Raw genomic sequence first — 57671 nt, 5'->3', positions numbered from 1 at the left:
CTGAAAGAAGATACATTAATCTTTTTCCAACTTCTATAATATCGGGTATTCTTTTTTCTGTATTTCCGTTGTCTAATGTTTTTATAAACTCAACTTGTTTTTTTGTTGCCCTTGCTATGGCGGATACTGCTGAATATTCATACTCTATAAATTCATAGGCCCATTCTTCTAATATTTTATTATTTAATATATATTTTTGTACAATAAGATATTTTGCTTCATCTGAACGACCATTTGAGTTTAAGAAATTAATTTTTTTATCTAGTTTTTTATCTAACTCATCTATGGCGGCTTTTAGCTTTTCTTCTTCTTCTACCTTTTCATCAAATGTTATCATAAGATTTTCGGAAAATTCTTCTACAATGTCTATTTTCATAGCAGATGCAAGTGCACAACCTGCTGATGCTGATGTTCCCCTTAATGAAATCATTGTTTATACCTCCGCAAAAAATTATAAATTTGTTTTGATTATACCATAGTGAGTATTTTTTAAAAGTATTAAATAATAAATTTTACATGAATTACTTTGCCTATTATTTTTATAGTATTATTGTCTTTTTTTGTAAATATTGAAGGCATATAGTCTGGATTTTCAGACTGTAAAACTATTATATCATCTTTTTTTATAACCCTTTTTATTGATATTTTATCATCAGTCATTACAACTGCTATATCTCCATTATCTACATCATATTGTTTTCTGACAAATACTAAGTCTCCTTCATGTATTCTTGCATTTATCATATTGTTTTCTTTTACTTTTAAATAAAAATATTCATAGTCTGGATTTATTTCAGCTTTACTTATATATTCATATTTTTCTATGTTTTCAGCTGAATTTATTCTAAATACTTCTTTAATATCGTTTATTACAGGAATTTTTATTATATCTTCTGTTAGTATGTTTATTTTATCTATATATCCGCATGAAATCATAAGTTCCATGTATGATATTTTTTCTCCTGATATTGATTTTAATAATTCTGGTGATGGGGGACGGTCTAGTTTTAAATTTATATATTTTGATAAATATGTTCGGTTAAATCCTGTTTTTTCTGAAAATTCAACAGTGTTCATTCCTTCCATAAGTGTTTCAAGTTGCTTTTTGAAAAGATATTTATCAAACATTTATTTCACCTCATTAATATTTTAATTTTGTAAGTTAAAAAAATCAACAAACTGTTTTTTGAAATGAAAATAATTGACACTTTTATTTTATGGGTGTATTATAAAATACGAACAAATGTTTGTATATTTTTAGGGGGGATTTTGTGGAAAAGAACTATAAATATTATATTGAAAATTCTTTGAAAAGTGAAAAAGGTATTGTTAAAAAGAGACTTTTGAAATGGGGTGGTGCTTTGAATATGTGTGATATGAGACAGGAAGAAATTAATAGGATTAAACGGACTTGTGAGAACACAGTGAAAATATATTCGCAAAATTTTATGGATATAGAACATACTACTGTTCGGAATTTTGAAAAAATTAAAAATGAGTTTGAAAAGGAAATTGAAAGACTTTATTTGGATATTGAAAATATTATAAAAGAAAAAAGAATTATGGACGAGTACATAAAAGAACTTATTCCTATTGAACAGGAATTTTTATATTTGAAATATCGTAAAGGATATGATTTTAATTTTGTTGCTATGAAAATGAATGTTAGTCGTTCTCAAGTTTTTAGGATAAAAGATGCGGCTATTGATAACCTTATTGAGATAATAAAAAATCATGAAAATGAAATTTTTTGAAAGTTGGGACTTTTTTGGACTTTTTATTATTTATTATAAGATACAGAAAGGGGGGAATTATTTTGAGGAGAGATTTTTCTGAGAAAAAACGTGTTTTCAGCAAGGTTTATACAGAGACTGGAGGAGACTTGAAAAAAGCTTCACAGGCTGTTGGATATAAAGAAAGTTATGGAAAAAGACTTTTGAAAGATGAAGATGTAAAAATGTTTATTGAAAAATTTAAAACTGAGGAAAAATCCTCTGAAAAGTCTGAGGTCGGGAGAGATGTAGCTGAAAGTGATGAGATACTCAAATTTCTTACAGGTGTTATGAGAGGAAGTAATGAAAATATTGAAGGCTCTATACGTGAGAGAATGAGAGCGGCTGAACTTTTGAGCAAACGGAAACAGCTCTTTGAGGATAATTCCGATGAGGGCGTTAATGTGGTTATTATTGATGACATAAAGTGAGGTGGTTTTGTTTGGAGTTAGAGAAACCAGACTTTCTGATGTTATAGGCAAAGGTTTTTATGATGTTCATAGAGATATTATGAATTTTAAACATACTCACTATTGGCTTAAAGGTGGTAGAGGTAGTACTAAATCTTCTTTTATATCTGTTGAGATAATTCTTGGTATGATGACCGATAAAAATGCAAATGCTGTTGCCCTTAGAAAAATTGGTGTCAATATTCGTGATAGCGTGTTTGAGCAACTTAGATGGGCTATTGATATTTTGGGAGTATCTGAAAAATGGGAGGTTAAAGTTTCTGTCCCTGAACTTATTATCAAAAATACAGGTCAAAAAATTATATTTAGAGGTGGGGATAATCCTAAGAAAATAAAATCTACTAAGTTTTTAAAGGGATATCCTAGATTTATATGGTATGAGGAAGTTGATGAATTTACTGGTATTGATGAAATTAGAAGTATAAATCAATCTCTTATGCGTGGTGGTGAAAAGTTTGTTGTTTTTTATTCCTATAATCCGCCTAAAAGTCAAAGATGTTGGGTTAATAGTGAGGTTTTAGATGTGAGAGATGATAAACTGGTTCATCACAGTACATATTTGGATGTGCCTAAAGAATGGCTTGGTAAACAGTTTTTTGCTGAGGCTGAACACGTTAAAAGAACTAGACCTGATATTTATGAGCACGAATACTTGGGTGAGGTTACTGGAACTGGGGGAGAAATTTTTAATAATGTCACATTGAGAGAGATTACTGACAATGAACTTAATTTGTTTGACAGAATTCATAGAGGTCTTGACTGGGGTTATGCTTGTGACCCTTTACATTATACTGTAAATCATTATGACAGAATGAGAAAAAGATTATATATTTTTTTTGAAATTCATAAAAGTGGTTTGACTAATATACAAGCAGCTTCTTTGATAAATGATGAAAATATATATAAGGGTGTTGTTGTCTGTGATAGTGCTGAACCAAAATCTATTGATGAAATACGTCAGTTTGGTGTTAGGGCGGAGCCTGCTAAAAAAGGTCATGACTCTGTTGAATTTGGTATTAAATGGCTTCAATCCCTTGAGGAAATTATTATTGACCCTGTAAGATGTCCTTTTACTTCAAAGGAGTTTATGAGGTATGAGTTTGAAAACGACGGCTTTGGTGGTTTTAAAGCTAAATATCCCGACCGTGATAACCACTCAATAGATGCTGTTAGGTATTCTCTTGAGGGTGAAATGAGAAAAGTTACTGTTAGATGATTTTAGTAGCTAATATTTTTTAAGGAGTGTGAGTTTTTTGTTTGTTTCTGATATGGACCTTATAAAGGCTAAACTTTTTGCTGAGGGAAGGCTTAATGACGGGGAAATATTGAGAGAGATTATAAATGATGATGAGAACAGTGTTTATAAACATAAAATGTATGAGGGTGAAAAATATTATAGATGTGAACAGGATATTTTAAATCATAATTTTAATGAGCACCCTTTTTCTGAAACTCGTATTAATGATGAAGGCTTTGAAAATGAGGGTATTGTTAATTTTAAAAATCCTAATAGAAGTAATAACAAATGTGTAAATCCTTTTCATAGAATACTTGTTGACCAAAAAGCTTCTTATATTGCCGGTCGTGAACCTACTATTACTGTTAGGGAAGGTCTTAAAAGTGCTGAGTTTGAAAAAAAACTTTCTATGTTTACTGATGATTACTTTAATCAAACGGTTTATGACCTTGTTGTTGGTGCTTCTAATAAAGGTTTGGAATATATACATATTTATTATGATAGTGAAGGTGAGCTTAAATACTGTATTGTTCCTGCAGAGGAGATTATAGCTGTTTTTGATAATGATAATGAGAATGATATAAAAGAGGTCATAAGATATTATTATATTCGTGTCTTTGATAAAGGCTATGAGAGACTTGTGAGAAAAGCTGAATGGTGGACCGGTGAAAATGTTTCTTATTATATTGAAGACAATAGTGGTGTTTTTATACCTGAGCAAGGTGAAAGTCTTAATGTTCCCCATTGGTATAGATTTGAAAATAATAAGAAATATGGTGAAAGTTGGGGGAGAGTGCCTTTTGTTGTTATGAGAAATAATAGCAGAAGTACTACTGACTTGGAACTTATAAAAAGTTTGTCTGATGCTTATGATTTGGTTTTAAGTGAAGGAACTAATAATCTTATTGACCTTGTTGAACTTTATTGGGTTATTGAAGGTTATGAAGGTGAAACTGCTTCTGCTATCGCTAAAAAGTTACAGATTAATAAAGCTGTTCATATTAGTGATAGTAGCGGCAAAGTTGAGGCTAAACAGGTTGATATTCCCGTTCAGGGTAGAATTGATTGGCTTAAACTTATTAAAAGAGATATTTTTCAGTTTGGTATGGGTGTTGATACTGATACTGAAAAACTTGGAAGTGCTCCTAGTGGTGTTTCTTTAAAATTTCAATATTCTATGTTTAATCTTAAGGTTAATGGTGTTATACCACGACTTAAAAAGGCTTTGAAAGATTTCCTTTGGTTTGTGGCTAATGATTATTTTGACGGTGAGTTTTTTGATATGAATATTGTGGATATAAATATAAATCTTAATTCTATAACTGATGACAAAGAAACTATGGAAATACTTGCTATGTCAAAGGGTATTGTCAGTGAAAAGACACTTTTGGGAAAACACCCTTTTGTTGATGATGTTAATAGTGAGATTTTTAATATTGATGAGGAAAGGAGAAATGGTTTTGGATATGACAGAGGAACGAATGACAAAAATAATTGATGGTATTACTGAAATCGGTATTGATGAGGATAAGGCTGTTGAGATACTTGGTGTGTTTATTGAGGAGCTTGAAAAAGGTGGATTTGATACTGATTATGAAAATATAAAAAATGAAAAAGAACAGATAAAATTGGAAAATGAAAAACTTGTTGAAAAAATTAAAAAAATTGCTGTTGAAGGCGTTATGAGAAGTAAAAATTGTCGTAATGTTAAGGCTTTATCTGCTCTTGTTGATATGGATAATGTTCATGTTGATGATGAGGGTAATGTTAGCGGAATTGATATTGAAAAACTTATGGAGGAGTATCCTTATCTTTTTGAAAAAGAAAAAAGTAAGAGATATGGTAATGGTTTTAAGAAAAGTGGTAAAAGTGAAAGCAGTGTTGAGAAAAATTTTAAAAAGGGACTTTTTAGAGTGTAAGGAGGTAGTTTTTTATGGCGATTAATACTATTGAATATGCAAAGATTTTTACTGATGCTCTTGATGCACAGCTTGTTGAGGGCTCTACAACTGGTTGGATGGAGGCTAATGCTGGACAAGTTAAGTATCAGGGGGGTGATGAGGTTAAAATACCTAAAATTGTTTTAAGTGGTATGGGAGATTATGACAGAGATACAGGTTTTGCTCAGGGTTCTGTTACTTTATCCTATGAAACTAGAAAACTTTCTCAGGATAGAGGAAGAACTTTTCAGATTGATGCTGCTGATGTTGATGAAACTAATTTTGCTCTTGTTGCCGGAAATATTATGGGCGAGTTTCAGAGAACTAAGGTTATTCCTGAGATAGATGCTTATAGATATAGCAGACTTTTTGCTATTGCTACTGAAAAAAGCCGTGTAGGTACATATACACCGGCTAAAGATACTATTTTTGAAAAACTTCTTAGTGATATTACTGCTATAAGAGACGTTGTTGGAGATGGCAGAGAAATTATTGTAACTATGTCTGCTTTTACTGCTAATATGCTTGATATGGCTAAGGGTGGAAGCAATATTATTGAAAGTGGTGAGTTCAAACAGGGTAATGCTGTTATTAAAGTTAGAAGTATTGACGGTTGTCCTATTATACGTGTTCCTTCTTTAAGATTTAAAACTGAATATGAATTCCTTGACGGTGTTTCTGGTGGCAAGGAGAATGGCGGATTTAATGCTACTGAAGGGGCTAAGGATATTAACTGGATTATTGCTGTGAAAGATGTTCCTGTGGCTGTTTCAAAAACTGATGTTACAAGAATTTTTGACCCTATGACTAATCAGAAAGCTAATGCTTGGAAAATTGATTATAGAAAATATCATGATATATGGGTTATGGATAACGCTACTGAGGGCTTATGGGTTTCTACAAAAGAATAATAGTTTAAATAGGTGGTTTTATGGCTGAAAGTTTTGATGAGAGATTTTTGGATTTTTTGAAAATTTTAAATATTGGTGATGATGAGTATAAAAATAATATTGCTGATTTTGCCTTTAGAAGAAGTGAGGAGTATATAAAATCATTCTGTAATATTGAAACTCTTGACGAGAAACTTTTTGGAGTTCATAAAAATATTGCTTTTGATTTTTTTAAAAGTATTTTATGTTCTGTCACTGAAAAAGGTGACATTAAAAGTATTAAGGAAGGTCTTGTAAGTTTGGAGTTTTTTGAAAAGGGTTTTGGTAAAGATGAACTTTTAAACTCTGTTGAAAAATATATTTGTGAGCTTTCCCCCTTTAGAAAGTTGAGGTGGTAGTGTGGCTTTTTCTCAAGTTTTCGGTGAATATGCCAAAATGCTACTTAATAATACTTGCAATATATATAAACTTGAAAAAAATGTTAATGACTATGGTGAAAGTGTTTTTTCTAAAATAAAAATTGCTTCTGATGTTAATTGTCGTGTTAATTATGAGGGTGAAAGTCTATCTAACAATAATAATGTTTATAAAAAAGAGTATGAAGTTTCAATTGTTTTTCCTGTTGATTTTGATGTTTATAAAGGCTGTTATATTGAAGTTTTAAATTTTGAAAATAGTAAAAATATTATGTTTTATGCTTGTGGTGATTGTGTTTCGTATATAACTCATAAAGAGATTAAGGCTTTAAGAAGGGAGGTGGTTCTCTGATTGAAAATGTAAGACGTGGTGTTATATCAAGACTTAAAGAACTTTTTGATTTTGATGTTTATAGTAATGAAGTTGTCATTGATGATGATATTCCTTTTTTTATGGTTAAAGTTTTAAGCTCTGAAAAAATTCCTATGCTTGGAAATCGCTTTAGGCTTTCTGTTAATGTTGAAATTTTGTTTTTTAATGATAGAGAAAAAAGTGATTTGTTTGAGTTTGATAGTATTGTTGGTTCGGGAATAAGTGAGATTTCTGTTTTAGATAGAAAGGTTTTGGCTGATAAAATTGCTATGGATATTCTGGACAATAAAAGAAGGTATACTGTATCCTATACTCTATGTTGTCAGGAGACAGAGGACTTTCCTCTTATGGAGACTGTTTCATCTAAGGAGGTTATAAAAATTGAATTGTGATTGTAAATTCAGTAAAGATGAATTTTTGAAAAGTAAAAGTTTTAATTTTTCAAAAGATGTTATTTCTGCCTGTCTTTTGGATAATAAACTTTATACAAAAAAAGAGGCGGAATGTATTATAAATGATTATCTTAAAAATAAAGTTTGAAGGAGGTTGTTTTTATGGCGTTGGGTGGAGGTGCTTTTGTTGCCCAAAATAAAATTTTGCCCGGAGCTTATATAAATTTTGTTTCTAAGCCTAGAGCTATGGGCGGAATTGGTGAAAGAGGTGTTGTTGCTGTTCCTTTGAGTCTTGATTGGGGTAGCGATGATGTTTTTACTGTTGAGTCCGGTGACTTTATGACTAAGGCTGAAAAAATATTCGGTTATAGTTATACTCATGAAAAACTTGCACCTATAAGAGAACTTTTTTGTGGAGCTAAAACTCTTGTTCTTTATAAAATTAATGGAAAAGGTGAAAAAGCTACTGCTACTGCTGGAGGACTTACTGTTACCGCTAAATATAGTGGTGTTAGAGGTAATGATATAAGTATTATTGTCAGAAAAAATATTGATGATGATAGTTTTTATGATGTTGTCACTGTTATTGATGGAAGTTATAAAGATATTCAGACTGTTTCTGATATTTCTGAGCTTGTTTCAAATGATTTTGTAGATTTTTCGGGAAGTGGAGTTTTTGAAGTTACAGCTGGTATTAATCTTGAAGGTGGAACTAATACAGAGGTTAATGGAGAAAGTTATTCTGAATTTTTAGGTCTTATTGAGTGTTATGATTTTAATACTCTTGTATATGATGGTGATGATGAAACTACTAAAAAACTTTTTGTATCCTTTACAAAAAGAATGAGAGACGATGAGGGCGTAAAGTTTGTCACTGTTTTACATGATTATTCTGCTGCTGACTGTGAGGGTGTTATTTCTGTTAAAAATGAAACATCAGAACAGAAAACAGGTCTTGTTTATTGGGTTTCTGGAAAAGAGGCTGGGGCTGAAGTTAATGAAAGTCTTACTAATGCTATTTATGACGGTGAACTTTCTGTTGTTGCTAGATATTCAAAAAGTGATTATGAAAAGGCTATTGAGGAAGGTCAACTTGTTTTTTATAATGACGGTGAAAATGTTAGAGTTTTAAGAGATATAAATACATTTACAAGTTTTTCGTCAGATAAAAACAGTGATTTTTCATCAAATAGAATTATGAGAGTTCTTGATTCTATTGGAAATGATGTGGCTAGAATATTTAGCGAATACTATTTAGGTAAACAGAGTAATAACAAACAGGGAAGAAATCTTTTTAAATCTGAACTTATAAGTTACCATGAACAGCTTATGACTTTAGGTGCTATTGAGGACTTTACTTCTGATGATATTACTGTTAGTCAGGGAAGTGAAAAAACTGATGTTGATGTTTATTTATCTGTTATGCCTGTTGATGCTATGGAAAAACTTTATATGAAAGTTGAAATAGTATAATTGGGGGGTGATTTATTTATGGCTATACTTAGGGCAAAAGATACTATAAACGGAACTCAAGGTACTTGCTTTGCTGTTATAGATAATAAGAGAACTGAACTTATGCAGGTTAAAAATATTACTGCTACTGTTGAAAAGAAAAAAACAGAAATTCCTATACTTGGTGTTACAGGTAAACAGCATAAAGCGGGAGGATGGAAGGGTACCGGAAAAATGACTGTTTATTATGTAAGCAGTATTTTTAGAAGTATGATGCTTGATTATATTAAAAAGGGTATTGATACATATTTTGAAATTATGGTGACTAATGAAGACCCTACTAGCAGTACCGGCTCACAGACTGTTCTCCTTAAAGGTGTAAACCTTGACAGTATCATTTTTACAAAACTTGATGTTGAGAAAGAGGCTCTTGAAGAAGATATGGAGTTTACTTTTAATGATGTTGACCTTCTTGATAAATTTGATGAGCTTTAAATTTTTGTGAACTTTAATTGAAAGGTGGGGCTTATGTATAGATTTTATTTTAAATGTGGAAATGATAGTTTTATGCTTCCTGCAAGCCCTTCATACTTTAAAATAAAAATTGGAAGCAGAAACGAAAAGGCGGAAGTCATTAAACTTGGAGAGGTGGGTGTTATAAAAACCGCCTCTCTTAGGGAGATGGATTTTGAATTTATACTTTCGAGAAATGGTTTTTGGCAAGGTGGATATGGAACTTATGAGCCTTTACATTATCTTAATAAATTGAGAAGTTTTAAAAATAGTGGACAGCCTATTACTTTTATTGTTATAAGACTTCTTCCTGACGGTAAAAGAAGCTTTGATACTAATATTTTGGCTACTATTGAGGATTATACTGTCTTGGAAAATGCCGGTGATGAGGGAGATTTTAAAGTTACTATGACTTTGAGAGAGTTTGTTCCTTGTAAATCTGTTAAACTTAAAATTGATGATAGTGGTAATGTGTCTAAAAATACTGTTGAGAGGGAAAGCAAAAATATTTCTGATACTTATGTTGTGAAAGAGGGAGACAGTCTTTGGAAAATTGCGAAAACACAGCTTAATGACGGTAGTAAATTTTTTGAAATTGCTAATATTAATGGTATTTCAAATCCTGATAAAATTTATCCTGGTCAAGTTTTAAAACTTGGGAGGTGATTTATATTATTAGGGTTATTATTGATAATAATGGTACTGTTTTTGATGTTACTGATATTTTATATAAAGATGTCACTTTGACGGAATATATAAAAGGGACTGCAGGTATACTTGTCTTTAGTGTTATTCGTGACGGTATTGTTAATTTTATTGAGGGGAATAAAGTTATATTGTATGTTGATGATGTTATGCGATTTTGTGGTTTTATTGCTAATAAGAAAAGAGATAAAAATCAAATTATAAATGTTACTGCATATAATCAGATTTTTTATCTGTCTAAAAATAAAGATACTTATATATATTCGGGAAAAACTGCTACACAAGTTATAAATACTGTTTGTGGTGACTATGGTCTTGAGATTGGTAGTTTGTGTGATACAGGTGTTGTTATTGAGCCTCGCGTTGAGGAAGGTAAAACACTTATTGATATTATTCAAAATGCTCTTGATAGAACAAGACGGATTAATGGTGTTGAGTATTGTTTTTATGATGATTGCGGAAAACTTTTCCTTAAACCTTTAAGTGATATGATTTGTAATACGGTTTTTTCTGATGAAATTAATATAATTAATTTTTCTTATGAGACGGATATTTCAAAGGATACATATAATACTGTTAGACTCTTTAAAAAAGAAAGATTGGAAAATGCTCATCTCTCTTATATGGCTGAAAATATTGAAAATATTAAAAAATGGGGCAGACTTCAATATTATGAAAAAGTTGATAAAGATATGAATACTGCTCAGATGAAAGCTTTATGTGATGGTGTCTTTAATATAAATGGTGATGTTAAAAAGAAACTTTTTGTTGAGGCTTTTACAGACGATTTTACTGTAAGAGCAGGAAATTCTGTTTTTGTTGATATGAAAGATTTTTCTGAGATAGGTATAAGTGATTTTAAGATTGTTGAAAAATCTGTTCATGTTTTTAGTAATGGTAAACATATTATAAAACTTGATATAAGAGTTTGATTTTTTAGAGGTGATTTTTTGGGAGATTTAAAATATTTTTTGATGGATAATGCTTTAAAAAATAAAGGTGAATATGTTTTTGTCAGTGATAGATTTAAAGATGAAAAGGGTAATGTTCAAAAATGGTATATAGCACCTGTTACTGAAAGAGAAAATGAGGATATAAAACGCTCTGTGGGATTTTTTGACGGTGTTGTCAAAGATAATGTTGAAAAATATATATGTAAGTTGTGTGTAAGATGTGTTAAAAATCCTGACCTTAATAGTGTTCAGTTGCAGGAAAGTTATGGAGTTTTTGGTGGTGAGGCTCTTTTAAAAACAATGCTTTATGCGGGGGAATACTCAAATCTTGTTAAGGCTGTTAGAGAGATTAACGGTTTTGATAAAAAATTTGAAGATATTAAAGAAGAAGCAAAAAACTGATTATGGAGGGTGGGGAAAGTGCTTATGCTTTCCTTGCTCTCCGAGATTTTGGAATAACTCCTAAAAATCTTTTTGATATGGGAAGAAATGAGAGGGCTTTTATATTTGCTTCCTGTGACGTTTTGAGAGAGATTGAAGGGGAAAGGTGATATTTTTGGATTATATTGAATACTTTTTTGATATATTTGAAAAATTTTATAATTGGTTTGACTTTGATTATGATATAGAATTGTTTTCTTTATATTCTGATGATATTAAAAAAAATAGTCAAATTTATAAAAAATTTGATGAAAATAATAATGGTTATGTTTATCAAAATACAGAAAGTTTTTTAAATAATTTTTTTAATGTTTCAGAGTTTAATAAAAATATATATGAAAATATTTATTTTAAAGATAATAAATATTTTGATGATTTTTATAATATTGTTAAAAATTATTCTGAAAATTTTTATTATGAGTATTTGAAATCAAAAAATGATTTTGTTTTTAATGATTTTTATTATATGGAGCATTTTGATAGTTTTTTTAATAGCTATATATATAATGATGATTTAAAAATATTTGATTTTAAGAATATTTATAAAAGATATAACCGTGTTTATGATAATAATATTTATGAACAGTATAAAAATGAAAATACATATAACAATTATGAAAATGTTGAAAATATATATGAAAATAAAAATGTATGTGAAAATATAGACTGTGATTATATTTTTGATGCTTTGGAGGAAAGACTTTTGAGGGAATATAATTGTTCTGGAAAAGGTTTTTGATTTTTGGAGGTGACTATGGCTGTCATTGATGTTATAAAAAATATTGCTTATGATACTGCAAAAAATATAGTTCCTGATACTGTTGTTTTTGGTGATGTTATATCTGTTTCACCTATTATTATTGGAATTGATAATGGTTTGAAACTTACTGAAGAATTTATTTATAAAACTAATAATATTGTAAATCAAAATGTTAAAGTTAATGTTGAAACTCATGGAGAATGTGTTGGTAATACTGATAATGAAATTAAAATAGGTGATTCTGTCATACTTTTAAAATGTTTTGGTGGACAGAAGTTTGTTATTTTGGGACGCTGTGTTTAGGAGGTGTTTTTTTGTTGCCTGAAAACAGTAATATTATTTTTAATAATAATTATTCTGAAAGTGAAATGTCTTCTAAAACCTATTCTGTTGATTTTTTGAAAAATAGAATTGTTGGAGAGAAAGATGGTATTGAAGCTTTGAAAGATACTATTTTTAAAATCATTAATACTGAAAGATATAAATATGATATTTATGATTGGAATTATGGTGTTGAGTTTTCTGATATTATAGGCATGGATAGAAAATTGGCTGTTACAGAGATAGAGAACCGCATAAAAGATGCTTTATCTATTGATGAGAGAATAAAAAATATTTCTGATTTTCAGTTTGTGGAAAATAAAAATAGTATAGAGGTTTCTTTTACTGTTGAGAGTATATTTGGAAATATTCGTGAGAGTAAAGAGGTGAGTATTTGATGTATGAAACTTATGAAGAACTTATGGAAAAAAAACTTAATATGATTGAAAGAAATATTGATAAAAGACAGGGAAGTATTATTTTTGATGCTTTAGCCCCTAACTCTGCTGAAACTGCAAAAATGTATGCTGATATTTTAATGCTTCAAGACAGAAGTTATGGAGATACTGCTACTGGTGAGGATTTGACAAGGAGAGTTGCTGAAAGAGGTGTTATAAGAAAACCTGCCGTTAAAGCTGTTCTTGTAGGTGAATTTTTTGACAGTGACAATAATTATTTTGATGTGTCTAAGGGTGATAGATTTTCTTATAATGATATTTATTATACTGTAATTTCAAGAGTTTCACAGGGTGTTTTTTTGTTGGAGTGTGAAAAAAGCGGTAATATTGGTAATTTTTATTCTGGTGAGATTATTCCTGTTGGTTTTATAGAAGGACTTGCTAAAGCTCAAATAAAAGAAATATATTCTGACGGTGAAGACGAGGAGGACGATAATTCCCTTAGAAAAAGATATATGGAGAGTTTTAATAGTGAGTCTTTTGGAGGAAATATATCAGATTATAAAAATAAAGTAAAGTCTATTGGTGTTGTTGGTGGAGTTAAGGTTTATCCTGTATATTATGGTGGTGGAACTGTGAGAATTGTTTTTACTGATAGAGAACACAGTGTTCCTAAACCTGCTGAGGTTGAAACTGTTCAAAATGAACTTGACCCTGAACAGAATGGTATGGGAAATGGAATTGCTCCTATTGGTCATAGGGTTACTGTTGAAGGTGCTGTTGCAGAAAATATTAATATATCTATGAAAATTATATATAAAGATGATTTTTCATTTCAGGACATTGAGGAAGAAGCCCTGTTGTCTCTTGAAGAATATTTTTTAAGTTTGAGAAGTACTTGGGAGGAAAATGAGGAGCTTGTTGTAAGAATAAGTTATATTGAGGCTAGAATTCTTCAGATTGCCAGTGTTGTTGATGTTTCTGATACTGCTTTAAATGGAAATAAACAAAATATTATTGTTTCTGATAATAAAGTTCCTGTTCTTGGTACTTTTGAGGAGGCGGTTTAATATGCTTATTGAACATCTTCCCTCTTTTATGGCTGATATAGATGAATTTAAAAAACTTTTTAATGTAGAAGAAAAAATTTTTGGAGAGCTTTATAATGCCTTTAAAAAATATGAGAATAATCTTTGGATTGAAACTGCTGATGATGAAGGTATAAAAAGACGTGAGAAATTTCTTGGTATAGATAAGCCTTATGGTACCCTTGAAGATAGAAGAAAAGTTGTACTTTCTGAATGGTCTGGTGTTCTTCCTTTTAATTATTATACTCTTGATAAGTGGCTTTCGAGTTATTTGGAAAAGTATAATTATACTATTGAAATTAGCTTTGATGAATATAAATTGTATGTTCTTTTAAGTTTGTCTGTTAAAGAACATGAGACTTATATAAAAAATGCTCTTAGAAAAAAGATACCTGCTAATATGATTATTGAGATAGGTATTGATTATAATAGATATAGAGATTTTAAAAAATTTACATATGGTCAAATTAAAGATAGCGGAATTACTTTAGGAGAAATGAGAGAAAGTGTTATATCATTATAAATAAAAAAAGAGGTGTTAACCTCTTTTTTTTACATTTCTTCAAGATATTTTTCAAAACCTACATTTTCAAGTTTTTCAGCTTTTTTCTCAACCATTTCTTCAAGGTCTTTTTTATATTTTGCAACATTTTCGTGAATAGTTTCATCAAAAGAGCCTATCATCTGAGCTGCAAGTATTCCTGCATTCTGTGCTCCATTTATTGCCACTGTTGCAACTGGTATTCCCGGTGGCATCTGAACTATTGAATAGAGTGAGTCCACACCACTTAAAGCTTTTGTTTTTACAGGTACACCTATAACAGGTACTGTTGTCAAAGCTGCTGTCATTCCTGGAAGATGAGCTGCTCCCCCTGCTCCTGCAATTATTACTTTTATTCCTCTTTCATGGGCTTTTTTTGCGTATTCATACATTCTGTCTGGTGTTCTGTGAGCTGATATTACAGTTAATTCATATGAAACACCAAGTTTGTCTAAAATTTTTCCGGCTTCACTCATAACAGGAAGGTCTGAATCACTGCCCATTATTATTCCTACTTGTGGAGACATTTTATCACCTCTTAAAAATATTTTGAAAAGTATTGATTTTTTTATAAATTGTATCATATATATTCTGTATTTTAAAGTTCTTATTGATAAAATAACGGTTTTATGGTAAAGTAATTACATTGGATTTTAATGCTTATAAGCATTTTAAATATTTTCGGGGAGGTGCAAATATGAGTACAATAGGTATTGTTTTATCTGTTATATTAGGTATATTAAGTGTTATTTTAACATCAATAATACTTTTACAGTCTGACCGTTCTGCTGGTCTTGGTGCTGTGGGCAATTCTGCTAACAGTGGTTCATACTGGAGTAAAAATAAAGCAAGCTCTATGGAAGGAGCTCTTGAGAGATATACAAAAATCGGTGGAGCTTTATTCTTAATAATATGTTTGCTTATTAATTTTTTTGCTTAAATTTTATGCCTCAACTTTTAAAGTTGGGGCTTTTTTATTATATTTAAGTAAACTTTTAATTTATGGTTATTAAATTGTTTTTGTTGTATAATAATATTATGATATTTTGACAGTTGATTTTAGCGAAAGAGGTGAAATAATTATGGAAGAAAATTTTGATTTATTTGAAGAAAGAAAAGAGAAAATTGCAAATTATATTGCCAGTGAAAATTATATACCTATGAAACCAACTGAGATTGCTATAATGCTCAGTGTGCCTTCCAATGAAATGGAATTATTTTTGAATATATTAAAAGAGCTTATAAATGAGGGAAGGGCTGTTGAAACTAAAAAAGGTAAAATAATGAGCCCTAAATCATTAAATTACTATACAGGTACATTTACAAGTCATGCTAGAGGTTTTGGATTTGTCACTGTTGAGGGAGAGCCTAACGACATATTTATACCTGCTGACAGTGTTAATGGTGCTATGCACAAAGATAAAGTTATGTGCCGTATTACAAAGCGTGCAGACCATGGAAAACGTGCTGAGGGTGAAGTTTTAAGAGTTATTGAACGTGGCATGACACAGATTGTAGGAACTTTTGAGAGAGGAAAAGGCTTTGGCTTTGTTGTTCCTGATGACAAAAAATTTGCCAATGATATTTTTGTATCAAAAGATAATACAAAGGGTGCTGTTACAGGCCATAAAGTAGTTGTTGAGATTATAAAATTCCCAGAAGGCAGAAGAAATCCTGAGGGTAAAATTGTAGAAATACTTGGACATATAAATGATCCAGGTGTTGATATACTTTCTATAATAAGACAGTTTGATTTACCTACTGATTTTCCTAAGGAAGTTTATGATTATATAGAAAATATAGAGAGTGAAATCTCATCAGATGAAATTTGTGGCAGAGAAGATTTAAGAAATATAAAAACTGTCACAATAGACGGTGAGGACGCCAAAGACCTTGATGATGCTGTTTCAATAGAAGTTCTTGAAAATGGTAATTATAAACTTGGCGTTCATATTGCTGATGTCTCTCATTATGTAAAAGAAAACAGTCCACTTGATAAAGAAGCTTATAAGAGAGGTACAAGTGTATATTTAGTTGACAGAGTTATACCTATGATACCTCATAAACTTTCAAATGGAATATGTTCTTTAAATCCTGATGAGGACAGACTTACATTAAGTTGTATTATGGAGATTGACAGAAAAGGTAATGTTGTTGACCATAGAATAGTTGAGTCTGTTATACATTCAGACAGAAGAATGACATACACTGCTGTTAATAAGATTATAGAGGAAAAAGATGAGGCTACAAGACAGGAGTATTCAGATTTTGTTGAGTTTTTTGATGATATGGAAAACTTGAGAAAAATACTGTCTGCAAAACGTAAAAAGAGAGGTTCTGTAAACTTTGATTTTCCAGAGGCTAAAATAATACTTGATGATGAGGGGACTCCTATTGATATTAAGCCTTATGAGAGAAACAGTGCTACAAATCTTATAGAAGAATTTATGCTTGTTTGTAATGAGACTGTTGCAGAATATTTCTTCTGGCAGCAAGTACCTTTTATATTCAGAAACCATGAAACTCCTGATGATGAAAAGATACAGAAACTTGAGGAGTTTTTAAGAAATTTTGGTTATAGACTTAAAGGAACTGGAAAAGATGAGCTTCACCCTAAATCAATTCAGCAGATTATATCTGATGTTGAGGGAAAACCTGAGGAGCATATTATAAGTAGAGTTGTACTTCGTAGTATGAAACAAGCTAGATATATGGCTGAAAATATGGGACATTTTGGTTTGGCAGCAAAATATTATTGTCACTTTACGTCACCTATAAGACGTTATCCAGACCTTGAAATACACAGAATAATAAAAGAGTGTATAAGAAATAATGGACTTTCTTCTAAACGTGAAAAGAGCCTTAATAAGAAAATGCCTGAAATAGCAAAACAGTGTTCTGTTAGAGAGCGTGTTGCTGAAGAAGCTGAAAGAGAAACAGACAAACTTAAAATGGTTCAGTTTATGGAGGATAAAATCGGTCAAATCTATGAGGGAGTTATATCTGGTGTTACAAGCTGGGGAATATATGTTGAACTTCCTAATACTGTTGAAGGTATGGTTTCTGTAAACTATATTGATGATGATTTTTATATTTTTGATGATAGAAATATGAGACTTGTGGGAGAGAGAACTCAAAAAACATACTCTCTCGGACAGAAAGTTTTTGTTCAGGTTTTCAAAGTTGACAGAGAACTTAGAAATATTGACTTTATTTTTGTTGACGAGCCTGAAGTTATTGACATAATGTAATTAATCGGGAGGTATATTGTTATGAGTTTAGAAAAAATTGGTATAATGGGCATGGGTGCCATAGGTGGTGTCTATGCTAAAGAGCTTTTAAGAACTTTTGGTGATAACTTTTATGCTGTTGCTGAAGGTGCAAGAGGAGAAAGATTTAAAAATAATGGTATAAAAGTAAATGGTGATGTTATTTTTCCAAAAGTCCTTTCTACAAAAAATCCAGAAACAAGACTTGATTTTCTTATTGTTGCTCTTAAAAATTATCAACTTGAAGATAGCTTTGACGAGATAAGAAATATTATAGATGATAATACTGTTATACTTACACTTTTAAACGGTGTAACAGCAGGGGATAGACTTAAAAAGGCTTTTCCTGAAAATGATGTTCTTCTTGGGCTTGTATATATTACAGCGGAGAGAACAGAAGATGGAGTTTATAGCAGTGATAAAGGTATTATAAAATTTGGAAATCCTAAAAATAGTAACCCTTCAAAAAGTGTTTTAGCTGTTAAAGAGGTTTTTGATAAAGCTGATATACCTAATGAAATACCTGTTGACATGATAAGTGCTCAGTGGAGAAAATGGATTATAAATATAGGTTCAAATCAGGTTTCAGCTATTGTTGGAAATGGATATGGAAAATTCCTTGAAATAGAGGAACTTCATGATGTGCTTTTTAAAGCTATGATGGAAGTTGTTGAAGTTGCAAAGGCTTTAGGTATTTATCTTCCTGTTGAAGATGTATATGATTATGATAGAAGGCTTAAATCTCTTGAGCCTGAACTTAAAACATCAACATTACAGGATGTTGAAAATAAGAGAAAGACAGAGATTGAATATTTTGCAGGAGACCTTATAAAAATTGCTAAAAAAGCAGGAGTTAGTGTACCTGTAAATGAAACTTTATATTGTCTTATAAAATCTATTGAAAAAATGTATCTTTAAAATTTGTTTCGGGCGATTTTATCGCCCGAAATATGTAATTATATTGTAATAATAAGTATATTGATTTTTTTTAGGATTATGCTATAATAAAAAACACTGAGTGAATTTAAGGAGGTGGTATGCATGGCTAAAGAAAAAGGAAGCAGACTTATTGCCCAAAATAAAAAAGCTTATCATGATTATTTTATAGAAGATACTTATCAAGCAGGAATTTCACTTGCTGGTACAGAGGTTAAATCTTTGAGAATGGGAAAATGTAGTCTCAAAGAAAGTTTTATTAAAATTGAAAATAGAGAGGCTTTTATTTATAATATGCATATCAGCCCTTATGAGCAGGGAAACATATTTAATAAAGACCCTCTGCGTACAAGAAAACTTTTACTTCATAAAAGTGAGATAAATAAAATACTTGGTAAGATAACTATTGCAGGATATACTGTTGTTCCTTTAAAAGTATACTTTGATAGAAGTCTTGTAAAGGTTGATATTGGTATTGCAAAAGGTAAGAAACTTTATGACAAACGTCAGACCATAGCTAAAAACGACCAGCGTCGTGAAGCTGAAAAAGAATTTAAAATTCGTAATCTCACAGTATAATGATTTTATATATAAAAAGAATTATACTGCATTTTGGGGATGCAATGGTTTCGACGGGGGTTTTGTAAACGAGAATAGCCATCCGCACTTGGTAACTGCGTCAAAATGCCTAAAATTTTTAAAAAGAAACGACAAAGATTATTCTTTAATGGCAGCCTAAGCTGCTGCCCGTTGGCCTTCGATTGCTCACAGTTGAAGTTACCAGCGTCGACCTTGTGAGGCACTTTTTCTCCTAAGCTTTGCGGAGGAAAAAGAAACATGAAGCTACTGAAGGTAAAAGCCTGTTGTTCGGCGGTTATCTGAGGGAATGTCAAAAGAGCAACTGTGATGGGAGAAGTTTTTGTGGAGAGGCCTTCGGACAGGAGTTCGATTCTCCTCATCTCCATTTTTTTAAACAACCTAATTATTTTGATAATTAGGTTGTTTTTTTATTGCAAATTAAGCTATTTTTATTATTTTTTGGAAAAAATGGTTATTGTTTTATAAATTAATTAGATGTATAATTACAATATATTTATTTTAGGGGGGATTATCATGAAATTTCAAAAACTTAAATATATGATATCAGGAGGAATTATAGCAACAATGATATTTAATGTAGTACCTGTTGCTTTTGCAAAAGTAAGTCAGATGAATATTCCTGTTACATATAATAATATTAAAATTCTTGTAGATGGTAAACAATTATCAACAGATAAAGAGCCGTTTATATATGATGGAACAACGTATCTTCCAGTAAGAGCTGTTGGCGAAGCTGTTGGAAAAGATGTAAGTTGGGATGGAAAAACAAATACAGTTTTACTTAATAGCAAAATGACAGAAGTACCAAAAAATGATTATGAAGAAGATACTAAAAAAGAAGAAACAGAAAATGTTATAACTAATTCAAAGGAATATTCAAGAACAAATCCTGCTCCTGTTGGAACAGAACAAATTTATAAATATGAAAGTGATTATGGAACTGATTATACTGTAAAATTAAAAATAACATCTGCATATAGAGGAACATCTGCTTGGAATATGATAAAAAGAGCAAATATGTTTAATGATGAAGCACCAGATGGAAAAGAATATATACTTATAGATGTTAAAGCTGAAGTTATAGATGTTGAAGATGATAAAGCTGTAAACTTTGATGAATATGATTTTACTCCATTTAGTGGTTCAAATTCAGAATATAAAAGAGAAACTGTTGTTGAACCTGAGCCAAGATTTAATGCATCTGTTTATAAAGGTGGAACAACAGAGGGATATATAGCTTTTCTTGTTGATAAATCAGATACACATCCTAAAGTTGTTTATGGAGAAAATTATGATGGTACAGGTGGAGTATGGTTTGAAGTAACAAAATAATTTATAAAAACTGTGATATATTATCACAGTTTTTTGTTTTTTAATATATTTTTAAACTGTTTGTATATTATTGTTATAAAAAAATATAGTAATTTAATTTAAAATATTTTATATTATTAAAGACAAAAATATATCATATAAATTTTAGGAGATGATTTTTATGATAACAAGAAAAGAGTTTAATTTTAATTCATCAGATGGAATTTCAAATATATATGGCTGTATATGGATTGATGAAAACAAGAAAGAATACAAAGGTATAGTACAACTTATTCATGGAATGGCAGAACATATTTTGAGATATGAAAATTTTGCTTGTTTTTTAGCATCAAAAGGATATGTTGTTTGTGGCAATGACCATATAGGACATGGAAGAAGTGCAAAAAATATTGATGATTTGGGATATTTTGGAGAAGGTAAGTATAATTATGTAAAACTTATTAAGGATATACACCATGTTAATGTTATGGTAAAAAATATGTTTCCTAAATTGCCTATAACTGTAATAGGTCATAGTATGGGTTCTTTTCTCGGAAGAAGTTTTGTTTATAGATATCCAGAGTATATAAAATCAGCTGTATTTATAGGAACAAGTGGAAGTAATCCTTTGATAGCTACAGGCATAAAAATATGCTCAATTAAAATGGATAGAGGAAAAGGAAAAGAAAGAGGAAATTTTGTAAATAAATTAGCTTTTGGTGCTTATAACTCAAGATATGAAAATAAAAATACAGATTTTGATTGGATATGCTCTGATGATAATGTAGTTAATGAATTTATTGAAGATGAAAAATGTGGTTTTATATTCACCTATGCAGGATATAATGACCTTTTTAGTGTTTTAAAAGAAGTCTCATCTAAAGAATGGTATAAAGGCTTTGACAAGAGAATACCTGTGTTACTTGTATCAGGCAGTGAAGACCCTGTTGGAAACTTTGGAAAAGGAGTAAGAGAGGTTTACAGAAAACTTAAAAAAGAGTGTGTTGACACTGATATTGTTATATATAAAGGTATGAGACATGAAGTATTAAATGAAAAAAATAAGTTTAAAGTGTATAGTGATATAGAAAAATGGATATGCAAAAAAATGATATGAACAATTGTGTTTTTGTGAAAAACATATAAAATTTTTATTTTAATTGTGTTAAACCTTGATTTTATAGGCTTTTTTAAATAAAATGTGTTGATTTTCCCAAGAATTATTATTATAATAAAAAAAGTAATAAGTATTTTTAATATTTTTACTATATTTTATAAATTTTATTTATATTTGGGGGAATTAATTTGCAAAAAGGAGAACACTTAAATCTGGATATATCGCTAGATTTATACAAAATTTATTGTGCTGTTGTCAGAACGGGAAATATGTCAGCAGCAGCCAAAGAACTTTATATTTCACAGCCAGCTGTAAGTATGTCTGTGAGACAGCTTGAGGACAGAATGGGAAGTCCTTTACTTGTAAGAACAACAAAGGGTGTAAGAACAACACCGGAAGGAAGTATGCTCTATGAATATCTTGAGCAGGCTTTAAGTCTTATAAAGACAGCAGAGAAGAAATATTTTGAGATGGTCAATCTTGAGGCGGGAGAAATAAGAATAGGAGCTAGTGACACTGTAATAGCAAACTATCTTATGCTTTATCTTGAAAAATTTAATAGCCTTTATCCTAACATAAATATAAAGGTTACAAACAAAACAACCTATGAATCACTTAAATTATTAAAAAGTGGAAATGTAGATGTATGTTTTGTAAATCTGCCAATAGAAAACTCAAATGATTTTGATGTTATTGAGTGTCTTGAAATACATGATTGTCTTGTTGGAGGTTCAAAATTTAAAGAGCTTTCTGAAAAAGGTGTAAATCTTGATGATATTGAAAAATATCCTCTTTTACTTCTTGAGGATTTAAGTAATACAAGAAGATATATTGATAAATTTACATTGGAAAATGGTATAAAGCTTAATCCTATAATAGAGCTTGGAAGCAGTGATATACTTCTTGATTTTGTAAAAATAAATCTTGGTTTGACATTTACAATAAAAGAATTTACAAAAGAAATTGATAACGAAAATATATTTGAGATACCTTTAAATCCACCTGTTCCACCTAGAAGTATAGGACTTGTAAAACTTAAAGGTGTAGGACTCTCAAACTCTGCAAAGGGATTTTGTGACATTATGGACATAAAAATTAAAAAATAATTTTTAAAAGCACCGATTTTACGGTGCTTTTTTGATAACATGAAATATTAAATAAAATTTATTCGTATATTGTTATAATAATACTAATTATGAAAGAAAGTGATGTTTAATGAAAAAGGTTGGAATTATACTTGAAGGAGGCGGAATGAGGGGAATATATACAGCTGGTGTTTTGGATTTCTTTATAAAGAAAAATATGTATTTCCCTTATGTTGCCGGAGTTTCTGCCGGAGCTTGCCATGGTTTAACATATATTGCTAAACAGAAGGGCAGAGATAAAGATATTGCTCTTAAATTTGTGAGAGATAAAAGATATTTAAGTTTTAGAAATCTTGTGAAAACAGGAGATATTTTTGGATTTGACTTTATTTTCGGAGAGCTTTCAGAAAAATTATTGCCTTTTGATTATGAAACTTTTGAAAATTCAAAACAAGAGCTGGCTGTGGGAGTGACAAACTGTGTTACAGGAGAGCCAGAGTATTTTTATAAAAGTCAGTGTTCACAAGAAAAATTGTTTGATGCAGTAAGAGCCTCAAGTAGCCTTCCATTTTTGTCAAATGAGGTTATTATAGACGGTAAAGCTTATATGGATGGTGGAATATCTTCATCAATTCCTTTAAAAAGAGCAATAGATGACGGTTATGAATATAATATTGTAGTTCTTACAAGAAATAAAGGATATAGGAAAAAACCTTCTAAGGTGACAAATAAACTTTCAGGATTAAAATATAAAAATTTTAAAGGTCTTTCAAATGCCATTGAAAATAGATATAAAAACTATAATGATGAAGTTGAATTTGCCGAACAGTTAGAAAAAGAAGGAAAAGTTTTTATAATACGCCCTGAAGAACCTATAAATGTAGGTAGAGTTGAAAAAGACAGAAGAAAAATATTTGAACTTTACAAAGAAGGATATATGGAGACTGCAAAAAAATTTAAAGACTTAAAAATATGGCTTAATACTATTGACAAAGACATATAAATATATTACTATTATCACATAATAGTTGAATAGTTGTTCATATAAAGTAAGGAGAATGATATGGCGAAGGGTAAAAAAAATAAAAAAAGCAAAGAAATTGAAGAAATGAACAGCATAATCGAAAATGTTAGCGATGAAAATATTATTGAAAAAGATGAAGAATTTATATATGATATTGCTGACTTTTTCAAAGTTTTTGGTGACTCTACAAGACTTAAACTTTTACATCTTCTTCTTGAAAAAGATATGTGTGTTGGAGACATAGCTGAAAAACTTTCTATGACCCAATCTGCTGTATCTCATCAACTTAGAGTATTGAGACAAAGCGACCTTGTAAAGTTTAGAAAAGAGGGAAAAGCTGTTATATATTCTCTTGATGATTATCATGTAAAAGATGTTCTTCAAGCTGGAATAAGCCATATAGGACATAAAAAAGGTTATATAAAATAGATTTTATGGGCAGTAAAACTGCCCTAAAAAAATAAGATATATATGAATGAATGTTCAAATAAAAATATAAAAAAGAGGTGTAAAAATGAATAGTATAAAGATTAAGGTGGAAGGTCTAACCTGTGCAAATTGTGGGGCTAAAATCGAAAAAGATACAAAAAGTATTTTTGGTGATGAAAACGTTTTTTTGAATATATTAAATCAAGAAATGGAAGTAAAAACAAATGATAATCATGACAATACATTAAAAACTGTAAAGACAATAGTAAATAAATATGAACCAGATGTTAAGGTCTATGAAATAAATACATCAAAACCCTTTATAATAACATTAAAGGGATTAAATTGTGCAAATTGTGCCTCAAAAATAGAGACTGCTTCATCGCAGATTGATTTTGTAAAATCAGCACAACTTAATTTTATGAATAAAGAAATGAGCATAACTATTGATGATGGAGGAAGTAAAATAGATGTTTACAATAAAATAAAAAATATTGTAAATAAACTTGAGCCTGATGTGGAAGTTTCAATAAAAGAAAATAACAGTCATGAACATACTCATTGTCATGATGGAAGTTGTAGTTGTGGAGAACATGAACATACTGAAAAAAAACCTTTTGAGTTTCCTATAAAATACAGATTTATATCAGGTGGAATATTATTTATTTTAGCTTCTTTTATTAGTAGAGATAATAATTTTGGAGTTTTGTTTTATATACTATCTTATATAATATTTGGATATGATGTAATAATAACAGCTTTAAAAAATATATTTAAAGGAAATGTCTTTGATGAGAACTTTTTAATGTCAGTATCAACAATAGGAGCAATAATACTTGGAGAATTACCTGAGGCTGTATTTGTAATGTTCTTCTATCAAGTTGGAGAGACATTCCAGCATATGGCTGTTGAAAAATCAAGAAAATCTATAAGAAGTCTTATGGATTTAAGACCAGACAAAGTAAATGTTGAAATTGATGGTAAAGTATTAAGTACATCTCCTGAAAATGTTTCAATAGGTGATATTGTTGTTGTAAAACCGGGAGAGAGAATAGCTCTTGATGGTGTTGTAATATATGGTGAAAGCAGACTTGATACATCAGCTATAACAGGAGAGTCTGTGCCCAGAGGTGTAGGTGTAAATGACGAAGTTTTAAGCGGTACAATAAATTTAAACGGAGTTTTAAAAATAAAAGCAACAAAGACTTTTGGAGAGTCAACAGTTGTTAAAATACTTGAGCTTGTTGAAAATGCTTCAGCTAAAAAATCAAAAACAGAGCAGTTTATAACAAAATTTGCGAGAGTTTATACACCAGCTGTTGTTTTTGGAGCAATTGCCCTTGCTTTTATACCTTCTATAATAACTCCTGAAAAGGATTTATCAATTTGGGTAATGAGAGCTCTTACATTCCTTGTAATATCTTGCCCATGTGCCCTTGTATTGTCTGTTCCTCTTGGTTTCTTTTCTGGAATAGGTGAGGCGTCTAAAAATGGTATATTAGTTAAAGGAAGTAGCTATATGACAAGTCTTTCTGAGATAGAGACTGTTGTATTTGATAAAACAGGAACAATAACAGAAGGTGTATTTAAAGTAAGTCATATTGAGCCTTATGAAAATATTGATAGTAAAAATATTTTATCATTGGCATATACAGTTGAAAAAATGTCAAATCACCCAATAGCTATTTCTATTTCTGAATATTGCAAAAATAATAATATTGATATTTTTGAATGTACAGAGTATGAAGAAATAAGCGGTATGGGTATAAAGGCGGTATGTGAAAAGGGAGAAATACTTGCCGGAAATGAAAAACTTATGAAAAAATATAATGTTCCATTTGTAAGAAATAATTATGCAGGAAGTGTTGTATATATATCATTAAATGGAAAATTTATGGGAAGTTTAAACGTTTCTGATATAATAAAGCCTGACAGTTATGAAGCTATAAAGAAATTAAAAAATGTAGGTGTTAAAAATATTGTAATGCTTACAGGTGATACAGATAAAAATGCAAGAGATGTTTCAAAAGAGCTTAATATAGATAATTACTATGCAGAACTTCTTCCACAGGACAAAGTATCTAAACTTGAAGAAATATTGTCAAAATCAAAGGGTAAGACAGCCTTTATTGGTGATGGTGTAAATGATGCCCCTGTTCTTGCAAGAGCTGATATAGGTGTTGCTATGGGTGGAATAGGTTCAGACTCTGCCATTGAAGCATCTGATGTTGTAATTATGAATGATTGTGTATCAAAACTTTATGAGGGAATACAGATTGCTAAGAACACAATAAAAATTGTTAATATGAATATAGTTTTTGCAATAGGTGTAAAACTTATAGTTCTTGTTCTTGGTGCATTAGGTATTGCTGGAATGTGGGCTGCTGTATTTGCTGATGTTGGTGTTGCTGTAATTGCTGTTTTAAACTCTATGAGAAAAAAATTAAAGTAGTCTGTGACAAAAATATGGCTGTTTGTGCTGAAATATTGAAAAAATAAATTTTGAAATATATAATAAAAGCTGATAATATGTCAGCTTTTATTTTTTTTGGAGAAAATTTATGGATTATAATACATTTGTTGAAATAAGTGTTTCAAAAACAAAATATAAAATAGATGAGCTTTTTGATTTTATAATTAAAAACAAAAAATCAAAGGGTGTTGTGTTTTTTAGAGACAGTGAGAGTGCCCGTATTATAGCAGAAAAAGCTAATAAAGAAAATATTATTGTTTCATATAATAATTTTGAAAGTGAAGTTATATTTTGTGGTTTGGAAAAAAATATCAATGATAAAAAATTTGATTTTGTAGTTGATTATAATATACCTGAAAATATGAAAATTTTGATTGAACATGTAGACATTGTAAAACCTAATGGAAAGTACTTTATACTTTATAGTAATAGGGATGTTGTTAAAATACACCATTATAATTATGAAAATTTTGAGTTTAAAGATTGTAGAGATAGAATGGAGAAGTTAGGGGAAGTTATGTGGCTTCTATATAATAAAGAATGTCTATTGATGCAGTTAAAAAGATATTTGGAATTTGAAACAAGTGAAAAATGTGGAATATGTACAGTTTGTAGAGAGCAGTTCTAATTTAAAGAGAACTGTTCTTTTTTTATTCTATAAACAAAAAAACAGTCTTTAATAGACTGTTTTAAAAAGTGAGCCATCCGGGGCTCGAACCCGGGACACCTGGATTAAAAGTCCAGTGCTCTACCAACTGAGCTAATGACCCTTATTAAGTTAAAAGTGAGTCATCCGGGGCTCGAACCCGGGACACCTGGATTAAAAGTCCAGTGCTCTACCAACTGAGCTAATGACCCTCATTAAATTTACTGTTAACTCACAGCAACGAAACTATTATATTAATTATTTTGATTTTTGTCAACACTTTTTTTGAAAAAAATATAAAAAATTTTAAAATTTTTAAAAAATCTATAAAATTAATGATTTATGGGGCTTTTTTGAAAATGAAACACGGATTAAACCGTGTTTTAAAAGTCAAATGATTTTAATACAATATTATTATTGTTTTCAATAGTCTTTTTAATATCTATTACCCTTTGATTTCTGCTTCCACAGAAATTAAGTTCAAGGGAACGTTCTTCTTCAATAAATTTTCCATCAACAAGAACATCAGTATTTTTCAAAAGTTCAATTTTGTTTTTATCATTTGAGTTTAATATTTCCTCAAATGTAAATCCTGTGTATGTCCATATATTAAGACCTATTTTTTTTGCTTTTAAAGCTATATCGTTACAGCTTTCAGCCTGCATGAAAGGTTCTCCACCTGATAATGTTATTCCGTCAAGTATAGGATTTTCTTCTGCCAATTTTATAATATCATTAGTATCAACTATTTTTCCGCCTTTAAAATCATGAGTTTGTGGATTATGACAGCCTTTGCAGTGATGAGGGCAGCCTTGAGTAAATACAGTAAGTCTAAGTCCTTGACCGTCAACTATGGAGTCATTTGCTACATCTGAAATTCTTATATCCATAATATACCCCTTTTTAAAAATTTTATAATATAATTTATAAAAGGTCTGCTTAAAAACAGCAGACCTTTTTATTTTGTTTTATTTTATTTTATATCTTTCATTGATATTGAGTGTTTAACTCTGTCTCTAACTTCGGCACGTTTTGCATCGTTAAATCTGTCAAGAGTACCTACAAGATAACCTGTTATACGTCTTATTCTCTGGAATTTAGGTCCTTCATCTTCTGTTCTGCCACATTTTGGACAAGTATCACCAATTATTCCGCTATATCCACAAACAGGGTCTCTGTCAACAGGGTGGTTTATTGAACCATATCCAATTCCTTGAGTTTTCATATATCTTACAACTTTCTCAAAGGCATCAACATTTTTAGCAGGGTCTCCATCAAGTTCTACATAAGATATATGACCGGCATTAGTAAGTGCATGGTAAGGAGCTTCAAGCTGTATTTTTTTGAATGCACTTATAGGGAAATATACAGGTATATGGAAAGAGTTTGTATAATACTCTTTATCTGTTATACCTTCTATAATGCCAAATTTCTTTTTATCTATTTTTACAAACCTTCCGGAAAGACCTTCAGCAGGAGTTGCCAGAAGTGAGAAGTTTAAGTGAGTTTTCTCTGACATTTCGTCCATTCTTCTTCTCATATGACCAACTATTTCAAGACCTAAAGCCTGAGCAGTCTCACTTTCACCATGATGAACACCAATAAGAGCTTTAAGACACTCTGCAAGACCTATAAATCCTACTGAAAGAGTACCATGTTTGAGTATTTCTCTTACTTCATCATTATAGTTTAATTTTTCACTGTCAATCCATACACCTTCACCCATAAGGAAAGGATAGTTATTAACTTTTTTCTTAGCTTGAATTTCAAATCTTTCAAGAAGCTGTTCAAAAACAAGGTCTATTTTTCTGTCAAGTTCTTCATAGAACCATTCAATATTTTTTTCTGCAAGAATTGCTATTCTTGGAAGATTTATTGTTGTAAAACTTAAATTTCCTCTGCCATTTGATATTTCTCTTTCAGGGTCGTATACATTTCCTATAACTCTTGTACGACAGCCCATATAAGCTATTTCTGTTTCAGGAGTGCCTTTATAATACTGAAGATTGAAAGGAGCGTCCTGAAAAGAGAAGTTAGGGAAAAGACGTTTTGCACTTACTCTACAAGCTAATCTAAAAAGGTCATAGTTAGGTTCCCCTGGATTAAAGTTTATACCGTCTTTTACTCTGAATATCTGTATAGGGAATATAGGTGTTTCACCGTTTCCTAAACCTACTTCAGTAACAAGAAGAACGTTTTTAACAACCATTCTTCCCTCTGTTGATGTATCCATACCATAGTTTATTGATGAGAAAGGTGTCTGAGCACCGGCTCTAGAATGCATTGTATTAAGGTTGTGTATTAATGATTCCATAGCCTGATATGTTGCTTTGTCTGTTTCTTCCTCAGCCTTTGTGCGGGCGAATTTCTGGCATTTTTCAATAATACTTTCATCTATTCCTATGTCCAAAAGCATTTCTTTTTCTGCTTTAAGATATTCTTCATTGTAGTCAAGAGTTGGCCAAAGTCCTTTATCAATAAGTGTTTTGTGTATTTTTTTAATTTCAGGTCCAGTAACTTCGCCGCATATAAGTTCTATTGCAGATGAAAGGTCTTGGCAATATCTCTTTTTATATGTCTTTTTTACACCAGGAGCAAGACCATAATCAAAGTTTACTATTGATTGACCACCATGCTGGTCATTTTGATTTGACTGTATGGCTATACAAGCTAAAGATGAATAACTTGCAATATCGTTAGGCTCTCTTAAAACTCCATGACCTGTGGAAAAACCGTCTTTAAAAAGTTTTAAAATATCAATTTGACAGCAAGTTGTTGTTAAAGTATAGAAATCTAAGTCGTGAATATGAATATCACCGTTTCTGTGAGCCTCTGAAAATTCAGGTTTTAAAACATACATTTCATTGAAATGTTTTGCCCCTTCAGAACCATATTTTAACATAGCTCCCATAGCTGTGTTACCGTCAATATTAGCATTTTCTCTCTTTATATCGCTGTCTGTTGCATCTTTATAAGTGATGTCCTCGAAAGTCTTCATAAGTCTTCCGTTCATGTTTCTTATACGAGTTCTTTCAGCTCTATAAAGTATATATGATTTTGCAGTTGAGACAAATCCGTTTTTGATAAGGACTTTTTCAACAGCATCTTGTATCTGTTCAACATTAGGTTCAACTGTTTCTGATGTATCAAATTCTTTTACTGTCTGTTTTGCAAGGTCAAGACAAAGTGAATATTCCTTTTTTCCTGTTGACGCTTCAAAAGCTTTTGATATTGCATCAGCTATTTTGTTTATATCAAACTGAGCAAGTCTACCGTCTCTCTTTTTTATACAGTTAACCATGTTTCCTAACCCCCCGATAAAATTTCTAGTGTTTCCCAAAAACAAAAACACAATATATAGTTTTAAATTTTTGGGAAGATTGAATATATTGTACTAAAACAGATTTTTAAAGTCAATATTCAGTTTTTGAGCAGTATTCGTTAAAGGGCATAAGCATAGTATTTATAGAGCGAAAAAATTTTTTTGGAGGTAAAAATGGAGCGTTTTTCTGAACTAAAAAATAAAGAAGTGATAAATATTTGTGATGGAACGAGATATGGTTATATAAGGGATTTGGAAATTGATACGAAAACAGCAAGAATACTTTCCATAATAATACCTATTGAAGGAAAATTTTGGGGAATATTTTGCAGTGAAGAAGAATATTGTATACCTTGGTCTTGTATTGTTAAAATAGGTGACGATATAATACTTGTTGATGGAAAAACAGAAGATATGCTAAGAAATGTGCCTTAAAATACTATATATTTGATTGTTTTACTTGATTTTACAAAATGTATAAAGTATACTTAATACGTAATTAAACAATTTACTGTAAGGAGGGTGTCTATGAAGTGTCCTTTTTGTAATAATCCAGATACAAAAGTAGTTGACTCAAGGTCACAGGAAGAAAACTCTGCCATAAGAAGAAGACGAGTTTGTGAAAAATGTGGTAAAAGATTTACTACTTATGAGAGAGTAGATACTATTCCTATAACTGTCATAAAAAGTGATAATACAAGGGAAATTTTTGATAAAAATAAACTTATTAACGGAATGATGAAATCCTGTAATAAAAGACCTGTTACAATGAACCAGATAGAAGCTATTGCAGATGATATAGAAAACACTGTTATGAACCGTCTTGAAAAAGAGGTTGATAGTAAAGAGCTTGGTAATATGGTTATGGATAGACTTAAAGAAGTTGATGAAGTTGCATATGTAAGATTTGCCTCTGTTTATAGACAGTTTAAGGATATAAACACATTTATGGACGAACTTGAGAAACTTCTTAAAGAAAAAAATAGAATATAAAAAGGTATGCTTATGCATACCTTTTTTTTGTTTAAGTTATATTTTGAAATACATATACAATAATATATGCAAAAGGAATTATTATTACCTGTAAAAAATATATAAGAAGTATTCCTGCCAAAGGTTTTCCGGCGATAAAATCCTGTTTTTGTTTTGGAAGATTATAATATATTTTACCTTCAGGAATTTCAGGTTTTTTATTTATTTTTATAAATGCCCATATAAGAAGTATCAATATAGGAGCTGTTATACAAGCTAAAAATATACTACTTATAAGAGATGCTATTATATCTGATATATTAGTGTTTGTTGTACTTTTTAATAATTCCTCTGGTGACATAGATGACATCAAAATAGTTGAAAGTAGAACCTGTGAGCCATTTATAGTAAAATGAGATATCATTGAAGCGAATATTGAACCTGTTCTATAAACAAGAAAACAGAAAAATATTCCCATAACGAAAGCATATAAAAATTGTTGTGCATCACAGTGTATAAGACCAAAAAGAAGTCCTGTCATAATAGATGCCTTTAAAAGACTTGTTGTTCTATATCCAGAAAATACAATTCCTCTAAAAATTATTTCTTCAAATATTGCCGGTGTTAAAGCGGTAGCAATAATAGTAAGCCATACAGGTATTTTTGCTGTCTCTGTAAGCATTGTTGTAACATTATTAGGAAAAAATATTGTTGTTAATGCACTTAAAACAGTCATTATAGGCTGTATAAATATTGATATTGCTACTATTATAAGTATATTTAGTGGACTTATTGGTTTAATACTTAAAGTGTCTTTAACATTAGATTTTGTAATTATAAAGTATAGTATAGTTGGTATTCCAAACATACATATCTGACTGAGTATCATATTAATTACAATAGGCATATTAACCATTGTCATCAAAGAAGACCAAAAAAGCCCTAAAATAAATTGTAATACAAATAAAAATAATACAAATAAATTTGTTTTTTGTATACTACTCATCGAACACCTCCATAAATTATGTCAAATTTTAGGTGGAGATAATGCATTAACATCTTTATCTCCATATTTCTCGTCATATTTTTTATCTACGTGTTCACAGAAGAAAAGTTTGATTGATGCAAAAACAGGAACTCCAAGGAACATTCCTAAAGGTCCTAAAATAGCACCACCTATTGTTATTGAAAGTATAATCCATATAGGATTTATGCCAACAGTTTGACCAAGTATTTTTGGTCCAAGTATTATACCATCAAACTGTTGAAGTATAAGTATAAATATGGCAACCCATAAAGCTTTTGAAGGCATTGTTAAAAGCACAATAAATACTGCTGGTATACCGCCTATAAAAGGTCCAAAATAAGGTATCATGTTTGTTATACCTACAATAACACTTATAAGTATAATAAAAGGTGTATTGAGTATATTTAGACCTATAAAACAAAGTATACCTATTATTGTTGAGTCTATTGTTTTTCCAACTATGAAATTTTTAAAAATATCATCAACTCTTCTAATATTGTATATAAGTGATGTTACTTTTGTCTCTTTAAAGAAAGCATATATTATTTTCTTTAAGTATGCTATAAAATTTTCTTTTCCTGCAAGCAAATAAAAACTTATAACTATACCAAGAATTATGTTTATAAATCTTGAAGCTATGTTGAATGTACCGCTTACAAGGAATGTAAGTGTACCATTAAAATATTTTGAAACCATCAAAGGAATGTTTTCCATTGATTTTGCAATAGGTTCAAATATTTTATTTAAAACTTCCATAACATCTTTAGAGTCTATAAAACTTATTTGGTCAAAGAATGTATAAACATTCTTTTCCAGTGATGACACATTTTGAGGTAGTGTATTTATAAAGTTTGATACATTAAGCATTATTTCCGGTATAAAGTAATTCATTATAAGGAAAATACAACCTAATACAATAACATATGTTATAAAAATTGATGTATTTCTCAATATACGCTTGCTTTCTATGATTTTTTCAAGTTTTTTTTCTATAAATCCAACGAGAGGATTTACAAGATATGCTATACAAAAACCATATATAAACGGAGAAATGATTTTTTGTGCGTTCTTTAAAAATGCAACTATTGAAACAAGAACGCCTGAAAGATTATCTACTGTTTTTGCTAATATAATAAGAAGACTTATCACTATAAAAACATAGATTGAGATTTTCAAATATTTTTTGTCGAAAGAAAATTTTTTAAGTATAAATATCACCCCTTAAATCAAATTTTGTTTTTTACTTAAACATAATACTATGAAAAATAAAATAATTCTATATTTTTGTACTAAAATATTGATGTTATTTTATACAGAATTATGTTAATATAGTAGTGTACTCTTTAATTATTAAAATCTTCTTAAGATTGTTTTACATAACATCATATAACATTGAAGTTTGAATTTTTTAACAATATAATCAAATCAATAAAATAGAAGATTTTTATACGGAGGGAGTTTTTTTAATGAATGACGAAACAGTAAAAAATTTTGCGGAAGATTTTTTAAATATAGAAAAAGAAACAAGTAAGATTATAATAGGTCAGAAAGATATAATAAGAAATGTACTTATAGCCATAGTTGGGGGAGGTAATGTTCTTTTAGAAGGTCTCCCTGGTCTTGGAAAAACTCAGCTTGTAAAAGCTCTTGGAAAAACTCTTGGACTTGAGTTTTCAAGAATACAGTTTACTCCAGACCTTATGCCTGCTGACGTTACAGGAACAAATATTGTAACGAAAGATAAAGAAGGCAACAGTTCTTTTGAATTTAAAGAAGGCCCTATATTTTCAAATATAGTTCTTGCCGATGAGATAAACAGGGCAACTCCAAAAACTCAAAGTGCCCTTCTTGAGGCTATGCAGGAAAAAACTGTTACAGTTGGAACAAAAACATTTATTTTGCCAGAACCGTTTTTTGTTCTTGCAACTCAAAACCCTGTTGAACAGGAAGGTACATATCCACTTCCTGAAGCTCAGATGGATAGATTTATGTTTAAACTTAATGTTGAATATCCTTCAAGAGATGAGCTTTTAAAAATAGTTACTCTCACAACAGGTTCAAATAAAGAGGATATAAATATTTCTGCTGGCAAAGAAAAAATAATTGAGATGAGAAAAATAGCAATGGAGGTTCCTGTGGCATCTTCTGTTTATGATTATATAATAGATTTTGTTATGAAATGCCACCCAGAAGTTGAAAATGCACCAGATATTGTTAAAAAATATGTTCGTTATGGTTCAAGTCCTAGAGGTGCTCAGGCAATAGTTACAGCTTCTAGAATACAAGCTCTTATTAATGGCAGATACAATGTGTCCTATGAAGATGTAAACAGTGTTATAAAGCCAGCTTTAAGACATAGATTGTATCTTAATTTTGAGGCTATTGCTGATGGTGTAAGTGCTGATGATATTATTGATAATATAGCACAAGAGGGTATGTAATATGGGAGAGCTTAAAAAAAGTATTACAAAGGATTTTTTATCATCTCTTGAGGGCATAAGTATGTTTATTGCAAGTAAAATGAGCAGTACAGCTTTAAGTGGTATGAGAAAATCAAGAGCAAAGGGAAGCTCTTTGGAATTTTCAGATTTTAGAGAGTACATACCGGGAGATGATATAAGAAGACTTGACTGGAATAGCTATGCTCGTTTTGATAGATTGTTTATGAGGATATTTGCAGAGGAAAAACAAGCAGATATAAACATTTTTGTTGATATAAGCAATTCAATGAGTGATGAATTTCAAAAATCTATTTTCAGTAGACAAATTGCTCTTGCAATAGCATTTATCGCCCTTAAAAATACAGATAAAGTAAATATATTTGCCTTCGGTAATGGTATATTAAAAAAGAAACTTGGTCTTTCTTCCGCATCAAGATTTTATGAGGCTGTTGACTTTCTTGATAATATTGAAAATGAAGGTACAACAGCAGTTGTAAAATCAATGAAAGAAGCCTTTTCAGATATAAAAGGAAAAGGTGTTTCGTACATCATTTCGGACTTTTTCTCTGATGACGGGTATGCAGAGGGTCTTGGATTTCTGCTATACAAAAAACAGGATGTATCCTGTATACAGACGCTTTCAAAATTTGACAAAGAACCTGATATTTATGGAAACATAAGACTTGTTGACAGTGAAGGAACTAATGAAGATATAGATATATTTGTAAACCCTTCTATAATTGAAAATTATAAAAAAGAATTTTTAAATTTTCAAAACCAGCTTGGAGAGTTTTGTAGAAAAAAAGGTATAAAATTTATTTCTGTGGATAACAGTGAACAGGTATCTGAAATTGTATTGAAGGCTCTGTAAATCTTATAAAAAAAGGCGGTATTATTATGCTGAAAGGTGATATAAGAGATGTAATAATGAAGTTTATACTGATTGTTTTTGGTATATTCTTCGGATTTGCTTTTTTCTATATATATGAACTTTATCCAGAAAAAAGAGGTGCTTTATATGCTTTTATTATATTGCTTCTTCTTCTGGCAGTTCTTGTTGTAGAAAGAATAAGATACAGAGTTAAATATGAGCAAAAAATAAAAAATATCACACAAAACATAAAAAATGCTACTGCATATGGAAGTATAAAGTATGACAAAAAGGAGAAAGAACCTTTTATTGATGCTCTTTATAAGTCTGTTGAGGAGCTTAGAAAGAAACTTAAGAGAAAAAATAGAATACTTCAGGCTGTTTTGGACCTTGTTAATACATTGGCTGTAAATATAGAAATTGAAAGTCTTGTTGATGTGGTATTGTCAAGACTTATAGAAGAAACAAACAGTAACTGGGGAGTATTCTATATATATAATGCAAATACTGAAAAATTAGAGCTTAAAAAATCAATAGGTCTTTCAAAAAATATTTATAAAGAATTTGACATTGAAATGGGTGAAGGTTTTCTTGGAAATGCTGCTGTTTCAAAAAAGGTAAAAGTATATACAGATATACCGGAAGATACAGTTTTTGAGAACCGTACATTTATGGGCAAAATAGCTCCAAGAAATATTATGACTGTACCTGTAATTCATGAAGGTTCAATTAAAGCCATACTTTCTTTTGGTTCAATGTATGATTACAATGAAGAACAGATTGAGCTTGTAAAGATACTTAGAAATTATCTGGGATATGCTTTAAATAACTGTATAGCCTATGAGAGAACTCAAAGAATGGCAAATGAACTTCAGTTCCAAAATCAGCTTATACAGAATATGAATGATGAGCTTGAAAAGAAGGTAAGTGACAGAACAGAATTTCTTAATACTATAATAAATTGTATTGAGGAATATTCTATTATATCTGTTGATAAAGACGGATATATAACAATATGGAATAAAGGTGCAGAAAATACAAATGGTTATAAAGCTTTTGAGGTTATAGGAAAACATATATCATCACTTTATAGTATGAGTGATGAGGAGGCAGACAGAATTTGGCGTTATTATGAGACTGCAAAGGCTGAAGGAAGTTATTCTTCAAGAGGTTGGCAGTTTAAAAAAGACGGTACAAGATATTTTGCAGATACAACAATAACACCTGTTTATGATAATTCTGGAGAACTTCAAGGTTTTACAAGCATATCAAAAGATATTACAGATATGGAACTTTTAAAACAAAATCTTATAACTGTAAAATCATACAATGAAAAACTTATGGAAAACAGTACAAGAGCTCTTGTACTTACAGACAGAAACGGTATAATATTAAATGCAAATAAGCTGTCTAAAAATATTATTGCGGCTGAAGGTGCAGAAGTTGAAGGAAAAGGAATATTTGAATTTTTTGTTGATGGTGACTTTATAGAGAAGAATATAAAAAGAATATCTTCCACTGGTGGAAAAGGTGAACTTGTAAGCCAGTTACTCTATAAACATAATGGAATAGAAAATGTTAAACTTTTTGTTGCAGCATCATCAACAGAGCTTGAAAGCACAGGTGTAATTATATATATAACCGTTGTTGGAGAGAATAACATAAAAAATAGTTAAAAATAAAAGTCAGACATCAAATTGATGTCTGACTTTTTACATTTTACATAAAATCATGCTTACATCATCATTTGTATATTTTGCATCTTCATCAAAATTATACATATGTTTTAATATTGTGGAAAGAATTTCTTCTGAAGACTCATCTTTCATTGATGTTATTATTTGCTGCATATCCATAAGAAATTCATCAGGTGCATCTTTGTAAAAAGAGTCTGAAAGACCGTCTGTATAGAATAAAAGCATATCTTTAAAATTGTAAGGAAATATTTTTTGAGAATATGTCATATTATCTATCATTCCCAAAGGTGTACCGCTTATATCTATTTCTTCCATTGTAAGAGTATTATTTTCTTTTTCATTTGTTATAAATATTGGTAAAGCATGACCAGCATTACTACAAGTAATAATTCTGTTTTTAGTATCTATATAAGCAATAAAAGCACAAGTATAAACACTTACATCACTATCACTAAATATGCTACAAAATTCATTATTCATATTTTCAAGAAGAAGATTTGTAGGCATTTTTTCGCTTATATATTTTTTAAACATAATCTTTATCATTGATGTCAAAAGAGCAGCTGATATTCCATGACCGGAAACATCCGCCATAAATACACATACAATAGAGTCATTTATTTTATAAACTTCGTAATAGTCTCCCCCTATATCTAGAGCTGGCATATATCTACTGTGAAAGTTTATATTATTAATTGAACCATTATATTCTGTAACAAGAGCTTGTTGAACCTGTCTAGCCATTTTAAGCTGAAGTTCCAACTGAAGATTTTTTTCTTTAACAGCACGATATTGACTTTCAAGTTCTTCATTTAAATCTATAAGTCTAAAAAGACCTTTTACTTTTGTCATTAGAGTGCTTCTGTCAAAGGGTTTTACCATATATTCATCTGCACCCATATAAAAAGCACGGTTTCTTGTTTCACGACTGTCTATTGTTGTTACAGCAAGTATTATTATGTCTTTTGTTTTAGGGTCGTTTTTTAAAGTCTTGCATATATCGTAACCGCTTATATCAGGCATATTAAGCTCAAGTATTATTATATGGGGACTCAGGAGTCTTGCTTTTTTTAAAGCAGAACTTCCAGTACTGGCAGTAATCACTTCATAACCACTGTCAACAAAGTAGGCACTCATAAGTTTTAAATTTTGCTCAATGTTGTCTACAATAAGAATTTTTTTCATTTAATCCTCACCTTTTTTGTAAATTTAACTACATTTCCCATATCATTGAAGGTGAGGGTGTCTATAAGAGCGGCAACAAGAGAAATTCCTCTACCATTTTCATCAAGAGAAAATTCTTCATTATCCTTTAATATTAATTCTTCATAGTTATAACCTTTTCCTTCGTCAGAGATTACAGTTTTTATTATATTTTCAGGCTGTATTTCTATGTATATACTGACTTTTTTTGTTATATCTTGATTATTGCCATGAATAACAGCATTTATAATAAGTTCGTTTAGCACAAGTTTCAAATCGAAAAAATCTTCCCTAGATAAATTATTAATATTGCTGTCTACAAAAGTCAAAGCTTCATCAACAGCTATTTTTACATTAGGGAGTGAGCTTTTGAAACTCTTTTCCATACTTTTTATAGCCATATTTTCACCTGCCTGACAAAAGTTGATATTAAAACAACAGAAAAATAAATATTATTATTTATTTTTTTTCATGGAGATTTTGAATTTTCCGTTTTCTGTTTTGATTTCAACTTCATCCATAAGAGTCTGTATCATTTTCATACCAAGTTCGTCTTCATCAACAGTATTAACAACATTATCATTTGTATTTGAAGTAAGATTTATAAGTATACCTTCTTTAGATATAAAAAATTCAAGATGGAAGTTTATTTCTCCAGCTTTCAAACACTGTGATATTGTAAATATACATGCTTCAGATACGGCAGCTTTTATATCTTCTATATCGTCAATGTCAAAACCCATTCTGTTTGATATTGATGAGGCTGTAAGTCGTGCAGATGAAACGTATGCAGAATTAACAGGTAAAGTTAATTCTATTACTTCAGGTGCATTTGACAGATGTTTTTCTTGCATTATTTTTCACCTCATTTCATTACAAAAACTTTATCAAGATTTGTGATTTTGAACACTTTTTCAACATTAGGTTTTGTGTTCAGAATATACATATTACCACCGTAATGTTTTACTTTTTTTACAATTGCAACAAGAGCACCAAGACCTGTACTGTCAATATACTCAAGTTCTGTACAATCAATGTAAACATCACATGGGCGTTCTTGAATGATGTTTGAGAGATAGTCCTTTATATTTGAAGAATTATATATGTCTATTTCACCCTTCACAGATATTTCCCAACAGTTTTTTTCTGAATTATATTCCGGTTTTAACTGAAAATCCATAAATATATCAACCTCCTAAGTTGTAAATTTTATATATATAATATAGCATAATTTATGCCATAATTAAATATATTTTCTGAAAAAATATATCGTCAAAAAATCAGGATAAAATTTTTTGTGCAAAATTTATATTTTGTATATTATTGTGTGATGATATAATAGTATGAATTTTTGAAATACAGTTTACTAATGTTACAAAAGGTTATAACAGTGTTTATTGTATATAGTTATGGTATTAAAAAATTGTAATGTTTGTAAAAAATGTTCCTTTAAGTCCTTTAAAGACCTGTTGGATAAACTATGTAATTAGTCTTAATACTTGTAAAGAAGTAAGCTTATATGGTAAAATATAAAATTGATAAAAAATAATCTCCTAAAAGGTTAAGGTGTTTTTATGAAGATAGGTTATCTTGGCCCAGATGGAACTTTTTCCGAACAGGCCGCTTTAAATTATACATTAAAATTAGACAATGTAGAACTGGTAAAATTCCCCACAATAAGGGCTGTTCTTGATGCTGTTGAGAAAGGCTTTGTTGATGAAGGTGTTGTGCCTTTTGAAAATTCAATAGAAGGTGTTGTTACTACAACAATAGACGGTCTTATATTTGATGACAGCAAACTTTATATAAAAAGTGAGACAGTTATTAAAATAAGTCAAAATTTTCTTGTAAGAAAGGATTACAACGGAGAAAAACTTGAAAGGATAATATCCCACCCTCAAGGAATAGCTCAATGTGATAAATTTTTGAGAGAAAATTTTAAAGATACTCTCTGTGAAGCTGTAAGTTCCACAGCTGAGGCGGCAAGAATTGTATCTACAAGTGGAAATTTTATTGCCAGTATATCACCAAAACGTTCTGCTGATGTATATGGATTGAAAATTCTTCATGAAAATATACAAGATGATAATAACAATGCTACACGTTTTGTTGTTGTTACAAAAAAACCACCAAAGTCCCTTGAAGGTGAAAAGACAAGTATTGTTTTTACAACAAGCCATAGACCAGGAGAACTTTATAAAGTTCTTGATATTTTTGCAATATGGGATATAAATATGACAAAAATAGAGTCAAGACCAATGAAACATAAATTGGGTACATACTGTTTTTTTATAGACCTTGAAGCAGAAAACAAAGATGATATTAGAGATGCTTTAAAAATGGTTGAAAGAAAGACATCATTTTTTAGACTTCTTGGGTCTTATAATACCTGTATTTAATATGGGATATTAGATTTTTCGGAGGAAATATTTATGGTAAATAAAAAAGAAAAACAAGAGAATAAAAAAGCTGCTGAGATTGAAAATGATTATTCAGCTTTCATTCTTACAGCAGGTATTCTTTTAATTTGCCTGCTTGTTATTTCTCCAGTTCTCGGATGTGTAGTTGCAGTTGCTTCCACAGCCGTATTTTTTTCTGTTAAAACAATAAAAAATGCCCTCACAAAATCAAAAGAGGAAAAATATAGGCTTATTTCAAATAAAGTACTGCTTTCAGGGATAACTATACCAGAAAATATGCCCCTGCCTTATGCAATTATAAATAATGGAAAAAAAATTCTTGTTTATAATCAAGGTTTTAGGGATATTTTTAGAGATAGAGAAATTGGAGATGTTCCGATTACAGACTTTTTTTCGGACTATAAACTTTATATAAACAAGCAGACAGTTACTTTTAATGACAGATATTTTGAAGTATATACAGAAAAATGTAGAGTTTCCGATAATTCAAAAGCATCTGGTTCAAAAGATGTTTATGCTGTAACACTTGTTGAAGTTACTGAAAACAGAAAGCTTTTAAGAATAATTGAAGATATAAGGACTGTTGCAGGTCTCATATATATTGATAATTATGAGGAAGTTATAGAGTCTATTGATGAATCAAGAGTTCCTATATTGACAGCATTAATAGAAAAACGTCTCAATGATTTTGCAGCAAAAACAGGAGGCATAATTAAAAAATTTGAGAAAGATAGATTTGTTTTTATGCTTTCAAGAAAAAGTCTTGAAGAACTTAAAGAAAAGAAATTTGAAATATTAAATGAAATAAAAGAATTAAGGTCTGGAGAGCATATACCTGTAACATTAAGTATAGGAATAGGAATAAGTGACGATAGTTTAGATGATGCCATGAAAAATGCTAGGACAGCAATAGATTTGGCTTTAGGTAGAGGGGGAGACCAAGTTCTCATAAAAGAGGGAGAAAAATATCTCTTTTATGGTGGAAAAAGTGGTGAAATATCCCATAATGCCAGAATACGAGCTAGAGTTAAAGCTGATGCATTGAAAGAACTTATGGCAGATTCATCAAATATATATGTTATGGGACATAAAAATGGAGACCTTGACAGTTTAGGTTCATCAATAGGTATATATGCCATAGCAAGAGATGTGGGAAAAGATTGTCAAATAGTCATTGATAATGTTTCTGTTGGAATAAAAAGACTTTATCAGAGAATACAGGAAAAAAATAATTATGATGAAATGTTTGTCAGTGGGGCAGAAGCTTTAGAAAAAATTACAGATAAGACTCTTGTTGTTATAATGGATACCCACAGACAAAGTATGGTTGAAAATGTACAAGTTCTTGAAAAAGCAAAAAAAGTTGTAGTTTTTGACCACCATAGAAAAAGTACTGATTTTATAGAAAATGCTGTTTTAATATATCATGAGCCTTATGCATCATCAACAGCAGAGCTTGTTACAGAAATGATACAGTATATAGGTGTAAAGCTTAAAAATCTTGAAGCTGATGCACTTCTTTCTGGAATTACTGTTGATACTAAAAATTTTGCTGTCAAAACAGGTGCAATAACATTTGAAGCAGCAGCATTTTTGAGAAGAAATGGGGCTGACAGTGTCAGAGTTAGACTTCTTTTTCAAAATGACCTTGATGCTTATAAGGCAAAGGCTGTGGCAGTGAAAGATGCAGAAATATATCATGACAGCATAGCCATTTCAGTATGTCCATCTAATGTTGAAAATTCAATGCTTACAGCAGCACAGGCAGCAGATGACCTTTTAAATATAACAGGAATAAAAGCCTCTGTTGTTTTGTGTGAACAAGGTGATATTGTTCATTTAAGTGCAAGAAGTTTTGGAGATATAAATGTTCAAGTTATAATGGAAAAACTTGGGGGTGGCGGTCATCTTGGAGTTGCCGGTGCCCAACTTAGGGACACTAATATAGAAAGTGCCCGATTACTTTTAAAAGAAAAAATAGATGAATACTTACAGGAGGAAATATAAACATGAAAGTTATATTATTACAGGATGTTAAAAGCGTAGGAAAAAAAGGTGAACTTGTAAATGTAAGTGAAGGATACGGAAACAACTTCCTTTTACCTAAAAAACTTGCTGTTGAAGCTACAAAAACAAATATAAATGACCTTGAGCTTAAAAAGAAAGCTGATGAAAAGAGAAAGAAAGAAGAATATGAGGAAGCTTTAGCCCTTGCTGAAAAAATAAATGAGCTTGAAGTAAAAGTTTCTGTTAAAACAGGAGATAATGGAAAAATTTTTGGTTCTGTAACAACAAAAGAAATAGGAGAAGCTCTTGAAAAACAGCATGGAATAAAAATTGATAAGAAAAAAATGGTTCTTGGTGAGTCTATTAAAATGGTTGGAACAAGAAATATAAAAGTTAAAATCCATCCAAAAGTTACAGCAGAAATGACTGTTAAAATTGTAGAGGCTTAATATAAATGAAAGTTATATTAAGGAGGCACTTTTAATGGACGAACCAGTAAAAAGCAGTCCCCAGTTTCAGAATGTACCTCCCCATGATACTGAGGCAGAACAGGCTGTTTTAAGTTCCATTTTTATGGACAAAGATGCAGCCTCTGTTGCTATGGAAAATCTTAGGGGAGACGATTTTTATAATATTGATTACAGAATAATATTTGAAGCCTCAGAGGAACTTTATCACAGTGGAATACCTATTGATGTTATAACTGTAAAAAATAAACTTGAAGAAAAAAATCTTTTTGAACAAGTAGGCGGTATTCAGGCTTTGGCAAATATTGCCTCAGCAGTAGGAAGCTCTGTAAATATAAGAAATTATGCAAAAATTGTTGAGGAAAAATCACTTTTACGCCGTCTTATAAAAATGAGTTCTGAAATATCAGCTTTGAGTTATAGTGCTTCAGAACCTGTTGAAAACATTATGGAAAAGGCTGAAAAAGGCATTTTTGATATAATGCAAAACAGGCACACAGATGAATTTCATCATATAAGAGAGGTTGCTGTATCATCTTTTGAGAAAATTGAAGAAGTCTATGTAAATCAAGGAAAACTTACAGGAGTGCCTACTGGATTTGTTGATTTTGACGCAAAAACAGCGGGTTTACAGAAATCAGACCTTATTCTTATAGCTGCAAGACCTTCTATGGGAAAAACAGCCTTTGTATTAAATATAGCTCAAAATGCAGCTATAAGACATAATATTCCTACGGCTATATTTTCTCTTGAAATGTCAAGGGAACAGCTTACAAACCGTATGTTATGTTCAGAGGCTATGATGGACGCCCAAAAACTCCGTACAGGAGACCTTACAGACGAGGATTGGGAAACACTTATATCAGCTATGGGACCTCTTTCAGATGCACCTATATATATAGATGATACTCCCGGAATTTCTCCTATGGATTTAAGGGCTAAATGTAGAAGACTTAAACTTGAAAAAGGTCTTGGTCTTATAATAATAGACTATCTTCAGCTTATGAGTGGAAATGGCAGAAATGACTCAAGACAACAGGAAATTTCAGATATATCAAGAGCATTGAAAGCTGTTGCAAGGGAGATGGAAGCTCCTGTTATAGCTCTTTCACAGCTTTCCCGTGCCTGTGAACAGCGTGCAGACCATAGACCTATGTTATCAGACCTTAGAGAGTCTGGAGCCATAGAACAGGACGCTGACGTTGTTGCTTTCCTTTATAGAGATGAATATTATTTCCCTGATACTGAAAAGAAAAATCAGGCTGAACTTATAATAGCTAAACAGAGAAACGGCCCTACGGGAACAGTTGAACTTGCTTGGCTTGGTCAATATACTAAATTTAGTAATATACTTAAAAAATACTAAAAAATATTTTTGGCAGTCCTTTATGGACTGCTTTTTTTGTGCAGAATTTATATAAGTCTATAATAGGTATTTTAATGTTTTTCAATGAAAGACAAAAATAATATAAATGTGTTTTGGTGATTGTATTGTACAAAATAATGTTCAAAAATTGGTTTAATATTATATTGACATATATTCCGTAGTGACATATAATTTAATTGTATTCGAGACAAGGACAATTATAATACAAATGTAGTTGCAGTAAAGACATATGTATAATTTATAAAGAATGGAGAGTTGCATTATGATTACACTTGATATGGTAAAAGAAGCGGCTGAAGTATTAAAAGATGTTGCAAGAACAACTCCTTTACTTGCATCACCTAAAACAAATCCAAAGGCTAATGTTTATATTAAATGCGAAAATATGCAGGTTACAGGCTCTTTCAAATTAAGAGGTGGATATTATAAAATCGCAAAACTTACAGATGAGGAAGCTGCAAAAGGTGTTATTGCTTGTTCTGCCGGAAATCATGCTCAGGGTGTTGCACTTGCAGCTCAGAAAAGAGGTATAAAAGCTACTATATGTATACCAGAGGGAGCTCCACTTTCAAAAGTTGAAGCTACAAGAAGCTATGGAGCAGATGTTGTTCTTTGTCCGGGAGTTTATGATGATGCTTATGCAACAGCAATGAAACTTCAAAAAGAACATGGATATACATTTATACACCCATTCAATGATGATTATGTAATGGCTGGTCAGGGAACAATAGCTCTTGAAGTTCTTGATAAACTTCCAGAAGCAGATGTTGTTTTTGTTCCTGTTGGTGGTGGCGGAATTATTTCCGGTATTGCTTATACAATAAAACAGCTTAAACCTGAATGTAAAGTATATGGTGTTCAGGCAGCAGGAGCACCTTCAATGTATAATTCATTGAGGGATGGAAAAATAGAAAAACTTGACACAGTTATGACAATGGCTGATGGTATAGCTGTAAAAGAGCCAGGAGATAAAACTTTTGAAATATGTAGCAAATATGTTGATGGTATAGTAACTGTTACAGAGTCTGAAATAGCAACAGCTATACTTTCACTTATAGAAAATCATAAACTCGTTGCTGAGGGAGCTGGAGCTGTTTCTGTTGCAGCAGCAATGTTTGACAAAGCTCAGATTGGCGGAAAGAATGTTGTGTGTATAGTATCAGGTGGTAACGTTGATGTTAACATACTTTCAAGAATAATTGATAAAGCACTTCACAAAACAGGACGTGTTACATCATTTACAGCAGATATTCCAGATAAACCAGGTCAGCTTAACAGCCTTCTTAGAGTTGTTGCAAAAGCAGGCGCAAACGTTATATCAATAAACCATGACCGTGTTGGTATAGACCTTAATATTGGAAGATGTCTTGTTGATCTTGTTGTAGAAACAAGAGACCATAATCACGCAGATGAACTTTTTGAGCTTTTACGTGAAAATGGATATGAGACAAAAAAACATTAATTTAATATAGTTTGTAATCCTTCGGGTAAAACCCGAAGGATTTTTTTGTTTGTTTAAAGTATATTTTTTATATCTAAAAGCGAATAATACTAAAAAGAGAAAAGGGAGTTTTTAGTGTGAAAAATATAAAAATGATTTTAATAGGACTTGCAACAGGACTTGCCAATGGACTTTTTGGCAGTGGTGGAGGAACAATAGCTGTACCTTTTATGGAAAAATTTTTGAATATAGATGCTCATAAATCCCATGGAACAGCCATAGCACTTATATTGCCTTTATCTGTAATATCAGCCTTTGTATATATATTTAATACCCAAATTCCTTTATGGGAAACAATTTTTATATCTATTGGAGGCATTTTGGGAGGATTTACAGGTGCAAAGATTATGCCCTGTATATCAGCTAAATTTCTTCATGTTATATTTGGAGGGTTTATGATATTTGCAGGAGTTAGAATGATATTATGATAAAATGTATCATTATAGGATTTTTTTCAGGAATAATAAGTGGTATGGGAATAGGTGGTGGAGCTTTGCTTATTCCGGCTGTTGTATTTTTCTGTAAAATGTCACAGCAACAAGGTCAATTTATAAATCTTTTATATTTTATACCAACAGCTCTTTCAGCTCTTTTTATGCATAATAGAAAAGGAAATATTGAAAAATCAATAATAAAACCCCTTGTTTTATATGGTATAGGTGGAGCTTTGATAGGTTCTTTTATCGCTTCATCAATAGACGAGTATATTTTAAGAAAAATTTTTGGGGTGTTTATAACCATTATGGGAGTAATTGAAATATTTAAAAAAGAGGAGAGATAGGTTTTGGATAAAAATGATTTTGAAAAATTGAAAGAAAAATTTATAAATTCTGATATTGATGAAAAAATTAAAATATATCTTGAAACTCCAAACCTAGACGGTGAACAATATAGGGAGCTTTTGGAACTTTATCCCTATGATAAAATAAATCTCCTTGAGGAGGCTATGATATAATATAATTAGGGACGGATTTTTTCCGTCCTTTTTATTACAAAATATTTACCTTTATATTAATTGTATTTGTTTTATGATATAATCAAAATGTATATTTATTTTTACGGAGGGTAATTTTATGAATTTTATTGAAAATATATATGTGGGGGAAGGCGTTGACGATTTGGAAACTGTCTATTATTCTCTAAAAAGAGGTATTCCTATATTTAATATATTTTGTATATGTATTAATGAAAATTCAAATAATACTTTTGATATTTTAAGTAGCAGAGAGCTTTTTACAGATAAAAATATCAAAAAAAATTATATAATTGCAGGAATTGCTCAGGGGAAAAAAGAAGCTTTAAGCCTTCTTACATATATGGTCAGGGACTCTGTAAATAAAGGTTTTAATGTTTGTGATATAAAAAGACTGTTAAAAGAAGGTGAGTTATAATTTGAAAACATTTATAAAATATTTACTTTCTTTTGTGATGTCTATTTCAATAATTTTTATAATGCTTATATCTTCTGTTCAGATTGCAGTCTATGGAGATATTGACGGATATTTTAAAAATGAATATACAAAATATAATGTACTTGATGAAGTGTCAATGACTATGGATGATATTATGTATGTTACCCATGAAATGATGGACTATCTTGATGGCAAAAGAGATGACCTTGTTGTAAATACAACAGTAAATGGCGTTGAGAGAGAATTTTTCAGCACAAGAGAGAAATTGCATATGGAAGATGTTAAAAATCTTTTTGTTGGCGGTAAAAATATACGTTTTATATGTATATTTATTGCAGTTATTTCAGGGCTTATACTCGTATTTATATGTAAGGAATATAAAAAAGTAATGGCAAAGGGGTTTTTATTTACATCAGCTTTTATAGCTGTCATTTCTGCTGTTGTTTCGCTTATTGTATCGACAAATTTTACAAAATATTTTGTAATATTTCATAATATATTTTTTAATAATGACCTTTGGCTTCTTGACCCAAAAGTCGACCTTCTTATAAATATAGTTCCGGAGCCTTTCTTTATTGATACAGCTTTGAGAATATTGATTTTATTTGGAATAATGGCAGTTATTGGAATTGCAATATCTGTAATAATACTTTTTATGGACAGTAGAAGGAGAATTGTATGAATATACTTTTAATTCTGCTTGGTCTTTTGAAAATAATTGGAATAATTATAGGTGTTATTATTGCTCTTATTTTACTTATTGTTCTTATAATACTTTTAACTCCAATAAAATATTATATTGAGCTTGAAAGATATGATAATATTAAAGGAAATGCGGAAGTTAAATGGCTTTTTGGGGCAGTTCGTTTTATAGTTTCAATTACAGATGATTTTGATTTTAAATATAGTTTTAGGATTTTTCATAAAAAATTTAACAGTGATGATGAAATAAAAGAAAATGAAAAAGTTTCAAAAACTGTTGAGACTATGGAGAAAAAAACTGAAGTAAAAAAAGAAACTGTAAAACAGGAATATAAAAAGACTGACAGTGAAAAACAAAATGAAAATATAAAACCAGAAAAAATTGAAAAACCAGAAAAGATTAGTGAAGATAAAAATACTAATACTGTTAAGAGAGTTAAAGTTTCTGATATTGAAAATAAAATTGAAAATACAGAGAAAGAGAATAAAAAACCAGTAAATACAGAAAAAGAAATTGAAAAAACAAAGCCTAAAAAATCTAAAAAAGTTAATAAACCGAAAGAGAAAAGTATATTTGAAAAGATTATGGATATACCTGACAAAAAAGAGATATTGAAAGCCTCTATAAAACTTATAAAAAGACTTTTTAAGGGTGTTCTTCCTAAAAATATATTTGTTGATATGGAAATAGGCTTGGGAGACCCTGCCATGACAGGCTATGTTATGGGGGCTTATGGTGCAGGTAAATCTTATTATGGAAAATCAGTAAATATAACACCTTACTTTGAAGGTTTTAAAATTCAAGGGATTTTTAAGGCTAAAGGAAGAATTATAATAGGAAAACTTATTTTTGATATTTTAAGATTTGTATTTACAAAACCTGTATTTAATCTTATTAAAAATATTTTGAAAGGGAATGTGATATAAAATGGCTAATGGATATAATGAATCAATAGAAACTATATTTGCAAAAATGGAGGAATTTATATCCTCTAAAACTGTTGTGGGAGAACCTATAACAATGGGAGATGTTACACTTTTACCTATTATAGAAGTTTCTGTGGGAGTTGCTGCGGGAGGTAAAAGTGAAAAAGAAGGAGCAGGAGGAATGGGAGCTAAAATAGTTCCAAGTGCAATACTTGTCATAACAAAAGATAATGTTAGACTTGTAAGTGTTAAAAATCAAGATGCAATAAATAGACTTATAGATATGGTTCCAGGAGCTGTATCAAAATTGAATTTTGCAGGAGCTTTTGGTAAAAATAAAGATAATACACCAAAAGAAGATGTTGATTTTGAAGAAAAGACAATAGTAGACTAAATAATTAAACTACTTAAACAAATTAAACTAATTAAATAAATATTTTTACGGTGGTGATAATATGGTTACCCTTATAGAATTTTTTGACAAAGATACACTTAAAAACATTCTTGCACCAATATCTCTAAAACCAGACAAAGTTGTGTTTATATATGACAATGGTTTAAAAGATATGAGTTATTTTCTGAGTTTAAAAAAATGTCTGAGTAATCATATACCGGATATAATACTTGAGAGAGTTCCTGTAAATGTCTCAAGTATAGATGATATATATTATAAAACTCTTGAGGTCATAGATAGAAATGAAAATTGTATAATAGAGTTTACAGGTGGAAGTGAGCTTATGATGATAGCCGGATATATGGCTGGAAGTCGTAGAGAAGCTAAACTTGTGTATACTGATATTATTCAAGGTAAAATAATAAATATCCATGATAAAAAAGATGTTTTTAAAACAGCAAGACTTACATTATCTGACTTTATAGATGCAAAGGGAGCTTGTTTTTTAGGTAATTCCCATGATGAACCTAATGAAAATGAGTTCAGAAAAATAATTGAAATGTGTAGGTATATATTTGATAATATAAATGAATGGAAAACGACCTGTTCATTTTTTCAGATAGCCGTTTCAAATATGATGCCTGATGAGCTTAATCTTAAAAGTAGGATTTCACTTTCATTTAAAAATGGTAAAAAAGTAAGTCCTAACAAAGATATGTTAAATAAATTTTTGAAACTTGGTTTTATAGAAGACCTTAATATGACAAAGGAAAATATAAGATTTAAGTTTGTCAAAAAGAGATATAAACAGTATATGATAGGTTTTGGCGTATGGCTTGAACTTTATGTATATATAAGTGCTAAAATGTCAGGGGTATTTGATGATGTGAGACTAGGCTCTGTTATAGATTGGAACGCCTATGACGGTATAAATATTGCAGGAAATGAAATTGATGTAATAATAATGGACAACTCTATGCCTGTGTTTATAAGTTGTAAACTTAGAGAAGCTGACACAGCCGCCTTAAATGAGCTTGTAATAGCGAGAAAACGCCTTGGCGGTTGGTTCTCAAAAAATATAATTGTTGCCTTTGGAAAGGATAAACAAAAAAATACAGGTACATACAAGAGGGCGAAAGAGCTTGGTATAGACCTTCTTGATATGAGAGATATAAAAAGCAGAGAATTTCCTCAAATACTTGTAGATACAATAAGAGGACAAGACCTTGTAAGTCTAAAATGGACAAAAGTATAAAAATTTTTAAAGGTGCTTATTTTTAGCACCTTTATATTTTGGAGATGATTATTTATGAAATTTTTAAAAAATATTTTAATTTCAGCTATATTTTCGGGCATAATTGGAACAACAGCTTTTGCAGGTACAGTTATAACAGCACCTATTGACAGTAGACCTGTTAGTAATGAGTATTTAAAAAATCTTGTTGAAATAAATGGAGATACACTCATTTATCCTCAAAGTAAAAATCTTGATATATTTAGTGGTGGAAAAAATGACCATTTTGCAAACAGTAATGAAATAAGAAAAGATATAAAAAGTTTTGTTGCTAAAAATAATAATAAAGATACCACAGTTATAATAAATTCATCTACATATTTTACAGGTGGACTTGTAGGTAGTAGAAACAGTAGCCAGTATAACGATATTGAAAAGGGCATTGATGAACTTTACAGTCTTATAAATACATATAAAAAGCCTTCTTATTATATAAATATAGCTATGCCTAGAAACCTTCCAGACTCAAGAGGTGGGGCTATATGGAGTGATGACGGTAAAAGTCTTTACGGTATAGGTCATTTTTATAATTATGATGATAAAAGTGAAGTTTTGGATTATATAAAAATAAACTATGATGTTGTTTCACCTTCTGAGTTTTTGCTTGAATGGGGATATGTTTATAATAAATCCTTTGAAAAGGGTGTTGAAAATATTTCTGATTGGGAGAGAGAATTTTTAAAATACTGTGATGAAATTTATTCAAAGGATGAATACAAACAGTATATGAATAATTATAAAAAGATTTTTAGTGAGACAGCAGAAATATTTAAAAGTATTATGAGATGGCAAAGAGCGGGACTTTTAACTGAAATAATAATAGGAAATGATGATTTACAGCTTCCAGACTTTATATATTATATGAATAATAATAGCGATAATAAAGATTGGATTGACACTGTAAATGGTAGTCCTGTAAAATACAGTTTTTCAAGACATTATATGAAATCAGACAATGACAGTATATATGCAAATATAGAAAAACAGTATGGAAAAAATGAGGCATTAAAGGCGGCAACAGGTACAAGTGACAATGTAAATATACTTTGTGGTATGGACGAGATACCACAGCTCATATATGCTTCTGATGTGGTTAAAAGAGAAAATAAATATACAGATATAAAACTTTATGGTGCTGATAATGTAAGCTCTGTTGATGATTATGATGTTAAAAATGCCATTGAAATATCAAAAATTTATACTAACTTTGTAATGAGAAAGGCAAATGAAAAGGGGGATACCCTTCATATTTTCATATACGATTATAAAACTCAAAATTCACCAGATAAAACAGTAAAAGAAATTGAAAGTCTTATTGATAAAAATGAAAATGTTGGACTTATTGAGCTTTTTGACTATTCACAGACAGAAATAGTTAATACTGTTTTTGATACACTTGTTAAAGATGGATATATACTTAATTTAAGCTGTTACAGTGGTTGGAATACAAATGCTAATGCTATTGGTCTTGGAATTGCTCAAGGTGAAGTTTACAGCCTTTCAGAACCTTCAAAAGAAAATATACTTTTAAACACAAATCTTCTTTTGAGACATATTTTTGAGGACGGAGTATATACAACAACAGGAAAAAGAGAGATTATAGCAGAACAATATGTTATAACTGAAAATGATATGGTTAAAAGTGAAAGACTTAAAAAAATATTTAATGATGAAGATATTTTAAGATATATGATAAATGATACTGTTTCAAAAGATGAATTTTCTGTTAAAATAAAAAATATAACATTAAAAGATTATAATTTCCCATGGAAAAGAAACTTTGAGTGTTATATAGATTTTAATATAGAGGAGGAAAAATAATGATAAATCATATTGTAATGTGGAAACTTAAAGATTTTGCAGAGGGTAGAACAAAGGATGAGAATATAGATCTTCTCATAAATGGTTATGAGGAACTTAAAAAACATATTCCTCAGATAAAAGATGCCTATATAAAGAAAAATATTGAGCCTAAAGATGGTAACTTTGATACAATACTTTTTACAAGATTTAATAATAAAGAGGAAATGGAAAGTTATCTTAATCACCCTGAACATAAAAAATATTCAGCTTTATGTAAAAAACTTCGTGAAGATAGAGCATCTGTTGATTTTGAGGATTAATAAAAAATAAAAAAGCCCTTTTTAGGGCTTTTTTAATACTCTTTTAAATCTTTGTTATTTCCTAAGAAATACATAAGTCTTAAAGTGGCGTATTCTGTTGTATAGTTTTTTGATGACAAAACTCCCGTTTTCATAGCTTTTACACCTACTTCGTAGGTTGACAAGTTTACACCGTCATATATACATTGAGTTGATATTACAACAGGTATATTATTTTTAATGGCTTTTTCTATAATAGGAATATAGTTTAAATTTTCTATATTTGGTATACCACCCATTCCATAGCCTTCAAGTACAATTCCTTTTATTCCTGAATTAATAATATTATCAATGTTTGATATATTATCAAAGGGTGTTATTCTGTGTACAAATATGTTTTTCTCCATTTTTATATTTAATGAAATAGGTTTATCTGATGAAACAGTGTACTTTTCATTAATAATAGCTTTCCCCTTTTCTATTTTTCCTGCATACTCTTTGTTTATGCTGTGAAAGGCGTCAAAATTTTCAGTATAAAGTTTCTTAGCACAGTCACCGCATATTATTTTACCATTAAACACTATAAATACACCTTTTATGTTTGATGTAGCCACTGTAAAGGCATCAGAAAGATTTTTAGGTGCGTCACTGTTTTCAACTTCAAGAGGAAGTTGTGAGCCTGTTATTATTACAGGTTTATTTATATTTTCTAACATAAGACTTAAAGCACCTGATGTGTAAGCCATTGTGTCAGTGCCGTGAGTTATTACAAAGCCGTCATATTTTTCTATATTATAAAAAACGGTTTCAGCTATTTTTTGCCAGTTTTCAATAGTTATATTTGTGCTGTCAACATTAAAAAGAGGAATACAATCAGGTGGAAAAACAAAATTTTTTTCTGATTTTATGTTTTTAAAAAAAGTTTCAGTTGATAGAGAAGGAGAGAGACCTTCTGATGTCTCTTTTGATGCTATTGTTCCTCCTGTTGTTATTAAAAGTATATTTTTCATAAATACTTACCCCCTGTTATGGTGGTCATGGAGAATACAAGTATCATGTATTACAGCTTCATAATCATAGTCTAAAAGTCTGTGATAGTATTTTCCAAGACTGTCAAAGGAGAAACAGTATCTAAATTCATCAATAGATTTATCTTTAAAGTGGAAAACATATTGAAATTCTGAATTGTCAACTTCCTCTTTTATATATTCCGGTGATATTTCTTTAAAAACATTTTCTATGTCATCAATAGTACATTCGCTGTTTTGGAGAGTTTTTACTAATTTTTTTAAAAATGTGTGGTCTTTGTAGCTTTCAGCTATTTTTAAAACTCCCTCATAGGAAACAGTTATTTTATATCTATCCTGTGATTTTTCAAATATTATTTCTCCCAAATATTCTTTTGAGTATTCTTTGAAATCATTTATCAAAGAGGGAATATTTTCTTTGTCTGTATTTAAAAGCCATGCAAGAAGACCTTTTTCATAAAATATAGTTACAGATTTTCCTTTGTCATAACCAAGTTTAACCATGCCTTCATAAATATAGTCATATATATTCTTTTTAAGGTGTTCAAAACCTTTTAGTTTGTCTGTCATAAAAAACACTTCCTTTCTCTGTATATTATATATTAATACTTATTTTTGTCCATTTTTATTTTTTAAAATAAAAAAAAGAGGATTTTTTAAAATCCTCTTTTTAATAATAATTATTTATTTTTTAAATAATTGTCAATTGACTCAGCAGCTTTCTTTCCTGCACCCATAGCAAGTATAACTGTTGCAGCACCTGTTACAGCGTCACCGCCGGCATAGATACCTTCACGAGTTGTCTGCATTGTTTCTTCGTTTACAACAAGACAGCCTTTTCTGTTTGTTTCAAGACCTTTTGTTGTACTTCTTATAAGTGGGTTTGGAGATGTTCCGATACTCATTACTACTGTGTCAACATCAATAACAAAGTTTGAACCTTCTTTTGCAACAGGTCTTCTTCTTCCAGATGCGTCAGGCTCTCCAAGTTCCATTTCGAGACATTCAATTCCGGCAACTTTTCCAGTTCCGTCATTAAGTATTTTTACAGGGTTTGTGAGAAGTTTAAACTGTATTCCTTCTTCTTTTGCGTGATGTATTTCTTCAAGACGAGCTGGCATTTCTTCTTCTGAACGTCTGTAAACAATGTATACATCAGCTCCAAGACGTTTTGCACATCTTGCAGCGTCCATAGCAACGTTACCACCACCAACTACTGCAACAGCTTTACTGTGTTTGATAGGTGTGTCATAGTTTTCTATGTATGCTTTCATAAGGTTAATTCTTGTAAGATATTCGTTAGCAGAGTAAACGCCAACAAGAGCTTCACCTTCAATTCCCATGAATGAAGGAAGTCCAGCACCAGAACCTATAAATACAGCTTCAAATCCCATATCATCAATAAGTTCATCAATAGAGAGAACTTTACCAATAACCATGTTTGTCATTACTTTAACACCCATAGCTGAAAGTTTGTCGATTTCTTTCTGAACGATTGTTTTTGGAAGTCTGAATTCAGGAATACCATAAACAAGAACACCACCAGCTGTGTGGAATGCTTCAAATATTGAAACATCATATCCAAGTTTTGCAAGGTCTCCAGCACAAGCAAGACCAGAAGGGCCAGAACCTACAATGGCAACTTTTTTGCCGTTTGATACAGGTTTTTCAATTTCATCTTTACCATTTTCCATGTACCAGTCAGCAACAAATCTTTCAAGACGACCGATAGCAACAGGTTCGCCTTTAATTCCTCTTACACATTTAGACTCACACTGGCTTTCCTGTGGACATACACGACCACAAACAGCAGGAAGAGCGTTTGTTGTTGTTATTACTTTGTATGCAGCTAAGAAGTCTCCCTTTGCAACTTCTGCTATAAATTCAGGTATTCTTACATTAACAGGACATCCGTTAACACATGGTTTGTGTTTACAGTTAAGACATCTTCCAGCTTCTTCAATAGCCATTTCTGCTGTATATCCTGTTGCAACTTCTTTAAAGTTTTTGTTTCTTATATCTGGAGCCTGTTCAGGCATTTTTACTTTCTCTAAACTCATGTTAGCCATTTTTTAATCCTCCCGATTATTATTTAATAAGCTCTTTTCCTAATTTCTCCATACGGCACATATGTGTCTCTGTTGTTTCTGCTTCACGTTCTCTATATATTGAGTTACGGTTCATAAGCTCGTCAAAATCTACAAGATGTCCGTCAAAGTCAGGTCCATCAACACAAGCAAATTTAATTTCTCCTCCTACTGTTACACGACAGCCACCGCACATTCCTGTACCGTCAACCATAATAGGGTTAAGGCTTACGATTGTTTTTATTCCGTAAGGTTTTGTTGTGAGACTTACAAATTTCATCATAGGAATAGGTCCTATTGCTATTACAGCATCATAATTGTTACCTGCTTCAATAAGTGATTTAAGTTTGTCTGTAACAAATCCTTTTTCACCATAAGAACCGTCATCTGTTGTTATGTAATAGTTTGTGCTAGCAGCTCTCATTTCGTCTTCAAGTATAACGATGTCTTTGTTTCTGAAACCAGCGATAACATCAACTTCAACTCCCATTTCATGGAGAGCTTTTGCCTGTGGGTAAGCGATAGCATTACCAACACCACCACCGATTACAGCAACTTTTTTAAAGTCTTCATAATCAGTAGGAACACCGAGAGGACCTACGAAGTCAGAAATATAATCTCCTTCGTTCATTTCTGCAAGCATTTTTGTTGAAAGCCCCACTTTCTGGAATATAATTGTTACTGTTCCTTTTTCTCTGTCATAATCAGCTATTGTGAGAGGAACTCTTTCACCTTTGTCATCAATACGGAAGATTATAAACTGTCCTGCTTTTGCTTTTTTTGCAATAAAAGGAGCCTCAATCTCCATAAGTGTAACTGCGTCATTAAGTTTTCTTTTAGTTACTATTTTAAACATTT

The 57671-nt window shown here is 30.4% G+C and carries 67 protein-coding genes, 2 tRNA genes and 1 other RNA gene (1 of these 70 running past the window's edge); 53 read left to right on the top strand and 17 right to left on the bottom strand.

Features of this window, described 5'->3' with window-relative positions; all coding sequences use genetic code 11:
• Both ptsP and B5E58_RS07245 read right to left on the bottom strand, forming a co-directional pair.
• Positions 1-430, bottom strand: the 5' portion of a protein-coding gene (gene ptsP / locus B5E58_RS07250) for a phosphoenolpyruvate--protein phosphotransferase (protein ID WP_088109026.1). 1286 nt of this gene lie to the left of the window's left edge; only the first 430 of its 1716 coding nucleotides appear in the window; its start codon is at positions 428-430; its stop codon lies off the left edge, out of view.
• Positions 431-498: 68 nt separating this feature from the next.
• Positions 499-1128 carry a LexA family protein gene (locus B5E58_RS07245; protein ID WP_088109025.1) on the bottom strand — a complete coding sequence of 210 codons (630 nt, stop codon included), beginning with the start codon at positions 1126-1128 and terminating at the stop codon, positions 499-501.
• A gap of 143 nt (positions 1129-1271) precedes the next feature.
• Between B5E58_RS07245 and B5E58_RS07240 the strand changes: the two genes are divergently transcribed.
• The 21 genes from B5E58_RS07240 to B5E58_RS07150 all read left to right on the top strand — a co-directional run bounded on the left by B5E58_RS07240 (position 1272) and on the right by B5E58_RS07150 (position 14644).
• Complete coding sequence (locus B5E58_RS07240; protein WP_088109024.1) at positions 1272-1754, top strand: hypothetical protein; 483 nt, start codon at positions 1272-1274, stop codon at positions 1752-1754.
• 62 nt (positions 1755-1816) lie between these two features.
• The gene (locus tag B5E58_RS07235) at positions 1817-2203 is read left to right on the top strand and encodes a hypothetical protein (RefSeq protein ID WP_088109023.1); all 387 of its coding nucleotides are present in this window, start codon (positions 1817-1819) and stop codon (positions 2201-2203) included.
• A gap of 7 nt (positions 2204-2210) precedes the next feature.
• On the top strand, positions 2211-3458 hold the full coding sequence (locus B5E58_RS07230; RefSeq protein ID WP_330395619.1) for a PBSX family phage terminase large subunit: 1248 nt from the start codon (positions 2211-2213) through the stop codon (positions 3456-3458).
• Between the two features lie 37 nt (positions 3459-3495).
• Positions 3496-4977, top strand: a complete 1482-nt coding sequence (locus B5E58_RS07225) for a phage portal protein (protein WP_088109022.1) — start codon at positions 3496-3498, stop codon at positions 4975-4977.
• Positions 4946-5398 (top strand): phage scaffolding protein, encoded by a 453-nt coding sequence (locus B5E58_RS07220; protein WP_242956629.1) that lies wholly within the window; start codon positions 4946-4948, stop codon positions 5396-5398. Before B5E58_RS07225 ends, B5E58_RS07220 begins: the two co-directional genes overlap by 32 nt.
• Before the next feature lie 14 nt (positions 5399-5412).
• Positions 5413-6330 carry a hypothetical protein gene (locus B5E58_RS07215; protein ID WP_088109020.1) on the top strand — a complete coding sequence of 306 codons (918 nt, stop codon included), beginning with the start codon at positions 5413-5415 and terminating at the stop codon, positions 6328-6330.
• Positions 6331-6350: 20 nt separating this feature from the next.
• Positions 6351-6707: a hypothetical protein gene (locus tag B5E58_RS07210; protein ID WP_088109019.1), complete on the top strand. Its 357-nt coding sequence runs from the start codon at positions 6351-6353 to the stop codon at positions 6705-6707.
• A gap of 1 nt (position 6708) precedes the next feature.
• The gene (locus tag B5E58_RS07205; RefSeq protein ID WP_088109018.1) at positions 6709-7077 is read left to right on the top strand and encodes a hypothetical protein; all 369 of its coding nucleotides are present in this window, start codon (positions 6709-6711) and stop codon (positions 7075-7077) included.
• Positions 7074-7490, top strand: a complete 417-nt coding sequence (locus tag B5E58_RS07200; protein ID WP_330395625.1) for a phage tail terminator family protein — start codon at positions 7074-7076, stop codon at positions 7488-7490. Before B5E58_RS07205 ends, B5E58_RS07200 begins: the two co-directional genes overlap by 4 nt.
• Entirely contained in the window at positions 7480-7638 is a 159-nt protein-coding gene (locus B5E58_RS13440; protein WP_158097697.1) for a hypothetical protein, read from the top strand. Before B5E58_RS07200 ends, B5E58_RS13440 begins: the two co-directional genes overlap by 11 nt.
• A gap of 14 nt (positions 7639-7652) precedes the next feature.
• Positions 7653-8963, top strand: a complete 1311-nt coding sequence (locus tag B5E58_RS07195) for a phage tail sheath family protein (protein ID WP_088109016.1) — start codon at positions 7653-7655, stop codon at positions 8961-8963.
• A gap of 18 nt (positions 8964-8981) precedes the next feature.
• Positions 8982-9437 carry a phage tail tube protein gene (locus B5E58_RS07190; RefSeq protein ID WP_088109015.1) on the top strand — a complete coding sequence of 152 codons (456 nt, stop codon included), beginning with the start codon at positions 8982-8984 and terminating at the stop codon, positions 9435-9437.
• A 33-nt stretch (positions 9438-9470) separates the two neighbouring features.
• Complete coding sequence (locus B5E58_RS07185) at positions 9471-10121, top strand: LysM peptidoglycan-binding domain-containing protein (protein ID WP_088109014.1); 651 nt, start codon at positions 9471-9473, stop codon at positions 10119-10121.
• On the top strand, positions 10118-11092 hold the full coding sequence (locus B5E58_RS07180; RefSeq protein ID WP_088109013.1) for an XkdQ/YqbQ family protein: 975 nt from the start codon (positions 10118-10120) through the stop codon (positions 11090-11092). The genes B5E58_RS07185 and B5E58_RS07180 overlap by 4 nt, the downstream gene beginning before the upstream one ends.
• An 18-nt stretch (positions 11093-11110) precedes the next feature.
• Positions 11111-11515, top strand: a complete 405-nt coding sequence (locus tag B5E58_RS07175) for a phage tail assembly chaperone (protein WP_088109012.1) — start codon at positions 11111-11113, stop codon at positions 11513-11515.
• 2 nt (positions 11516-11517) lie between these two features.
• Positions 11518-11664, top strand: coding sequence for a hypothetical protein (locus B5E58_RS13435; RefSeq protein ID WP_158097696.1), 147 nt, complete (start codon positions 11518-11520; stop codon positions 11662-11664).
• Between the two features lie 5 nt (positions 11665-11669).
• Positions 11670-12293 carry a hypothetical protein gene (locus B5E58_RS07170; RefSeq protein WP_143597245.1) on the top strand — a complete coding sequence of 208 codons (624 nt, stop codon included), beginning with the start codon at positions 11670-11672 and terminating at the stop codon, positions 12291-12293.
• Between the two features lie 15 nt (positions 12294-12308).
• Entirely contained in the window at positions 12309-12617 is a 309-nt protein-coding gene (locus tag B5E58_RS07165; protein WP_088109010.1) for a DUF2577 family protein, read from the top strand.
• A gap of 11 nt (positions 12618-12628) precedes the next feature.
• Positions 12629-13033 (top strand): DUF2634 domain-containing protein, encoded by a 405-nt coding sequence (locus B5E58_RS07160; RefSeq protein ID WP_158097695.1) that lies wholly within the window; start codon positions 12629-12631, stop codon positions 13031-13033.
• Positions 13033-14103, top strand: coding sequence for a baseplate J/gp47 family protein (locus B5E58_RS07155; protein WP_088109008.1), 1071 nt, complete (start codon positions 13033-13035; stop codon positions 14101-14103). Before B5E58_RS07160 ends, B5E58_RS07155 begins: the two co-directional genes overlap by 1 nt.
• 1 nt (position 14104) lies before the next feature.
• Positions 14105-14644 carry a putative phage tail protein gene (locus B5E58_RS07150; RefSeq protein WP_158097694.1) on the top strand — a complete coding sequence of 180 codons (540 nt, stop codon included), beginning with the start codon at positions 14105-14107 and terminating at the stop codon, positions 14642-14644.
• Between the two features lie 29 nt (positions 14645-14673).
• On the opposite strand, the gene purE is transcribed toward B5E58_RS07150, so the two are convergent.
• Positions 14674-15189: a 5-(carboxyamino)imidazole ribonucleotide mutase gene (purE, locus tag B5E58_RS07145; protein ID WP_088109006.1), complete on the bottom strand. Its 516-nt coding sequence runs from the start codon at positions 15187-15189 to the stop codon at positions 14674-14676.
• Between the two features lie 170 nt (positions 15190-15359).
• On the opposite strand from purE, the gene secG reads away from it, so the two are divergent.
• The 12 genes from secG (at position 15360) to B5E58_RS07085 (ending at position 27534) form a co-directional block, all read left to right on the top strand.
• Positions 15360-15602, top strand: a complete 243-nt coding sequence (secG, locus tag B5E58_RS07140) for a preprotein translocase subunit SecG (protein ID WP_088109005.1) — start codon at positions 15360-15362, stop codon at positions 15600-15602.
• Positions 15603-15744: 142 nt separating this feature from the next.
• On the top strand, positions 15745-17913 hold the full coding sequence (gene rnr / locus B5E58_RS07135; protein ID WP_088109004.1) for a ribonuclease R: 2169 nt from the start codon (positions 15745-15747) through the stop codon (positions 17911-17913).
• Positions 17914-17934: 21 nt separating this feature from the next.
• The gene (locus B5E58_RS07130; RefSeq protein WP_088109003.1) at positions 17935-18849 is read left to right on the top strand and encodes a ketopantoate reductase family protein; all 915 of its coding nucleotides are present in this window, start codon (positions 17935-17937) and stop codon (positions 18847-18849) included.
• Positions 18850-18972: 123 nt separating this feature from the next.
• Positions 18973-19446 (top strand): SsrA-binding protein SmpB, encoded by a 474-nt coding sequence (gene smpB / locus B5E58_RS07125; RefSeq protein WP_088109002.1) that lies wholly within the window; start codon positions 18973-18975, stop codon positions 19444-19446.
• A gap of 35 nt (positions 19447-19481) precedes the next feature.
• Positions 19482-19834, top strand: a transfer-messenger RNA (tmRNA) gene (gene ssrA, locus B5E58_RS07120).
• Positions 19835-19980: 146 nt separating this feature from the next.
• Positions 19981-20799, top strand: a complete 819-nt coding sequence (locus B5E58_RS07115; protein WP_242956623.1) for a stalk domain-containing protein — start codon at positions 19981-19983, stop codon at positions 20797-20799.
• Positions 20800-20959: 160 nt separating this feature from the next.
• Complete coding sequence (locus B5E58_RS07110; protein ID WP_158097693.1) at positions 20960-21895, top strand: alpha/beta fold hydrolase; 936 nt, start codon at positions 20960-20962, stop codon at positions 21893-21895.
• A gap of 188 nt (positions 21896-22083) precedes the next feature.
• Complete coding sequence (locus tag B5E58_RS07105; protein WP_088109000.1) at positions 22084-23001, top strand: LysR family transcriptional regulator; 918 nt, start codon at positions 22084-22086, stop codon at positions 22999-23001.
• 109 nt (positions 23002-23110) lie between these two features.
• Positions 23111-23983: a patatin-like phospholipase family protein gene (locus B5E58_RS07100; protein ID WP_088108999.1), complete on the top strand. Its 873-nt coding sequence runs from the start codon at positions 23111-23113 to the stop codon at positions 23981-23983.
• A gap of 60 nt (positions 23984-24043) precedes the next feature.
• Positions 24044-24433, top strand: coding sequence for an ArsR/SmtB family transcription factor (locus B5E58_RS07095; protein WP_088108998.1), 390 nt, complete (start codon positions 24044-24046; stop codon positions 24431-24433).
• An 85-nt stretch (positions 24434-24518) separates the two neighbouring features.
• A complete protein-coding gene (locus B5E58_RS07090) occupies positions 24519-26885 on the top strand; it encodes a heavy metal translocating P-type ATPase (protein ID WP_088108997.1) in 2367 nt (788 codons plus the stop codon).
• Positions 26886-26994: 109 nt separating this feature from the next.
• Positions 26995-27534, top strand: a complete 540-nt coding sequence (locus B5E58_RS07085) for a hypothetical protein (protein ID WP_088108996.1) — start codon at positions 26995-26997, stop codon at positions 27532-27534.
• A gap of 69 nt (positions 27535-27603) precedes the next feature.
• Here B5E58_RS07085 and B5E58_RS07080 read toward each other — a convergent pair.
• The 4 genes from B5E58_RS07080 to B5E58_RS07065 all read right to left on the bottom strand — a co-directional run bounded on the left by B5E58_RS07080 (position 27604) and on the right by B5E58_RS07065 (position 30853).
• A tRNA-Lys gene (locus B5E58_RS07080) sits at positions 27604-27676 on the bottom strand.
• 15 nt (positions 27677-27691) lie between these two features.
• Positions 27692-27764: transfer RNA gene (locus tag B5E58_RS07075), tRNA-Lys, on the bottom strand.
• Positions 27765-27935: 171 nt separating this feature from the next.
• Positions 27936-28442 (bottom strand): anaerobic ribonucleoside-triphosphate reductase activating protein, encoded by a 507-nt coding sequence (gene nrdG, locus B5E58_RS07070; protein WP_088108995.1) that lies wholly within the window; start codon positions 28440-28442, stop codon positions 27936-27938.
• Positions 28443-28525: 83 nt separating this feature from the next.
• Positions 28526-30853, bottom strand: a complete 2328-nt coding sequence (locus B5E58_RS07065) for an anaerobic ribonucleoside triphosphate reductase (protein ID WP_088108994.1) — start codon at positions 30851-30853, stop codon at positions 28526-28528.
• Positions 30854-31048: 195 nt separating this feature from the next.
• Here B5E58_RS07065 and B5E58_RS07060 point away from each other — a divergent pair, with 195 nt between their 5' ends.
• Both B5E58_RS07060 and nrdR read left to right on the top strand, forming a co-directional pair.
• The gene (locus tag B5E58_RS07060; protein WP_088108993.1) at positions 31049-31309 is read left to right on the top strand and encodes a YlmC/YmxH family sporulation protein; all 261 of its coding nucleotides are present in this window, start codon (positions 31049-31051) and stop codon (positions 31307-31309) included.
• Positions 31310-31402: 93 nt separating this feature from the next.
• A complete protein-coding gene (gene nrdR, locus B5E58_RS07055; RefSeq protein ID WP_088108992.1) occupies positions 31403-31867 on the top strand; it encodes a transcriptional regulator NrdR in 465 nt (154 codons plus the stop codon).
• A gap of 31 nt (positions 31868-31898) precedes the next feature.
• On the opposite strand, the gene B5E58_RS07050 is transcribed toward nrdR, so the two are convergent.
• Positions 31899-32852: a CPBP family intramembrane glutamic endopeptidase gene (locus tag B5E58_RS07050; protein ID WP_088108991.1), complete on the bottom strand. Its 954-nt coding sequence runs from the start codon at positions 32850-32852 to the stop codon at positions 31899-31901.
• Positions 32853-32873: 21 nt separating this feature from the next.
• Complete coding sequence (locus B5E58_RS07045) at positions 32874-34022, bottom strand: AI-2E family transporter (protein ID WP_158097692.1); 1149 nt, start codon at positions 34020-34022, stop codon at positions 32874-32876.
• A 317-nt stretch (positions 34023-34339) separates the two neighbouring features.
• Here B5E58_RS07045 and B5E58_RS07040 point away from each other — a divergent pair, with 317 nt between their 5' ends.
• From B5E58_RS07040 to B5E58_RS07030, 3 genes are read left to right on the top strand one after another with little or no spacing between them, the layout of a single operon-like run.
• The gene (locus tag B5E58_RS07040) at positions 34340-35314 is read left to right on the top strand and encodes an AAA family ATPase (RefSeq protein WP_088108989.1); all 975 of its coding nucleotides are present in this window, start codon (positions 34340-34342) and stop codon (positions 35312-35314) included.
• Position 35315: 1 nt separating this feature from the next.
• Positions 35316-36185, top strand: coding sequence for a DUF58 domain-containing protein (locus tag B5E58_RS07035; protein WP_088108988.1), 870 nt, complete (start codon positions 35316-35318; stop codon positions 36183-36185).
• A 26-nt stretch (positions 36186-36211) separates the two neighbouring features.
• Positions 36212-37861 carry a PAS domain S-box protein gene (locus tag B5E58_RS07030; RefSeq protein WP_088108987.1) on the top strand — a complete coding sequence of 550 codons (1650 nt, stop codon included), beginning with the start codon at positions 36212-36214 and terminating at the stop codon, positions 37859-37861.
• Between the two features lie 36 nt (positions 37862-37897).
• On the opposite strand, the gene B5E58_RS07025 is transcribed toward B5E58_RS07030, so the two are convergent.
• The 4 genes from B5E58_RS07025 to B5E58_RS07010 are packed head-to-tail and all read right to left on the bottom strand — an operon-like array spanning position 37898 to position 40265.
• Entirely contained in the window at positions 37898-39067 is a 1170-nt protein-coding gene (locus tag B5E58_RS07025) for a fused response regulator/phosphatase (RefSeq protein WP_088108986.1), read from the bottom strand.
• A complete protein-coding gene (locus B5E58_RS07020) occupies positions 39064-39486 on the bottom strand; it encodes an ATP-binding protein (protein WP_088108985.1) in 423 nt (140 codons plus the stop codon). The genes B5E58_RS07025 and B5E58_RS07020 overlap by 4 nt, the downstream gene beginning before the upstream one ends.
• A 54-nt stretch (positions 39487-39540) precedes the next feature.
• Positions 39541-39939 (bottom strand): ATP-binding protein, encoded by a 399-nt coding sequence (locus tag B5E58_RS07015; RefSeq protein ID WP_088108984.1) that lies wholly within the window; start codon positions 39937-39939, stop codon positions 39541-39543.
• A gap of 11 nt (positions 39940-39950) precedes the next feature.
• Positions 39951-40265 (bottom strand): STAS domain-containing protein, encoded by a 315-nt coding sequence (locus B5E58_RS07010; protein ID WP_088108983.1) that lies wholly within the window; start codon positions 40263-40265, stop codon positions 39951-39953.
• A 394-nt stretch (positions 40266-40659) separates the two neighbouring features.
• Between B5E58_RS07010 and pheA the strand changes: the two genes are divergently transcribed.
• The 15 genes from pheA (at position 40660) to B5E58_RS06935 (ending at position 53719) form a co-directional block, all read left to right on the top strand.
• On the top strand, positions 40660-41484 hold the full coding sequence (gene pheA, locus B5E58_RS07005) for a prephenate dehydratase (RefSeq protein ID WP_088108982.1): 825 nt from the start codon (positions 40660-40662) through the stop codon (positions 41482-41484).
• 33 nt (positions 41485-41517) lie between these two features.
• Positions 41518-43512, top strand: coding sequence for a DHH family phosphoesterase (locus B5E58_RS07000; RefSeq protein ID WP_088108981.1), 1995 nt, complete (start codon positions 41518-41520; stop codon positions 43510-43512).
• 2 nt (positions 43513-43514) lie between these two features.
• Positions 43515-43961 (top strand): 50S ribosomal protein L9, encoded by a 447-nt coding sequence (rplI, locus tag B5E58_RS06995; protein ID WP_088108980.1) that lies wholly within the window; start codon positions 43515-43517, stop codon positions 43959-43961.
• Between the two features lie 34 nt (positions 43962-43995).
• The gene (gene dnaB / locus B5E58_RS06990; protein ID WP_088108979.1) at positions 43996-45345 is read left to right on the top strand and encodes a replicative DNA helicase; all 1350 of its coding nucleotides are present in this window, start codon (positions 43996-43998) and stop codon (positions 45343-45345) included.
• Positions 45346-45628: 283 nt separating this feature from the next.
• Entirely contained in the window at positions 45629-46828 is a 1200-nt protein-coding gene (ilvA, locus tag B5E58_RS06985) for a threonine ammonia-lyase (RefSeq protein ID WP_088108978.1), read from the top strand.
• Between the two features lie 116 nt (positions 46829-46944).
• Complete coding sequence (locus tag B5E58_RS06980; RefSeq protein ID WP_242956622.1) at positions 46945-47295, top strand: sulfite exporter TauE/SafE family protein; 351 nt, start codon at positions 46945-46947, stop codon at positions 47293-47295.
• Entirely contained in the window at positions 47292-47648 is a 357-nt protein-coding gene (locus B5E58_RS06975; RefSeq protein WP_206608560.1) for a sulfite exporter TauE/SafE family protein, read from the top strand. The genes B5E58_RS06980 and B5E58_RS06975 overlap by 4 nt, the downstream gene beginning before the upstream one ends.
• 3 nt (positions 47649-47651) lie before the next feature.
• A complete protein-coding gene (locus B5E58_RS13650) occupies positions 47652-47822 on the top strand; it encodes a hypothetical protein (RefSeq protein ID WP_088108977.1) in 171 nt (56 codons plus the stop codon).
• A gap of 118 nt (positions 47823-47940) precedes the next feature.
• Entirely contained in the window at positions 47941-48258 is a 318-nt protein-coding gene (locus B5E58_RS06965; RefSeq protein WP_088108976.1) for a hypothetical protein, read from the top strand.
• A gap of 1 nt (position 48259) precedes the next feature.
• The gene (locus tag B5E58_RS06960) at positions 48260-48961 is read left to right on the top strand and encodes a TIGR01906 family membrane protein (RefSeq protein WP_242956621.1); all 702 of its coding nucleotides are present in this window, start codon (positions 48260-48262) and stop codon (positions 48959-48961) included.
• Positions 48958-49908: a hypothetical protein gene (locus tag B5E58_RS13350; protein WP_143597243.1), complete on the top strand. Its 951-nt coding sequence runs from the start codon at positions 48958-48960 to the stop codon at positions 49906-49908. Before B5E58_RS06960 ends, B5E58_RS13350 begins: the two co-directional genes overlap by 4 nt.
• 1 nt (position 49909) lies before the next feature.
• Positions 49910-50302 (top strand): GerW family sporulation protein, encoded by a 393-nt coding sequence (locus B5E58_RS06950; RefSeq protein ID WP_088108974.1) that lies wholly within the window; start codon positions 49910-49912, stop codon positions 50300-50302.
• A 61-nt stretch (positions 50303-50363) separates the two neighbouring features.
• The gene (locus B5E58_RS06945) at positions 50364-51557 is read left to right on the top strand and encodes a Card1-like endonuclease domain-containing protein (protein ID WP_088108973.1); all 1194 of its coding nucleotides are present in this window, start codon (positions 50364-50366) and stop codon (positions 51555-51557) included.
• Positions 51558-51611: 54 nt separating this feature from the next.
• A complete protein-coding gene (locus B5E58_RS06940; protein WP_088108972.1) occupies positions 51612-53417 on the top strand; it encodes a DUF4127 family protein in 1806 nt (601 codons plus the stop codon).
• Complete coding sequence (locus B5E58_RS06935) at positions 53417-53719, top strand: Dabb family protein (protein ID WP_088108971.1); 303 nt, start codon at positions 53417-53419, stop codon at positions 53717-53719. Before B5E58_RS06940 ends, B5E58_RS06935 begins: the two co-directional genes overlap by 1 nt.
• A 32-nt stretch (positions 53720-53751) precedes the next feature.
• Here B5E58_RS06935 and B5E58_RS06930 read toward each other — a convergent pair whose 3' ends face one another.
• From B5E58_RS06930 to B5E58_RS06915, 4 genes are all read right to left on the bottom strand, one after another.
• Positions 53752-54708, bottom strand: a complete 957-nt coding sequence (locus B5E58_RS06930; RefSeq protein WP_088108970.1) for an asparaginase — start codon at positions 54706-54708, stop codon at positions 53752-53754.
• A gap of 6 nt (positions 54709-54714) precedes the next feature.
• Positions 54715-55296, bottom strand: coding sequence for a DUF3877 family protein (locus B5E58_RS06925; protein ID WP_088108969.1), 582 nt, complete (start codon positions 55294-55296; stop codon positions 54715-54717).
• Positions 55297-55406: 110 nt separating this feature from the next.
• Entirely contained in the window at positions 55407-56795 is a 1389-nt protein-coding gene (gene gltA / locus B5E58_RS06920; RefSeq protein WP_088108968.1) for an NADPH-dependent glutamate synthase, read from the bottom strand.
• A gap of 19 nt (positions 56796-56814) precedes the next feature.
• Positions 56815-57671: sulfide/dihydroorotate dehydrogenase-like FAD/NAD-binding protein (locus tag B5E58_RS06915; protein WP_088108967.1), on the bottom strand; the 857-nt coding region annotated here is incomplete at its 5' end.

Origin of the sequence: Tyzzerella sp. An114 (assembly GCF_002161055.1) — a bacterium.
In the GTDB taxonomy this organism is placed as follows: domain Bacteria; phylum Bacillota; class Clostridia; order Lachnospirales; family Anaerotignaceae; genus Fimicola; species Fimicola cottocaccae.
Note: the sequence above shows the minus strand (reverse complement) of the source record. Positions and strands in the feature narration are given on the sequence as shown.

Coding starts and splice junctions, on each gene's coding strand:
- B5E58_RS07010 (WP_088108983.1), bottom strand. CDS start 40,265: ATGGATTTTCAGTTAAAACCGGAATATAATTCAGAAAAAAACTGTTGG.
- B5E58_RS07030 (WP_088108987.1), top strand. CDS start 36,212: ATGCTGAAAGGTGATATAAGAGATGTAATAATGAAGTTTATACTGATT.
- B5E58_RS06975 (WP_206608560.1), top strand. CDS start 47,292: ATGATAAAATGTATCATTATAGGATTTTTTTCAGGAATAATAAGTGGT.
- B5E58_RS07000 (WP_088108981.1), top strand. CDS start 41,518: ATGGTAAATAAAAAAGAAAAACAAGAGAATAAAAAAGCTGCTGAGATT.
- purE (WP_088109006.1), bottom strand. CDS start 15,189: ATGTCTCCACAAGTAGGAATAATAATGGGCAGTGATTCAGACCTTCCT.
- B5E58_RS07165 (WP_088109010.1), top strand. CDS start 12,309: ATGGCTGTCATTGATGTTATAAAAAATATTGCTTATGATACTGCAAAA.
- B5E58_RS07150 (WP_158097694.1), top strand. CDS start 14,105: ATGCTTATTGAACATCTTCCCTCTTTTATGGCTGATATAGATGAATTT.
- B5E58_RS06965 (WP_088108976.1), top strand. CDS start 47,941: ATGAATTTTATTGAAAATATATATGTGGGGGAAGGCGTTGACGATTTG.
- B5E58_RS07190 (WP_088109015.1), top strand. CDS start 8,982: ATGGCTATACTTAGGGCAAAAGATACTATAAACGGAACTCAAGGTACT.
- B5E58_RS06925 (WP_088108969.1), bottom strand. CDS start 55,296: ATGACAGACAAACTAAAAGGTTTTGAACACCTTAAAAAGAATATATAT.
- B5E58_RS07050 (WP_088108991.1), bottom strand. CDS start 32,852: ATGAGTAGTATACAAAAAACAAATTTATTTGTATTATTTTTATTTGTA.
- B5E58_RS07130 (WP_088109003.1), top strand. CDS start 17,935: ATGAGTTTAGAAAAAATTGGTATAATGGGCATGGGTGCCATAGGTGGT.
- B5E58_RS06940 (WP_088108972.1), top strand. CDS start 51,612: ATGAAATTTTTAAAAAATATTTTAATTTCAGCTATATTTTCGGGCATA.
- B5E58_RS13350 (WP_143597243.1), top strand. CDS start 48,958: ATGAATATACTTTTAATTCTGCTTGGTCTTTTGAAAATAATTGGAATA.
- rplI (WP_088108980.1), top strand. CDS start 43,515: ATGAAAGTTATATTATTACAGGATGTTAAAAGCGTAGGAAAAAAAGGT.
- smpB (WP_088109002.1), top strand. CDS start 18,973: ATGGCTAAAGAAAAAGGAAGCAGACTTATTGCCCAAAATAAAAAAGCT.
- B5E58_RS07100 (WP_088108999.1), top strand. CDS start 23,111: ATGAAAAAGGTTGGAATTATACTTGAAGGAGGCGGAATGAGGGGAATA.
- B5E58_RS07060 (WP_088108993.1), top strand. CDS start 31,049: ATGGAGCGTTTTTCTGAACTAAAAAATAAAGAAGTGATAAATATTTGT.
- rnr (WP_088109004.1), top strand. CDS start 15,745: ATGGAAGAAAATTTTGATTTATTTGAAGAAAGAAAAGAGAAAATTGCA.
- B5E58_RS07025 (WP_088108986.1), bottom strand. CDS start 39,067: ATGAAAAAAATTCTTATTGTAGACAACATTGAGCAAAATTTAAAACTT.
- B5E58_RS07195 (WP_088109016.1), top strand. CDS start 7,653: ATGGCGTTGGGTGGAGGTGCTTTTGTTGCCCAAAATAAAATTTTGCCC.
- B5E58_RS07065 (WP_088108994.1), bottom strand. CDS start 30,853: ATGGTTAACTGTATAAAAAAGAGAGACGGTAGACTTGCTCAGTTTGAT.
- B5E58_RS06950 (WP_088108974.1), top strand. CDS start 49,910: ATGGCTAATGGATATAATGAATCAATAGAAACTATATTTGCAAAAATG.
- B5E58_RS06935 (WP_088108971.1), top strand. CDS start 53,417: ATGATAAATCATATTGTAATGTGGAAACTTAAAGATTTTGCAGAGGGT.
- B5E58_RS06930 (WP_088108970.1), bottom strand. CDS start 54,708: ATGAAAAATATACTTTTAATAACAACAGGAGGAACAATAGCATCAAAA.
- dnaB (WP_088108979.1), top strand. CDS start 43,996: ATGGACGAACCAGTAAAAAGCAGTCCCCAGTTTCAGAATGTACCTCCC.
- B5E58_RS07185 (WP_088109014.1), top strand. CDS start 9,471: ATGTATAGATTTTATTTTAAATGTGGAAATGATAGTTTTATGCTTCCT.
- gltA (WP_088108968.1), bottom strand. CDS start 56,795: ATGGCTAACATGAGTTTAGAGAAAGTAAAAATGCCTGAACAGGCTCCA.
- B5E58_RS07245 (WP_088109025.1), bottom strand. CDS start 1,128: ATGTTTGATAAATATCTTTTCAAAAAGCAACTTGAAACACTTATGGAA.
- B5E58_RS07095 (WP_088108998.1), top strand. CDS start 24,044: ATGGCGAAGGGTAAAAAAAATAAAAAAAGCAAAGAAATTGAAGAAATG.
- B5E58_RS07040 (WP_088108989.1), top strand. CDS start 34,340: ATGAATGACGAAACAGTAAAAAATTTTGCGGAAGATTTTTTAAATATA.
- B5E58_RS07110 (WP_158097693.1), top strand. CDS start 20,960: ATGATAACAAGAAAAGAGTTTAATTTTAATTCATCAGATGGAATTTCA.
- ilvA (WP_088108978.1), top strand. CDS start 45,629: ATGATTACACTTGATATGGTAAAAGAAGCGGCTGAAGTATTAAAAGAT.
- B5E58_RS07220 (WP_242956629.1), top strand. CDS start 4,946: ATGACAGAGGAACGAATGACAAAAATAATTGATGGTATTACTGAAATC.
- B5E58_RS07090 (WP_088108997.1), top strand. CDS start 24,519: ATGAATAGTATAAAGATTAAGGTGGAAGGTCTAACCTGTGCAAATTGT.
- nrdR (WP_088108992.1), top strand. CDS start 31,403: ATGAAGTGTCCTTTTTGTAATAATCCAGATACAAAAGTAGTTGACTCA.
- B5E58_RS07085 (WP_088108996.1), top strand. CDS start 26,995: ATGGATTATAATACATTTGTTGAAATAAGTGTTTCAAAAACAAAATAT.
- secG (WP_088109005.1), top strand. CDS start 15,360: ATGAGTACAATAGGTATTGTTTTATCTGTTATATTAGGTATATTAAGT.
- B5E58_RS13435 (WP_158097696.1), top strand. CDS start 11,518: ATGGAGGGTGGGGAAAGTGCTTATGCTTTCCTTGCTCTCCGAGATTTT.
- B5E58_RS07155 (WP_088109008.1), top strand. CDS start 13,033: ATGTATGAAACTTATGAAGAACTTATGGAAAAAAAACTTAATATGATT.
- B5E58_RS07215 (WP_088109020.1), top strand. CDS start 5,413: ATGGCGATTAATACTATTGAATATGCAAAGATTTTTACTGATGCTCTT.
- B5E58_RS07115 (WP_242956623.1), top strand. CDS start 19,981: ATGAAATTTCAAAAACTTAAATATATGATATCAGGAGGAATTATAGCA.
- B5E58_RS07210 (WP_088109019.1), top strand. CDS start 6,351: ATGGCTGAAAGTTTTGATGAGAGATTTTTGGATTTTTTGAAAATTTTA.
- B5E58_RS07035 (WP_088108988.1), top strand. CDS start 35,316: ATGGGAGAGCTTAAAAAAAGTATTACAAAGGATTTTTTATCATCTCTT.
- pheA (WP_088108982.1), top strand. CDS start 40,660: ATGAAGATAGGTTATCTTGGCCCAGATGGAACTTTTTCCGAACAGGCC.
- nrdG (WP_088108995.1), bottom strand. CDS start 28,442: ATGGATATAAGAATTTCAGATGTAGCAAATGACTCCATAGTTGACGGT.
- B5E58_RS07020 (WP_088108985.1), bottom strand. CDS start 39,486: ATGGCTATAAAAAGTATGGAAAAGAGTTTCAAAAGCTCACTCCCTAAT.
- B5E58_RS06945 (WP_088108973.1), top strand. CDS start 50,364: ATGGTTACCCTTATAGAATTTTTTGACAAAGATACACTTAAAAACATT.
- B5E58_RS07015 (WP_088108984.1), bottom strand. CDS start 39,939: ATGCAAGAAAAACATCTGTCAAATGCACCTGAAGTAATAGAATTAACT.